This window comes from Streptomyces sp. NPDC101393 (genome assembly GCF_044767385.1).
Taxonomy (GTDB): Bacteria; Actinomycetota; Actinomycetes; order Streptomycetales; family Streptomycetaceae; genus Streptomyces.
The window spans coordinates 580,029-632,783 of sequence record NZ_JBIWNU010000004.1 but is presented as its reverse complement, the minus strand read 5'-3'; the positions used below and the strand labels follow the sequence as shown (position 1 = coordinate 632,783).

Annotated in this window: 65 protein-coding genes, 2 other RNA genes and 1 pseudogene (2 of these 68 running past the window's edge); 9 read left to right on the top strand and 59 right to left on the bottom strand. The window is 68.3% G+C overall.

Annotation, left to right across the window (positions count from 1 at the left end):
* The 3 genes in view from ACIRQ7_RS16380 to ACIRQ7_RS16370 are tightly spaced (at most 1 nt apart) and all read left to right on the top strand, a layout consistent with a single transcriptional unit that may run on beyond the window.
* Positions 1-299: the 3' end of a succinate dehydrogenase cytochrome b subunit gene (locus ACIRQ7_RS16380; protein WP_404262993.1), read on the top strand. 406 nt of this gene lie to the left of the window's left edge; the window shows 299 of its 705 coding nt (coding positions 407-705); its start codon lies beyond the left edge, outside the window; the stop codon is at positions 297-299.
* Between the two features lies 1 nt (position 300).
* The gene (locus tag ACIRQ7_RS16375) at positions 301-2,250 is read left to right on the top strand and encodes a fumarate reductase/succinate dehydrogenase flavoprotein subunit (RefSeq protein WP_404262992.1); all 1,950 of its coding nucleotides are present in this window, start codon (positions 301-303) and stop codon (positions 2,248-2,250) included.
* Positions 2,247-2,990 carry a succinate dehydrogenase/fumarate reductase iron-sulfur subunit gene (locus tag ACIRQ7_RS16370; RefSeq protein WP_401475770.1) on the top strand — a complete coding sequence of 248 codons (744 nt, stop codon included), beginning with the start codon at positions 2,247-2,249 and terminating at the stop codon, positions 2,988-2,990. The genes ACIRQ7_RS16375 and ACIRQ7_RS16370 overlap by 4 nt, the downstream gene beginning before the upstream one ends.
* A gap of 16 nt (positions 2,991-3,006) precedes the next feature.
* Here the strand turns inward: ACIRQ7_RS16370 and ACIRQ7_RS16365 are convergent, their stop codons facing one another.
* The 11 genes from ACIRQ7_RS16365 to hisD are packed head-to-tail and all read right to left on the bottom strand — an operon-like array spanning position 3,007 to position 9,990.
* Positions 3,007-3,597, bottom strand: coding sequence for a nitrile hydratase subunit alpha (locus ACIRQ7_RS16365; protein WP_404262990.1), 591 nt, complete (start codon positions 3,595-3,597; stop codon positions 3,007-3,009).
* Positions 3,594-3,881, bottom strand: coding sequence for an SH3-like domain-containing protein (locus tag ACIRQ7_RS16360; RefSeq protein WP_404262988.1), 288 nt, complete (start codon positions 3,879-3,881; stop codon positions 3,594-3,596). Before ACIRQ7_RS16360 ends, ACIRQ7_RS16365 begins: the two co-directional genes overlap by 4 nt.
* Positions 3,871-4,140 carry a hypothetical protein gene (locus ACIRQ7_RS16355; RefSeq protein ID WP_404262987.1) on the bottom strand — a complete coding sequence of 90 codons (270 nt, stop codon included), beginning with the start codon at positions 4,138-4,140 and terminating at the stop codon, positions 3,871-3,873. The genes ACIRQ7_RS16360 and ACIRQ7_RS16355 overlap by 11 nt, the downstream gene beginning before the upstream one ends.
* Before the next feature lie 59 nt (positions 4,141-4,199).
* Positions 4,200-4,955, bottom strand: a complete 756-nt coding sequence (gene hisF, locus ACIRQ7_RS16350; protein WP_401475782.1) for an imidazole glycerol phosphate synthase subunit HisF — start codon at positions 4,953-4,955, stop codon at positions 4,200-4,202.
* 7 nt (positions 4,956-4,962) lie between these two features.
* Positions 4,963-5,361: a RidA family protein gene (locus ACIRQ7_RS16345; RefSeq protein ID WP_404262985.1), complete on the bottom strand. Its 399-nt coding sequence runs from the start codon at positions 5,359-5,361 to the stop codon at positions 4,963-4,965.
* A gap of 21 nt (positions 5,362-5,382) precedes the next feature.
* Positions 5,383-6,114, bottom strand: a complete 732-nt coding sequence (gene priA, locus ACIRQ7_RS16340; RefSeq protein WP_401475788.1) for a bifunctional 1-(5-phosphoribosyl)-5-((5-phosphoribosylamino)methylideneamino)imidazole-4-carboxamide isomerase/phosphoribosylanthranilate isomerase PriA — start codon at positions 6,112-6,114, stop codon at positions 5,383-5,385.
* Positions 6,114-6,761: an imidazole glycerol phosphate synthase subunit HisH gene (gene hisH, locus ACIRQ7_RS16335; protein WP_404262983.1), complete on the bottom strand. Its 648-nt coding sequence runs from the start codon at positions 6,759-6,761 to the stop codon at positions 6,114-6,116. Before hisH ends, priA begins: the two co-directional genes overlap by 1 nt.
* Entirely contained in the window at positions 6,758-6,922 is a 165-nt protein-coding gene (locus tag ACIRQ7_RS16330) for a hypothetical protein (protein WP_401475794.1), read from the bottom strand. Before ACIRQ7_RS16330 ends, hisH begins: the two co-directional genes overlap by 4 nt.
* Positions 6,923-6,950: 28 nt before the next feature.
* Positions 6,951-7,544 carry an imidazoleglycerol-phosphate dehydratase HisB gene (hisB, locus tag ACIRQ7_RS16325; protein WP_401475797.1) on the bottom strand — a complete coding sequence of 198 codons (594 nt, stop codon included), beginning with the start codon at positions 7,542-7,544 and terminating at the stop codon, positions 6,951-6,953.
* Positions 7,541-8,659, bottom strand: coding sequence for a histidinol-phosphate transaminase (locus tag ACIRQ7_RS16320; protein WP_404263153.1), 1,119 nt, complete (start codon positions 8,657-8,659; stop codon positions 7,541-7,543). Before ACIRQ7_RS16320 ends, hisB begins: the two co-directional genes overlap by 4 nt.
* 8 nt (positions 8,660-8,667) lie before the next feature.
* A complete protein-coding gene (gene hisD / locus ACIRQ7_RS16315; RefSeq protein WP_404262982.1) occupies positions 8,668-9,990 on the bottom strand; it encodes a histidinol dehydrogenase in 1,323 nt (440 codons plus the stop codon).
* Positions 9,991-10,243: 253 nt separating this feature from the next.
* On the opposite strand from hisD, the gene ACIRQ7_RS16310 reads away from it, so the two are divergent.
* The 3 genes from ACIRQ7_RS16310 to ybaK are packed head-to-tail and all read left to right on the top strand — an operon-like array spanning position 10,244 to position 13,171.
* Positions 10,244-11,845: an oxidoreductase gene (locus ACIRQ7_RS16310; RefSeq protein ID WP_404262980.1), complete on the top strand. Its 1,602-nt coding sequence runs from the start codon at positions 10,244-10,246 to the stop codon at positions 11,843-11,845.
* Between the two features lie 52 nt (positions 11,846-11,897).
* On the top strand, positions 11,898-12,644 hold the full coding sequence (locus ACIRQ7_RS16305) for an LON peptidase substrate-binding domain-containing protein (protein WP_403670961.1): 747 nt from the start codon (positions 11,898-11,900) through the stop codon (positions 12,642-12,644).
* A gap of 17 nt (positions 12,645-12,661) precedes the next feature.
* Entirely contained in the window at positions 12,662-13,171 is a 510-nt protein-coding gene (gene ybaK, locus ACIRQ7_RS16300; RefSeq protein WP_404262978.1) for a Cys-tRNA(Pro) deacylase, read from the top strand.
* 42 nt (positions 13,172-13,213) lie between these two features.
* On the opposite strand, the gene ACIRQ7_RS16295 is transcribed toward ybaK, so the two are convergent.
* The 4 genes from ACIRQ7_RS16295 to ACIRQ7_RS16280 form a co-directional block, all read right to left on the bottom strand.
* The gene (locus ACIRQ7_RS16295) at positions 13,214-13,912 is read right to left on the bottom strand and encodes an ABC transporter permease (RefSeq protein ID WP_404262976.1); all 699 of its coding nucleotides are present in this window, start codon (positions 13,910-13,912) and stop codon (positions 13,214-13,216) included.
* Between the two features lie 68 nt (positions 13,913-13,980).
* Entirely contained in the window at positions 13,981-14,844 is an 864-nt protein-coding gene (locus tag ACIRQ7_RS16290; protein ID WP_404262974.1) for an ABC transporter permease, read from the bottom strand.
* A 54-nt stretch (positions 14,845-14,898) separates the two neighbouring features.
* Positions 14,899-15,831, bottom strand: a complete 933-nt coding sequence (locus tag ACIRQ7_RS16285; protein WP_403671087.1) for an ABC transporter ATP-binding protein — start codon at positions 15,829-15,831, stop codon at positions 14,899-14,901.
* A gap of 149 nt (positions 15,832-15,980) precedes the next feature.
* Complete coding sequence (locus ACIRQ7_RS16280) at positions 15,981-17,294, bottom strand: NYN domain-containing protein (protein ID WP_404262973.1); 1,314 nt, start codon at positions 17,292-17,294, stop codon at positions 15,981-15,983.
* Between the two features lie 272 nt (positions 17,295-17,566).
* Here ACIRQ7_RS16280 and ACIRQ7_RS16275 point away from each other — a divergent pair, with 272 nt between their 5' ends.
* Positions 17,567-17,740: a hypothetical protein gene (locus tag ACIRQ7_RS16275; protein WP_401475816.1), complete on the top strand. Its 174-nt coding sequence runs from the start codon at positions 17,567-17,569 to the stop codon at positions 17,738-17,740.
* An 84-nt stretch (positions 17,741-17,824) separates the two neighbouring features.
* Here ACIRQ7_RS16275 and ACIRQ7_RS16270 read toward each other — a convergent pair whose 3' ends face one another.
* Together ACIRQ7_RS16270 and dnaE are read right to left on the bottom strand one after the other, a co-directional pair.
* Positions 17,825-17,965 carry a hypothetical protein gene (locus ACIRQ7_RS16270; protein ID WP_404262972.1) on the bottom strand — a complete coding sequence of 47 codons (141 nt, stop codon included), beginning with the start codon at positions 17,963-17,965 and terminating at the stop codon, positions 17,825-17,827.
* 240 nt (positions 17,966-18,205) lie between these two features.
* On the bottom strand, positions 18,206-21,748 hold the full coding sequence (gene dnaE / locus ACIRQ7_RS16265) for a DNA polymerase III subunit alpha (protein ID WP_404262970.1): 3,543 nt from the start codon (positions 21,746-21,748) through the stop codon (positions 18,206-18,208).
* 206 nt (positions 21,749-21,954) lie between these two features.
* On the opposite strand from dnaE, the pseudogene ACIRQ7_RS16260 reads away from it, so the two are divergent.
* Positions 21,955-22,308 (top strand): annotated as a pseudogene (locus tag ACIRQ7_RS16260) (DUF2252 family protein); the annotation flags it as partial.
* Between the two features lie 92 nt (positions 22,309-22,400).
* Positions 22,401-23,237, top strand: coding sequence for a DUF2637 domain-containing protein (locus tag ACIRQ7_RS16255; protein ID WP_404262969.1), 837 nt, complete (start codon positions 22,401-22,403; stop codon positions 23,235-23,237).
* A gap of 864 nt (positions 23,238-24,101) precedes the next feature.
* On the opposite strand, the gene ACIRQ7_RS16250 is transcribed toward ACIRQ7_RS16255, so the two are convergent.
* The 42 genes from ACIRQ7_RS16250 to ACIRQ7_RS16045 all read right to left on the bottom strand — a co-directional run.
* Positions 24,102-24,296 (bottom strand): hypothetical protein, encoded by a 195-nt coding sequence (locus ACIRQ7_RS16250; RefSeq protein ID WP_404262968.1) that lies wholly within the window; start codon positions 24,294-24,296, stop codon positions 24,102-24,104.
* Positions 24,297-24,476: 180 nt separating this feature from the next.
* Complete coding sequence (locus ACIRQ7_RS16245) at positions 24,477-24,785, bottom strand: hypothetical protein (RefSeq protein WP_404262967.1); 309 nt, start codon at positions 24,783-24,785, stop codon at positions 24,477-24,479.
* A 301-nt stretch (positions 24,786-25,086) separates the two neighbouring features.
* Positions 25,087-25,791, bottom strand: coding sequence for a hypothetical protein (locus ACIRQ7_RS16240; RefSeq protein WP_404262966.1), 705 nt, complete (start codon positions 25,789-25,791; stop codon positions 25,087-25,089).
* Between the two features lie 116 nt (positions 25,792-25,907).
* The gene (locus ACIRQ7_RS16235; RefSeq protein ID WP_404262964.1) at positions 25,908-26,093 is read right to left on the bottom strand and encodes a hypothetical protein; all 186 of its coding nucleotides are present in this window, start codon (positions 26,091-26,093) and stop codon (positions 25,908-25,910) included.
* A gap of 194 nt (positions 26,094-26,287) precedes the next feature.
* Positions 26,288-26,352: hammerhead ribozyme type II (locus ACIRQ7_RS16230), an RNA gene on the bottom strand.
* Between the two features lie 177 nt (positions 26,353-26,529).
* Complete coding sequence (locus ACIRQ7_RS16225) at positions 26,530-27,252, bottom strand: hypothetical protein (protein ID WP_404262962.1); 723 nt, start codon at positions 27,250-27,252, stop codon at positions 26,530-26,532.
* 125 nt (positions 27,253-27,377) lie between these two features.
* Positions 27,378-27,644, bottom strand: coding sequence for a hypothetical protein (locus tag ACIRQ7_RS16220; RefSeq protein WP_404262960.1), 267 nt, complete (start codon positions 27,642-27,644; stop codon positions 27,378-27,380).
* Between the two features lie 13 nt (positions 27,645-27,657).
* Positions 27,658-27,719, bottom strand: an RNA gene (locus ACIRQ7_RS16215) — hammerhead ribozyme type II.
* A gap of 13 nt (positions 27,720-27,732) precedes the next feature.
* On the bottom strand, positions 27,733-28,344 hold the full coding sequence (locus ACIRQ7_RS16210) for a hypothetical protein (protein WP_404262958.1): 612 nt from the start codon (positions 28,342-28,344) through the stop codon (positions 27,733-27,735).
* Between the two features lie 138 nt (positions 28,345-28,482).
* Entirely contained in the window at positions 28,483-29,049 is a 567-nt protein-coding gene (locus ACIRQ7_RS16205; RefSeq protein ID WP_404262957.1) for a phiSA1p31-related protein, read from the bottom strand.
* A gap of 188 nt (positions 29,050-29,237) precedes the next feature.
* A complete protein-coding gene (locus tag ACIRQ7_RS16200; protein ID WP_404262956.1) occupies positions 29,238-29,720 on the bottom strand; it encodes a hypothetical protein in 483 nt (160 codons plus the stop codon).
* Positions 29,717-29,932, bottom strand: coding sequence for a hypothetical protein (locus ACIRQ7_RS16195; protein ID WP_404262955.1), 216 nt, complete (start codon positions 29,930-29,932; stop codon positions 29,717-29,719). Before ACIRQ7_RS16195 ends, ACIRQ7_RS16200 begins: the two co-directional genes overlap by 4 nt.
* Positions 29,933-29,996: 64 nt before the next feature.
* On the bottom strand, positions 29,997-30,170 hold the full coding sequence (locus ACIRQ7_RS16190; protein WP_404262953.1) for a hypothetical protein: 174 nt from the start codon (positions 30,168-30,170) through the stop codon (positions 29,997-29,999).
* A 70-nt stretch (positions 30,171-30,240) separates the two neighbouring features.
* Complete coding sequence (locus ACIRQ7_RS16185) at positions 30,241-30,462, bottom strand: hypothetical protein (RefSeq protein WP_404262951.1); 222 nt, start codon at positions 30,460-30,462, stop codon at positions 30,241-30,243.
* 170 nt (positions 30,463-30,632) lie between these two features.
* Positions 30,633-30,824: a hypothetical protein gene (locus ACIRQ7_RS16180; RefSeq protein WP_404262950.1), complete on the bottom strand. Its 192-nt coding sequence runs from the start codon at positions 30,822-30,824 to the stop codon at positions 30,633-30,635.
* Positions 30,825-30,890: 66 nt separating this feature from the next.
* Positions 30,891-31,079, bottom strand: coding sequence for a hypothetical protein (locus tag ACIRQ7_RS16175; protein ID WP_404262949.1), 189 nt, complete (start codon positions 31,077-31,079; stop codon positions 30,891-30,893).
* 38 nt (positions 31,080-31,117) lie between these two features.
* Positions 31,118-31,387, bottom strand: a complete 270-nt coding sequence (locus tag ACIRQ7_RS16170) for an HNH endonuclease (RefSeq protein WP_404262947.1) — start codon at positions 31,385-31,387, stop codon at positions 31,118-31,120.
* A 122-nt stretch (positions 31,388-31,509) separates the two neighbouring features.
* Positions 31,510-32,922 (bottom strand): hypothetical protein, encoded by a 1,413-nt coding sequence (locus tag ACIRQ7_RS16165; RefSeq protein ID WP_404262946.1) that lies wholly within the window; start codon positions 32,920-32,922, stop codon positions 31,510-31,512.
* Positions 32,923-33,163: 241 nt separating this feature from the next.
* Positions 33,164-35,020, bottom strand: coding sequence for a DNA polymerase (locus ACIRQ7_RS16160; protein ID WP_404262945.1), 1,857 nt, complete (start codon positions 35,018-35,020; stop codon positions 33,164-33,166).
* A gap of 72 nt (positions 35,021-35,092) precedes the next feature.
* On the bottom strand, positions 35,093-37,597 hold the full coding sequence (locus tag ACIRQ7_RS16155) for a phage/plasmid primase, P4 family (RefSeq protein WP_404262944.1): 2,505 nt from the start codon (positions 37,595-37,597) through the stop codon (positions 35,093-35,095).
* Positions 37,598-37,685: 88 nt separating this feature from the next.
* Positions 37,686-38,084, bottom strand: coding sequence for a hypothetical protein (locus ACIRQ7_RS16150; protein WP_404262943.1), 399 nt, complete (start codon positions 38,082-38,084; stop codon positions 37,686-37,688).
* The gene (locus ACIRQ7_RS16145) at positions 38,081-38,335 is read right to left on the bottom strand and encodes a hypothetical protein (RefSeq protein WP_404262941.1); all 255 of its coding nucleotides are present in this window, start codon (positions 38,333-38,335) and stop codon (positions 38,081-38,083) included. The genes ACIRQ7_RS16150 and ACIRQ7_RS16145 overlap by 4 nt, the downstream gene beginning before the upstream one ends.
* Positions 38,335-38,487: a hypothetical protein gene (locus ACIRQ7_RS16140; protein ID WP_404262940.1), complete on the bottom strand. Its 153-nt coding sequence runs from the start codon at positions 38,485-38,487 to the stop codon at positions 38,335-38,337. Before ACIRQ7_RS16140 ends, ACIRQ7_RS16145 begins: the two co-directional genes overlap by 1 nt.
* Positions 38,484-38,669 carry a hypothetical protein gene (locus tag ACIRQ7_RS16135; RefSeq protein ID WP_404262938.1) on the bottom strand — a complete coding sequence of 62 codons (186 nt, stop codon included), beginning with the start codon at positions 38,667-38,669 and terminating at the stop codon, positions 38,484-38,486. Before ACIRQ7_RS16135 ends, ACIRQ7_RS16140 begins: the two co-directional genes overlap by 4 nt.
* 175 nt (positions 38,670-38,844) lie before the next feature.
* Positions 38,845-39,021 (bottom strand): hypothetical protein, encoded by a 177-nt coding sequence (locus ACIRQ7_RS16130; protein WP_404262936.1) that lies wholly within the window; start codon positions 39,019-39,021, stop codon positions 38,845-38,847.
* Positions 39,022-39,223: 202 nt separating this feature from the next.
* Positions 39,224-39,511, bottom strand: coding sequence for a hypothetical protein (locus ACIRQ7_RS16125; RefSeq protein WP_404262935.1), 288 nt, complete (start codon positions 39,509-39,511; stop codon positions 39,224-39,226).
* Positions 39,512-39,591: 80 nt separating this feature from the next.
* Positions 39,592-39,915 carry a hypothetical protein gene (locus ACIRQ7_RS16120; RefSeq protein WP_404262933.1) on the bottom strand — a complete coding sequence of 108 codons (324 nt, stop codon included), beginning with the start codon at positions 39,913-39,915 and terminating at the stop codon, positions 39,592-39,594.
* A gap of 70 nt (positions 39,916-39,985) precedes the next feature.
* Positions 39,986-40,756 carry a hypothetical protein gene (locus tag ACIRQ7_RS16115; protein WP_404262931.1) on the bottom strand — a complete coding sequence of 257 codons (771 nt, stop codon included), beginning with the start codon at positions 40,754-40,756 and terminating at the stop codon, positions 39,986-39,988.
* A 116-nt stretch (positions 40,757-40,872) separates the two neighbouring features.
* Positions 40,873-41,040, bottom strand: a complete 168-nt coding sequence (locus ACIRQ7_RS16110) for a hypothetical protein (protein WP_404262930.1) — start codon at positions 41,038-41,040, stop codon at positions 40,873-40,875.
* 63 nt (positions 41,041-41,103) lie between these two features.
* Positions 41,104-41,274, bottom strand: a complete 171-nt coding sequence (locus ACIRQ7_RS16105; protein WP_404262928.1) for a hypothetical protein — start codon at positions 41,272-41,274, stop codon at positions 41,104-41,106.
* Positions 41,275-41,338: 64 nt separating this feature from the next.
* Positions 41,339-42,136, bottom strand: a complete 798-nt coding sequence (locus tag ACIRQ7_RS16100) for a hypothetical protein (RefSeq protein WP_404262927.1) — start codon at positions 42,134-42,136, stop codon at positions 41,339-41,341.
* Positions 42,137-42,384: 248 nt separating this feature from the next.
* The gene (locus ACIRQ7_RS16095; protein ID WP_404262925.1) at positions 42,385-43,215 is read right to left on the bottom strand and encodes a hypothetical protein; all 831 of its coding nucleotides are present in this window, start codon (positions 43,213-43,215) and stop codon (positions 42,385-42,387) included.
* A gap of 16 nt (positions 43,216-43,231) precedes the next feature.
* Positions 43,232-43,858, bottom strand: a complete 627-nt coding sequence (locus tag ACIRQ7_RS16090) for a hypothetical protein (protein WP_404262923.1) — start codon at positions 43,856-43,858, stop codon at positions 43,232-43,234.
* 341 nt (positions 43,859-44,199) lie between these two features.
* Positions 44,200-44,799, bottom strand: a complete 600-nt coding sequence (locus tag ACIRQ7_RS16085) for a hypothetical protein (RefSeq protein WP_404262921.1) — start codon at positions 44,797-44,799, stop codon at positions 44,200-44,202.
* Positions 44,800-44,842: 43 nt separating this feature from the next.
* Complete coding sequence (locus ACIRQ7_RS16080) at positions 44,843-45,091, bottom strand: hypothetical protein (RefSeq protein WP_404262919.1); 249 nt, start codon at positions 45,089-45,091, stop codon at positions 44,843-44,845.
* A gap of 7 nt (positions 45,092-45,098) precedes the next feature.
* Positions 45,099-45,968 carry a CHAP domain-containing protein gene (locus ACIRQ7_RS16075; RefSeq protein ID WP_404262917.1) on the bottom strand — a complete coding sequence of 290 codons (870 nt, stop codon included), beginning with the start codon at positions 45,966-45,968 and terminating at the stop codon, positions 45,099-45,101.
* A 59-nt stretch (positions 45,969-46,027) separates the two neighbouring features.
* Positions 46,028-46,636 (bottom strand): hypothetical protein, encoded by a 609-nt coding sequence (locus ACIRQ7_RS16070; RefSeq protein WP_404262915.1) that lies wholly within the window; start codon positions 46,634-46,636, stop codon positions 46,028-46,030.
* A 67-nt stretch (positions 46,637-46,703) separates the two neighbouring features.
* Complete coding sequence (locus ACIRQ7_RS16065) at positions 46,704-47,222, bottom strand: H-type lectin domain-containing protein (RefSeq protein WP_404262914.1); 519 nt, start codon at positions 47,220-47,222, stop codon at positions 46,704-46,706.
* Entirely contained in the window at positions 47,219-48,331 is a 1,113-nt protein-coding gene (locus ACIRQ7_RS16060; RefSeq protein ID WP_404263151.1) for a DUF5047 domain-containing protein, read from the bottom strand. The genes ACIRQ7_RS16065 and ACIRQ7_RS16060 overlap by 4 nt, the downstream gene beginning before the upstream one ends.
* A gap of 2 nt (positions 48,332-48,333) precedes the next feature.
* Entirely contained in the window at positions 48,334-50,112 is a 1,779-nt protein-coding gene (locus ACIRQ7_RS16055; protein ID WP_404262913.1) for a hypothetical protein, read from the bottom strand.
* 169 nt (positions 50,113-50,281) lie between these two features.
* Positions 50,282-52,309 (bottom strand): hypothetical protein, encoded by a 2,028-nt coding sequence (locus tag ACIRQ7_RS16050; protein ID WP_404262911.1) that lies wholly within the window; start codon positions 52,307-52,309, stop codon positions 50,282-50,284.
* Between the two features lie 380 nt (positions 52,310-52,689).
* A protein-coding gene (locus tag ACIRQ7_RS16045; RefSeq protein ID WP_404262910.1) for a phage tail assembly protein crosses the window boundary here: on the bottom strand, positions 52,690-52,755 show its end. Its footprint extends 291 nt past the window's final position; the window shows 66 of its 357 coding nt (coding positions 292-357); its start codon lies off the right edge, out of view; its stop codon occupies positions 52,690-52,692.

Below are 52,755 nucleotides of genomic sequence, written 5' to 3'. Positions count from 1 at the left end.
TCTGGCACATCCTGGACCTGACGACGCTGACGGTGAATCCGCGCGCCGAGGCCGGCCACCCGTACGAGAACGTCGTCGCGACCTTCTCCACCTGGTACGGCAACGTCGTCTACATCGTGGCGATGCTCGCCCTCGGACTGCACATCCGGCACGGGTTCTGGAGCGCCGCACAGACGCTGGGCGCCAACCGTCCCGGCCGCGACCGGCTGCTCAAGCAGCTGGCGAACCTCCTCGCTGCCGCCTTGACCCTGGGCTTCATCGCCGTCCCCGTCTCCGTGATGACCGGAGTAGTGAGCTGACATGACCTCCTATGACGCCTACGCGACCGGTGCGCCGGTCGCCGACACCGCCGCCCCGGACGGGCCGATCGCCGAGCGCTGGGACCGCCGCCGCTTCGAGGCGAAGCTGGTCAACCCGGCCAACCGCCGCAAGCACACCGTCATCGTCGTCGGCACCGGTCTGGCGGGCGGCGCCGCGGGCGCGACACTCGCCGAACAGGGCTACCACGTCGAGCAGTTCTGCTATCAGGACTCACCGCGCCGGGCCCATTCCATCGCGGCGCAGGGCGGTATCAACGCGGCGAAGAACTACCGCAACGACGGGGACTCCATCCACCGGCTCTTCTACGACACCGTGAAGGGCGGCGACTTCCGGGCCCGCGAGTCGAATGTGCACCGGCTGGCGCAGATCTCGGTGGAGATCATCGACCAGTGCGTGGCGCAGGGCGTGCCCTTCGCCCGCGAATACGGCGGGCTGCTCGACACCCGGTCGTTCGGCGGGGTGCAGGTGTCGAGGACGTTCTACGCGCGCGGGCAGACCGGCCAGCAATTGCTGCTGGGTGCCTATCAGGCGCTGTCCCGGCAGATCGCGGCCGGGGGTGTGCGCCTGCACGCGCGGACCGAGATGCTCGATGTGATCGTCGTCGACGGGCGGGCCCGCGGCATTGTCGCGCGGGATCTGGTCACCGGCCGGATCGACACCTGGTTCGCGGACGCGGTGGTGCTCGCCACGGGCGGCTACGGCAATGTCTTCTACCTGTCCACCAACGCCATGAATTCCAATGCGACGGCGGTCTGGCGAGCTCACCGGCGCGGCGCGTATTTCGCCAACCCCTGTTTCACCCAGATCCATCCGACCTGCATTCCGCGCACCGGCGACCACCAGTCGAAGCTGACCTTGATGAGCGAGTCGCTGCGCAATGACGGGCGTATCTGGGTGCCGAAGGAGAAGGGCGACACGCGCCCGGCGAACGAGATCCCGGAGGACGAGCGGGATTACTACCTGGAGCGGATCTACCCCGCATTCGGCAATCTCGTACCGCGCGACATCGCCTCCCGCGCGGCGAAGAACGTGTGCGACGAGGGCCGCGGGGTGGGACCCGGCGGGCAGGGCGTCTATCTGGACTTCGCGGACGCCATCGCCCGGATGGGGCGCGCCCAGGTCGAGGAGAAGTACGGCAATCTCTTCGACATGTACGCCCGGATCACCGCGGAGAATCCGTACGAGGTGCCGATGCGGATCTACCCGGCGGTGCATTACACGATGGGCGGCCTGTGGGTCGACTACGACCTCCAGACCAGCGTGCCGGGGCTGTTCGCCATCGGCGAGGCGAATTTCTCCGACCACGGCGCCAACCGGCTGGGCGCCTCCGCGCTGATGCAGGGCCTGGCGGACGGCTATTTCGTCCTGCCGTCCACCATCAACGACTATCTGGCCCGCAACCCGCTGGACGACGACGTCGACGCAGGACATCCGGCGGCCGTCCGAATCGTCGAGGAGACCACGGCGCGGCTGGCGGACCTCCTGGCCGTGGACGGCGACCGCACTCCCGACTCGTTCCACCGGGAAATCGGTGAACTCATGTGGGAGTACTGCGGAATGGCCCGTACGGACGCGGGGCTGCGCAAGGCCCTGGACCGCATTCCGCAGATCCGCGAGGAATTCTGGCGCCGTATCAAGGTGCCGGGCACCGGTGAGGAGTTCAACCAGTCGCTGGAGAAGGCCAACCGCATCGTCGACTATCTGGAGCTCGCCGAGCTGATGTGCCTCGACGCACTGCACCGCTCCGAGTCCTGCGGCGGGCATTTCCGCGAGGAGTCCCAGACGGCGGACGGCGAGGCCGCCCGCCGCGACGAGGAGTTCGGCTACAGCGCCGCCTGGCAGTTCACCGCCACCGGCAAGGCCCCCGTCCTGCACAAGGAAGACCTGGTCTTCGAGTACGTCCACCCCACCCAGCGGAGCTACGCATGAAGCTCACCCTGCGCGTCTGGCGCCAGCCCGACGCGGCCTCCCCCGGCGCCATGACCAGCTACGACGTCGACGGAATCGCCTCCGACATGTCGTTCCTGGAGATGCTCGACACCCTCAACGAGGAGCTGATCCTCGCCGGGGACGATCCGGTCGCCTTCGACCACGACTGCCGCGAGGGCATCTGCGGCGCGTGCAGCCTGGTCATCAACGGCGACGCGCACGGCCCGGAGCGCACCACCACCTGCCAGTTGCACATGCGGTCCTTCGCGGACGGCGACACCATCGACGTCGAGCCGTGGCGGGCGTCCGCCTTCCCGGTCGTCAAGGATCTGGTCGTCGACCGGGGCGCCTTCGACCGCATCATCCAGTCCGGCGGCTACGTCACCGCACCGACCGGCGCCGCCCCCGAGGCGCACGCCACCGCCGTCCCCAAGCCGGTCGCCGACACCGCCTTCGAGCACGCCGAGTGCATCGGCTGCGGCGCCTGCGTGGCGGCCTGCCCCAACGGCTCGGCGATGCTCTTCACCTCCGCCAAGGTCGTCCACCTCAACTCGCTGCCGCAGGGCGCCCCCGAGCGCGAGAGCCGGGTCCTGGACATGGTCGGGCAGATGGACGCGGAGGGCTTCGGCGGCTGCACCAACACCGGCGAGTGCGCCACCGCCTGCCCCAAGGGCATCCCGCTGTTCAGCATCACGACGATGAACCGCGAGTATCTGCGGGCGGCCCGCAAGGGACGGTGACCCGTCCCGCCCCGGTTCACACCGCGGCGGTCCCGATGAGCCCCTCCCGGGTGACGAGGGCGGTCAGCTCCGCCTCGGTGCGCCCCTCGGTGCCGTCGGGCCGCCGCGGCAGGACCAGGTAGCGGCTCTCCGCGCTGGAGTCCCACACCGTGATCGCGGTGCCCGCGGGCACTTCGAGCCCGAACTCGGCGAGTACGGCCCGCGGTTCGCGCACCACCCGCGAGCGGTAGGCCTCGCTCTTGTACCAGGACGGCGACGGACCCAGCAGCCCGATCGGATAGCAGGAGCACAGGGTGCACACCAGGACGTTGTGGGTGTCCTCGGTGTTCGCCACGACCTTGAGGCGCTGCTCCTGGATGCCGCCGGCCATGGACAGCCCCAGCTCCGGCAGCGCGGTGTTCGCGTCGGCCAGCAGCCGCTCCCGGAAGCCGGCATCGGACCAGGCACGGGCCACGATCCGGGCCCCGTTGACGGGCGAGGCGCCCGCCAGCAGCTCGGCCAGCACCGCGTCCAGCTGTGTCTCGGCGACCACCCCGGCGTCGATCAGCCGCTCCTCCAGCCGCCGTACCCGCGCCGCCACCGGCGCACTCGTGTGCTCCCCGCTCATGCCTCGTCCTTCCCTGCCGGCTCGATGTAGGACTCCCAGAGGTCGACCGTCACCTCGTGATCGCCCTCGCCCCACAGGTCACGCGCCGCGAAGGCCACGGTGTACACGGGCTCCACCCGCGGCCGGTCGAGGCCCGCCGCCCGCTCGTCGGCCAGCTCCCAGCTGCCCTGCCGCTCGACGATCCGCCCCACGTGGCCGCGCACATACCGCGGCGCCCGGGTGTGCCCCGCCGGATCGGTGGTGCGTACGCGGACCGGGCGGCCCACCTCGAAGTCACCGCTCACCGAGCACCCGCCGCTCCGTCAGCAGCGTCTCGATGGCCATCAGCCAGCGCTCGTAGTACGACGTGGCCAGATAGGTCTGCGGGTCCATCCGCTCCACCGCGTCCCGCAACTCGTCGAGGCGGTAGACGCCGTTGCGCACCAGCACGGAGTTCAACGCGAACACCCGCGCCTCCCAGTCGGCGTGGAACGGCGGCTCCTCCCGGTCGATCTCCAGCGCCCCGAACCCGGTCTGCCCACCCACATCGTTGACACGGCTCATGGGCGGAGCCTACGAGGTGGGCGGGCCTGCGACCAGCACCGGCGACGGCGCGCGGGCGGTCACCGCACCGGGTGCCCGGCCTCCCGCAGTGCGCCCTTGACCTGGCCGATGCGCAGGTCACCGAAGTGGAAGACGGAGGCGGCCAGCACCGCGTCGGCGCCGGCGGCCACGGCCGGCGGGAAGTCGGTGAGGCGGCCGGCGCCGCCGGAGGCGATGACGGGCACGGTGACGTGCCGGCGGACCGCCTCGATCATCTGCACGTCGTAGCCGTCCTTGGTGCCGTCCGCGTCCATGGAGTTGAGGAGGATCTCACCGGCGCCCAACTCGGCGGCGCGGTGGGCCCATTCGACGGCGTCGACACCGGCGGAACGGCGGCCGCCGTGCGTGGTGACCTCGAAGGAGCCGCTCTCGGTGCGGCGGGCGTCGACGGACAGCACCAGGACCTGGCTGCCGAAGCGCTCCGCGATCTCCCGGATCAGGTCGGGGCGCGCGAGGGCGGCGGTGTTGACGCCGACCTTGTCCGCGCCGGCCCGCAGCAGCTTGTCGACGTCCTCGGTGGTGCGGACGCCGCCACCGACGGTGAGCGGGATGAAGACCTGCTCGGCGGTGCGGCGCACCACGTCGTAGGTGGTCTCGCGGTTGCCGGAGGAGGCGGTGATGTCGAGGAACGTCAGCTCGTCCGCGCCCTCCTCACCGTAGATCTTCGCCATTTCGACGGGGTCGCCGGCGTCGCGCAGATTCTGGAAGTTGACGCCCTTCACGACCCGGCCGTTGTCCACGTCCAGGCAGGGGATGACTCGGACCGCCAGGGTCATGTTCGCTTCAGACCTCTCGATAAGCTTCTAGTTCCACCTCGACCAGCACCCGGGAGTCGACGAAACCGGAGACCACGACCAGCGTCGCGGCCGGCCGGATCTCGTCGAAGAGCTCCTTGTGGGCGCGGCCGACGGCGTCCACATCGCGTGCGTGGGTCAGATACATCCTGGTGCGCAGGACGGACGCGGCGCCGAGACCGAAGGGTTTCAGCGCCGCCAGCGCATTGCCGAAGGCGACCTTCGTCTGCTCGTACGGATCGCCGTCACCGTGCAGCACACCGTCGACCAGCGGCATCGTGCCGGCGACCAGGACCCGGTCACCGGCGGCCACCGCGCGCGCGAAGCCGATGGACTCCTCCCAGGGGCTTTTGTCGCCACTGCCGTTCCGTACGCGCTCGATGGTCATCTCGCCGCCTTCTTCCCGCCGCTACGACACCGCTGCCAGTGCCTCTTCGAGGGTGAACGCCTTCGCGTAGAGCGCCTTGCCGACGATCGCGCCTTCGACACCCTCCGATACCAGGGTCGCAAGCGCCCGCAGATCGTCAAGCGAGGAGACGCCGCCGGAGGCGACGACCGGGCGGTCGGTGGCCGCGCAGACGTTCTTGAGCAGCTCCAGGTTGGGGCCCTGGAGCGTGCCGTCCTTGTTGATGTCGGTGACGACGTAGCGGGCGCAGCCCTCGGCGTCCAGGCGGGCCAGCGTCTCGTAGAGGTCTCCGCCGTCCCGGGTCCAGCCGCGGCCGCGCAGCGTCGTGCCGCGCACGTCCAGGCCGACCGCGATCTGGTCGCCGTGTTCGGCGATGACCTTGGCGACCCACTCGGGGGTCTCCAGGGCCGCGGTGCCGAGGTTGACGCGGCGGCAGCCGGTGGCGAGCGCTGCGGCCAGCGACGCGTCGTCGCGGATGCCGCCGGACAGCTCGACCTTGATGTCCATGGAGCGGGCGACCTCGGCGATCTGCGCCCGGTTGTCGCCGGTGCCGAAGGCCGCGTCGAGGTCGACGAGGTGCAGCCATTCGGCGCCGGACTGCTGCCAGGCGAGAGCGGCCTGCAGCGGGTCGCCGTAGGAGGTCTCGGAACCGGACTCGCCGTGCACGAGACGGACGGCCTGGCCGTCGCGGACATCGACGGCGGGGAGGAGTTCGAGCTTCGACGCGTGGGTCATCACAGTGTCTCGATCCAATTGCTCAGGAGCTGGGCACCGGCGTCGCCGGACTTCTCGGGGTGGAACTGGGTGGCCCAGAGCGGGCCGTTCTCGACCGCGGCCACGAACTTCTCGCCGTGCGTGGTCCAGCTGACCTTGGGGCCGGTGATCTGCCGGTTCCCGATCTCCAGCTCCCAGTCGTGCACCGCGTAGGAGTGCACGAAGTAGTAGCGGTCGCCGCTGTCCAGGCCGGCGAAGAGCCGCGAGCCGTCGGCGGCCTCGACGGTGTTCCAGCCCATGTGCGGGACGACCTCGGCCTTGAGCGGGCCGACCGTGCCGGGCCACTCGTCCAGCCCTTCGGTCTCCACGCCGTGCTCGATGCCGCGGCCGAAGAGGATCTGCATGCCGACGCAGATGCCCATGACGGGCCGGCCGCCGGAGAGCCTGCGGCCGACGATCCAGTCGCCACGGGCGTCCTTCAGCCCCTGCATGCAGGACGCGAAGGCGCCGACGCCGGGAACCAGCAGACCGTCGGCGTTCATCGCCGTGTCGTAGTCCCGGGTGATCTCCACGTCGGCGCCGACGTGCGCGAGGGCGCGCTCGGCGGAGCGGATGTTGCCGAAGCCGTAGTCGAAGACGACGACGCGCTTACGGGGTGCGGAGGTCAATTCCACACCTCCAGCCGCATCACGCCCGCGACCAGGCACATCGCGGAACCGAGGGCGAGCAGGGTGATCACGCTCTTGGGGATCTTCTGCTTCCAGAAGGAGTAGACCCCTCCGAGCAGGAAGAGTCCGACAAGGATGAAGACCGTGGACAGGCCGTTCACAGGGTGCTCCCGTTCGCTTCTGCGCCGCTCACAGCGCGCCCTTCGTGGAGGGAAGAATTCCGGCCGCGCGCGGGTCGCGCTCGCTGGCGTAGCGCAGGGCGCGGGCCAGGGCCTTGAACTGGCACTCCACGATGTGGTGGGCGTTGCGGCCGTACGGGACGTGGATGTGCAGGGCGATCTGGGCCTGCGCGACGAAGGACTCGAAGATGTGCCGCGTCATCGTCGTGTCGTAGGTGCCGATCATCGGCGCCATCGTCTCGGGCTCGGTGTGCACCAGATACGGGCGGCCGGAGAGGTCGACGGTGACCTGGGCGAGCGACTCGTCCAGCGGGACGGTGCAGTTGCCGAAGCGGTAGATGCCGACCTTGTCGCCGAGGGCCTGCTTGAAGGCGGCACCCAGCGCGAGGGCGGTGTCCTCGATGGTGTGGTGGGTGTCGATGTGCAGGTCGCCATCGGTCTTGACCTTGAGGTCGAAGAGGCCGTGCCGGCCGAGCTGGTCGAGCATGTGGTCGTAGAAGCCGACCCCGGTCGACACATCGACCTGGCCGGTGCCGTCGAGATCGATCTCGACGAGCACCGAGGTCTCCTTGGTGGTGCGCTCCACGCGTCCTACGCGGGTCATCGCTTGTTCTCCTTCAGTACTGCGCGAACCGCGTCGAGGAACGCGTCGTTCTCGGCCGGGGTGCCGGCGGTGACCCGCAGCCAGCCCGGTACGCCGTTGTCACGGACCAGCACGCCGTGGTCGAGGATGGCCTGCCAGGTGCTGTGCGCGTCGTCGAAGCACCCGAACTGCACGAAGTTGGCATCGGAGTCGACGACCTCGCAGCCGGCCGCGCGCAGCTCGGTGACCAGGCGGTCCCGCTCGGTCTTCAGCTGCTCGACGTACTTCAGGAGCGTGTCGGTGTGCTCCAGGGCGGCGAGCGCGGTGGCCTGGGTGACGGACGAGAGGTGGTACGGGAGCCGGACGAGCTGCACGGCGTCCACGACGGCGGGGTCGGCGGCCAGATAGCCGAGGCGGAGCCCGGCGGCGCCGAACGCCTTGGACATGGTCCGCGACACCACCAGATTCGGCCTGCCCTCGATCAGCGGCAGCAGCGAGGGGCGGTGGCTGAACTCGCCGTAGGCCTCGTCGACGACGACGAGGGCCCCGGCACCGTCGGCGCGGGCGGCCTGCGCGGCGTCGTACAGCGCGAGGACGGTGTCGGCGCCGACTGCGGTGCCGGTGGGGTTGTTCGGCGAGCAGATGAAGACCACGTCGGGGCGGCGGGCGGCGATCTCGGTCCGGGCGGCCTCGACGTCGATGGTGAAGTCGTCGCGCCGCGGTCCGGAGATCCAGCCGGTGCCCGTGCCGCGCGAGATCAGCGCGTGCATGGAGTACGACGGCTCGAAGCCGAGGGCGGTGCGGCCGGGGCCGCCGAAGGTCTGCAGCAGCTGCTGGATGACCTCGTTGGAGCCGTTGGCGGCCCAGACCTGGGCGGCGGTGACGTCATGCCCGCCGGTGCGGCTGAGGTACGCGGCCAGCTCGGTGCGCAGCTCGACGGCGTCCCGGTCCGGGTAGCGGTTGAGCTGCCGGGCGGCGTCGGTGACCCGCTCGGCGATCCGCCGCACCAGCGGCTCGGGCAGCGGGTAGGGGTTCTCGTTGGTGTTCAGGCGGACGGGGACGTCCAGCTGCGGGGCGCCGTACGGGGACTTGCCGCGCAGCTCGTCCCTGATGGGGAGATCGTCGATGCGGGTCACGTGCCTGCTCACTTGCTCTGCGGGACCTTCCAGTCGAACCTGGCCTTCAGCGCGGCGCCGTGGGCCGGGAGGTCCTCGGCCTCGGCGAGGGTCACCACATGGTGGGCGACCTCGGCCAGCGCGTCGCGGGAGTAGTCCACGACATGGATGCCGCGCAGGAAGGACTGCACGGACAGGCCCGAGGAGTGGCAGGCGCAGCCGCCGGTGGGCAGGACGTGGTTGGAGCCCGCGCAGTAGTCGCCGAGCGAGACCGGGGCGTACGGGCCGACGAAGATCGCGCCGGCGTTGCGGACGCGGGCGGCGACGGCGGTGGCGTCGGCGGTCTGGATTTCGAGGTGCTCGGCGCCGTAGGCGTCGACGACCTTCAGCCCTTGGTCGATGCCGTCGACGAGGACGATCGCGGACTGCTGCCCGGCGAGCGCCTCGGCGATCCGCTCGGTGTGCTTGGTGGCCTCGACCTGCGGCTTCAGCGCGGCCTCGACGGCCTCGGCCAGCTCCGCCGAGTCGGTGACGAGGACGGCGGCGGCGAGGGTGTCGTGTTCGGCCTGGCTGATCAGGTCGGCGGCGACGTGCTCGGGGTCGGCGGTGGCGTCGGCGAGGACCGCGATCTCGGTGGGCCCGGCCTCGGCGTCGATGCCGATCCGGCCCTTGAGCAGGCGCTTGGCGGAGGCGACGTAGATGTTGCCGGGGCCCGTGACGAGATTGACGGGCAGGCATTCCTCGGTGCCGTACGCGAACATCGCGATGGCCTGGGCGCCACCGGCGGCGTAGACCTCGTCGACGCCGAGCAGGGCACAGGCGGCGAGGATGGTGGGGTGCGGCAGGCCGCCGAATTCCTTCTGCGGCGGGGAGGTGACGGCGATGCCCTCGACGCCCGCTTCCTGGGCGGGCACGACGTTCATCACGACGGAGGAGGGGTAGACCGCGAGGCCGCCGGGGACGTACAGCCCGACGCGCTCGACGGGCACCCAGCGTTCGGTGACCGTGCCGCCGGGGACGACCTTGGTGGTGGTGTCCGTGCGGCGCTGCTCGCGGTGGACGATCCGGGCGCGCCGGATGGACTCCTCCAGGGCGGCGCGGACGGCCGGGTCCAGCTGCGTCAGGGCGCGGTCGAGCGCCTCGGCCGGCACCCGTACCCGCTCGATCTCGACGCCGTCGAACCGCCGCGCGTAGTCGATCAGCGCCGCGGTGCCGCGATGGCGTACGTCCTCGCAGATGGGCCGCACCTTCTCCAGGGCGGCTTCCACGTCGAACTCGGCACGGGGCAGCAGGTCGCGCAGGGCGCCGCCCTCCGGGAGGGCGTCACCGCGCAGATCGATTCGGGAGATCACCCTCCCAGTGTCTCAGACGCGTATCAGCGGCCGACCGCCCGTATCACTGGGTGATACACAGCGGTACGCACCCCGGACGCGTGGTGACCGGCCGCGCGAAGTTGACCGGAGTTGGCCCTGACCACGCGTGTTCAGGCAGTCACCGGGCGGGCAAGGGGTCCGTACGGGGTGTGCGGGGGCAGTCGGGGGACGCGTGTGACGTCAGGAAGCGGTGCCGGTCCCACGGCACCGGAAGAGGCAGGGGGATCCCACAGTGACCGAGCCAGCGGACGGCGACGCGCCCGCCGACCTGCAGCTGACATCGGCGGAATGGAGCATGTGGCAGGCCTTTCGGAACGGCAGCACCTGCGATCTGCACATCGGGGACCCGGCGCGGGACGATCCGCACGGCCAGCATCTGTGGGGTCCCGAGCGCCGGGTGCGGGCCCGTGTCGTGGCGCTGCTGCTGCTGGAGGGCCCGCTCGCGCAGCCGGGCCGGGTCTCCGCGCTCAAGCTCACCGGTGCGTACATCACGGACACTCTCGACCTTGCAGGCGGCGCGATCAAGCCATTCGTGGAGCTGCGGGACTGCCGCTTCGAGGCCGAGGTGCTGCTGCCCGAGAGCCACTTCACGACGCTGCGGCTGGTGAACTGCGCGATCCCGCGGGTGGAGGCGGCGCGCCTGAACACCGAGGGCGATCTGCATCTGCCGCGCTGCGTGGTGCAGTCCGGCATCCGCCTCACCGACGCGCACATCGGCACGGACCTGCTGCTCAATCAGATCGTGGTGCACAAGGACCGGCAGGGCCGGTCGATCATGGCGGACGGGATGACCGTCGCCCAGGACATCCAGGCGGAGCTGATCGAGTCCTACGGCGAGCTGTCGCTGCGCGGCGCCGTCGTCGGCGTGTCGCTGAGCCTGCGCGGCAGCCGGCTGAGCAACCCCTTCGGCCGCCGGGCGCTGAACGCCCCCCAGCTGACCGTCGAGCGCACCCTCTACCTCACCGCCGCCGGGCTCGCGAACTCCCCGTTCTCCAGCAGCGCCACTCCCCCGTACGGCATCGCGCACACCCCCTCGCGGGGCACCCGCATGCAGCGTTTCGAGTGCGAGGGCGGGATGCGGCTCGACGACGGGCGGTTCGGTGACGCGGTCGACTTCGAGCACGCCCGGTTCACGATGGAGTCCGACCAGGAGCTGTCGCTGCGCCGCATCCAGACACCCGAGCTGCGGTTCCTCGGCGAACGGCCGCAGCGCGGACGGGTGATCCTCTCCGGCGCCCGGGTCGTCAACCTCGTCGACAAGTCGGCCAGCTGGCCGGGGCTCGGCGGGCTGTGGATGGCCGGCTTCGCCTACGAGACACTCATCCCGCGCGGCCACTTCCCGCTGGCGCTGCGGCTCCAGTGGGTGGCGGCGGCGACCCCCGAGTACGCCCCCGAGCCGTACGAGATGCTCGCCACCGCCCTGCGCACCAGCGGTGAGGACGCCGACGCCCGGGAGGTGCAGCTGGCCAAGCAGCGGCGCCGCCGGGAGACGCTGCCGCTGGCGGCGAAGACCTGGGGAGTCCTGCAGGACTGGACGGTGGCCTACGGATACCGGCCGGGGCGGGCCGCGGTGTGGATGGCCATCCTGTGGGCGATCGGCACGCTCTACTTCTCCCAGTCCCCGCCACCCCCGCTCAAGCCGGACGAGGCCCCGCCGTGGAATCCGTATCTCTACTCCCTCGATCTGCTGCTTCCCGTGATCGACCTGAATCAGGGGACGGCCTGGAAGCCGGACGGCGGTGCGCAATGGGCGGCAGCGGTACTGATCCTCGCCGGCTGGGTGCTGGCCACCACCGTCGCGGCGGGCGCCTCCCGGCTGCTGCGCCGGCAGTAGGCGGGGGTGTGGGTGGCGGACTCCGGCGCCGCAGGCAATAGGCTTACCGACTGTGACCTCCGTACGCCTGCCGCTTTTCCCGTTGAACTCGGTGCTGTTCCCGGGACTCGTGCTCCCGCTGAACGTCTTCGAGGCGCGGTACCGGGCGATGATGCGCGACCTGGTCGCGCTGCCCGAGGACGACCGCCGCTTCGGCGTGATCGCGATCCGGGACGGCCGCGAGGTCGCCCCCACCGCACAGGGCATGCCGGACGCCACGCTGCCGGCCGCCGCCGGGCCCGCGGCGGGCTTCGGCGACGACCCGATGGCCGCCTTCCACTCCGTGGGCTGCATCGCGGACGCGGCGACCATCCGGGAGAAGTCGACCGACGACGACACCGGCTACGAGGTCCTGGCCACCGGCACCACCCGCTACCGCCTGCTGTCGGTGGACGCCTCCGGCCCGTATCTGACGGGTGAGATGGAAGAGCTCGAAGAGGGCGAGGGGGAGGGCGCCGGGGCGCTCGCCTCGGGCGTCGTACGGGCCTTTCGCACCTATCAGAAGCGGCTGGCCTGGGCGAACGAGCGGACGCTGTCCAGCGGCCAGGATCTGCCCGCCGACCCGTCGGTGCTGTCCTACCTGGTGGCGGCCGCCGCGGTGCTGGACGTCCCCGCCAAGCAGCAGCTGCTGGAGGCCGCGGACACCGCGTCCCGGCTCGGGCAGGAGCTGAAACTCCTTCGCCAGGAGTCGGCGCTGCTCGGTAAGCTCCCGTCGCTTCCGGCCGTCGATCTGACCCGGCAGCCGACCAGCCCCAACTGACCCGAGGCGTTTGCGCGTTGTCGAAGAAGTCGAAACAGGACCGGAAGGCCGGCCCCGGCGGGACACCCGCGACGGTCGCCCTGGCCGCGTCCGGTGTCCCGTTCACGGTCCACTCCTACGCGCACGACCCGGCTGCCGCCTCGTACGGCGAGGAGGCCGCCGAGGCGCTCGGGGTGGCGCCCGAGCAGGTGTTCAAGACCCTGCTGGCCGATGTCGACGGCACCCTGACCGTCGCGGTGGTGCCGGTGTCCGGCTCCCTCGACCTCAAGGCGCTGGCGGCCGCGGTGGGCGGCAAGCGGGCCACGATGGCCGATCCGGCCGCGGCCGAGCGCAGCACCGGCTACGTCCTCGGCGGGATCTCGCCGCTGGGCCAGCGCAAGCGGCTGCGTACGGTCGTGGACGCCTCGGCGCAAGGCCGGCCGACGGTCTGTGTGTCGGCGGGCCGGCGCGGCCTGGAGGTCGAGCTGGCGCCGGCGGATCTGGTGACGCTCACCGGAGCCTCCATCGCGCCGATCTCCCGGGGCTGAGCCCCGGGAGGGCGGCTCCCGGAGGGCGGCCGTGCGTGCCGGTCAGTGCGGGTTCGGCGGGTCCTGCGGGGGGTTACCGGGCCATTCCATGGCCTCCGGCTCCGGGTCGCGCGGGCCGAACAGGCCGGTCAGCGCCAGCTGGGCGAGCATCGCGGCGACCGGCCAGGCCAGCAGCGCGCCCTTGGCCTCCAGCCGCAGCGGGCTGTCGAAGGTCACGCCCGTGCCGACCTGCTTGGCGTGCGCGATCACGTTCTCCGTAGGGCCCAGCCAGACGCCGACGTGCCAGGCGAGTACGGCGCCGAGCAGTCCGCCGGCGGTCAGCGCCACCACCAGCGGGATGCCGCCGCGCCGGCGGAAGAGGAAGACCACCGCCGCGCTGAGCACACCGAAGCCGAGGGCCAGCAGCACGAAGGTGCCGTCGGCGCCGATCGACTCCTCCCCCTCGGTGTTCTTCAGGTAGATGCTCTTGGTGTCGGCGATCAGCGGCACATGCGGCGCGAGCCACGCCCACAGCACACCGAGCAGCACACCGCTCACCGCCACCGCGAGCGCGATGACCGCGGCCTCGCGCACCTCGCGGACGTGCTCGGGGTCCTCGAAGTAGGCCCGCGCGGGCGTCCGGCCGTGCGACGGCAGCGCGCCGGGATCGGCGGCGGCCCCTCTGCCGGCGGCGGGTGCGGCCCACGGGTTCTGCGGCTCTTCGGGCGGTTGGTTGTTGCGTGGCGTCAGCGGTGCGGTCACCCCGTCATCGTGCCAGGTGGGCGAGGTCCGGCCATCAGCAGGACGTCCGTTCGGGCCCGTCGGGCCGGTCATCGGGCCGCCGCCCGGCGGTACGCCCAGGTCGCGACGGCCAGCGACACCACCCCGACGGCGGCGCAGACGCCCAGGTCGGCGCCGATCACCAGCCAGTCGGGATGCGCGTCGAAGCTGCGGGCCAGCGCCTCCACCCCGTAGGTCGAGGGGAGCAGATCGCGGGCGTAGCCGATCACCGCGGGCAGCCGGCCGGCCGGCAGCACGCCCAGCAGCAGCGCCGCGGACATGCCCAACTGGCCGCAGAGCGTGGCGAGTTCCTGACGGGGGGCGAGCAGTCCCAGGGCCGCGCCGAGGCCGGCCAGCGCGGCGCCGGACAGCGGGATGACCGCGGCCAGCACCCAGAGGTTCGCCATCGGGAGCTGGAAGAGGAGGCAGCCGGTCACCGCGGTGACGATCGTGCCCGGCACCGTGAACGAGGCGTAGGCGCCGGCCGCGCCGAGCACCACGGCGGCCGGTGGCACGGGCAGCGTCGCGTAGTGGTCGAGTCCGCCGCCGGCCCGCAGCTGCCCGAAGTACTGGGCCAGCAGGTTGAGCGCGACGAAGGCCACCACGAGCACGCTGGAGCCGGAGACCACGGCCCGTGCCTCGTCGCCGCCGTCGACCACGCCGCGCATCAGGACCATGATCCCGACGGACTGGAAGGTGGCGACGAACAGCAGCGGGATGCGCGCGACCCTGGCCCGCGAGAGCTGGGCGCGGTAGACGGCGCCGAGCGCGGGGACCATCCGGGCGCGCGGCGCCAGCGGGGCGGCCGCGCCGTCCGGCTGCCCCGCGGCAGTCTCCCGGGCGTCCGGTCCGGCCCCGGCCACCACTTCCCCGGGAACCACGCTCACGCCTTCACCACGCCTTCCTCGATACATCCGCGCCGCGGCCCCGGCGCGATCCGGGTGCCGACGGCCGGCGTCCCCTTGGCCTCACGCCTTGACCAGTCCTTCCGCGCGCCCGCCGAGCGCGAGGTAGACATCTTCCAGGCTGGGTGTGGCGAGGGTGAAATCGTCGAGGGCGGCGAAGGCGGCGCCCGCGGTGACGGCGGCGACGGCGGCGCGCGCCTCATCGGCGGGCAGCCGCAAGCTCCAGCGGCGGCCGGAGACGCGGGCGGCGCCGGCGAGTGCGGCGACCTCGGGCACGTCCAGCGGGGGCCGGTCGCGCCACACCAGATCCAGCCGCACCTCCTGCCCCACCATTTCCTTCAGCCCCCCGGGCGTGTCGCAGGCGATGACGCGTCCCCGGTCGATCACCGCGACCCGGTCCAGCACGCTCTCGGCCTCCAGGACATTGTGGGTCACCAGCACCACGGTGGCGCCCCGCTCGGCCCGCCGGCGGTCCACCGCGCTCCACACCGCGCGCCGCGCGACCGGGTCCATGCCGGTGGTCGGCTCGTCCAGGACCAGCAGCGGCCGTTCGCCGATGAGGACGGTCGCGAAGCACGCCAGCCGCCGCTGCCCGCCGGACAGCTTCTTCAGCGCCCGGCCCGCGATCTCGGTGAGACCCAGCTCGTCGATCACCGCGTCCCGTTCGGCCCGCGCCTCGCGGACGGGGAGACCGCGCAGCCTGCCGGTGGTCTCCACGGCCAGCGCCACGGTCATCTCGTCCAGGGCGGTGGACTCCTGCCCCAGGTAGCCGAGGAGCCGGGCGGCCCGCTCGGGGTGGCGCACCAGGTCGTGGCCGAGGACGGTGACGCTGCCGGAGTCCGGCCGCAGCAGTCCGGTCAGCTGGCGCACGAGGGTGGACTTGCCGGCGCCGTTCGGGCCGAGCAGCCCGAAGATCTCCCCGCGGTGTACGTCCAGGCTGATGCCGTCACTGGCACGTACGGCAGGCGCCTGTGCCGCCCCGCGGCGCCCGCGCATCGCGGGGTACGTCTTGACCAGGTCCTGCACGGCACACACCGTCTCGCCGCGCTCCACCTGTTTTGCGCCCGTCCTCACGAGCCAAGAGGTTACGCGCCCCCGGGCCGCGCCCGGCCCGCGGGGCCGGGCGGGGCGGCGGACGGCGGGCGTCAGTCGCCGGCCGGTGCGTGCCCGGCGGCCGTGCGCAGATCGACCTCGCGCCAGAACCCGGCCCGGATCGCGTAGCGGTCGTGTTCGTCGATCTGGTCGTCCTTGTGGGCGAGCAGCCCGAACCGTGCGGCGTAGCGGAGCAATTCCCCGTCGATGCGGTGCGGGATGCGCGGGTACTCCGTCGAGAGCTGCTGCAGATGAGCGGTGTCGGAGAGCCGCTCGGTCCAGCGCCGGGCGAAGACCTGGCCGACCTCGAAGGGGTCGCCGCTGACGGCGGTGATGTCCTCCTCGCGGTCCGCCCAGCGCTGTTCGGCGCTGGTCAGCTGGGCCAGGGTGGGCAGCGAGGCGGTCTCGGAGGGCTCACCCACCGGGCCGCCGCGTTCGGCCCACCCTTTGTCGGACGACCAGCGCAGCGTGGCGCTGGGCGCGGGCGCGGGCTGGGCGCCGCTGCCGGGGGTGCCCGGCGCGCGGTCGGCCGCGGCGTGGGCGCGGCCCAGTGAGGCCAGGTCCTTGGGGGTGGGGACGACCTTGGAGCCGCCGGTGCCGGGTCCCTCGCCTGGCGTCTCGTCGTCCTGGCTTCCGGTGCCGGGCCGGGTGGTGCCGTTCGAGCCGTTGCGCTCGTGGACGGGCTCGGCGGTGTCCGGTCCGGAGGCCGCGGCGGCGGCCGCTGCCGCCGCGGCGACCGCGGACTCCGGCAGCGGCGCGGAGAGGATCGCGGCGATCTCGGGGCGCGGCACCGGCGGCGGCGCGCAGGGCCCGCCGAGTTCCTTGGCGCGTACGGCGCGGGTGATCCAGGTCCGGTCCAGCACCCGCCGCTCGTCGGCCTCGGCGACCAGGTCCTCGGACTGGTTGTAGTCGCCGTCCGCGGCCTGGACGGCCCAGAGGTGGACGGCGACGCCGTGTTCCTTCGCCGACATCAGTCCGGGCAGCAGATCGCCGTCGCCGGTGACCAGCACGATGTCGGAGCAGGCGCGGTTGCGGGCGAGTTCGGTGAGTTCGGCGTGCATGGCGGCGTCCACGCCCTTCTGCGCCCAGCGGCCGTCACTGCGGGTCAGGGCGCCAAGCCGGACGGTGACCCGGGGCATCACGCGCAGCCGCCGGTGTTCGGGCTGCGGGACGCGGTCGGGCGCGCCGTCGAACCAGTAGATGCGCAGCAGCGGCTGTTCGGTGTCGGCTTCCGCGCGCTGCCGCAGGCCCTGGATGAGGGCGGCGTGGTCGACGGAGATCCGGGACCGGGCGGGCTCTCCGGCGAGCAGACTCGCGGCGGCGCCGAGCAAATATCCGGCGTCCACCAGGACGACGCAGCGATCCACGTTCCACCCTCTTCCCTGAGGTGCTGAAGTCCGGTCGCCCCCCGGCTCGGCCTGTGGCACGAGTTCTCTTCGGCTGTGCTTCGAGTCTGCCCGACCGTACGGGGGTTATCTGCCCCAACTCGATCATCGGCGTGGCGGATTCGGGAGGGATCCCGGATACAGCGCGTGATCACCCGTATCACAGACGGTAATTGCCCGAAATGCAGTGTTATGCCCGGCGTGTAAGTCTGGTCCCGGCCCCGATCCCAGGATCCCCCTCAGGAGGCACGATCATGGCCAAGCACAAGAAGGACCGGAACAAGCAGCAAAAGGGCGGCCCGGCCGAGCACGGCCACGAGCAGGCCCAGAAGTCGGCCATCGAGGCCATCTCCCAGCCGCAGCAGTCGGCTCAGGGCAGCCCGGCGGACGTCGCCCGCAAGCACCAGCGCCGCTTCGGCCACAACTGACTTACACCACACATGAGTTGAGGGGCGCGCCCGATGCGGGCGCGCCCCTCGCGCACGTGGTGCGCCGACGCGCGGCGCAGGGCGTCAGTCGGTGAAGCCGCGCCGCTCGCGCGCCGCCGCGATGGAGCGCGGCTGCGGCAGCCCGGAGGGCTTCACCGGGCGTATCGCGCGGCCCCGGCTGACGATGTCGTACGCGGCCTGGACGTGGTGGACCCGTTCGGTCACCCCCGCGCCGGGGAAGTGCGCCGCCTCCCCGCGGCGGGTCTGCTGCGGGGAGTAGTTGCGTCATACACGCTACCCGCGTCAGATGTCCCGTTCGGGCCACAAATGTCTCCCGCTCGGCTCAACCAACCCCATGGGTTCGGCAAGGTGACCGCCAGGAGAGCGGAGCCGCACTCGGCGGAGCGGAAAACGCGCCGGGCGCCCCCCTGAGGGAGCGCCCGGGACGGTGGTCGGACCGGGCGGTCAGCCCGCGAGACAGGAGGCGCCGAGGAGTACCTTCAGATCGCCGAACAGCGACGGATCCGGGGTCACCCGATGCCGGTCCAGCCGCAGGACCGTGGTCTTGCGCGCACCCAGCAGCTTGATCCGTACCTCCGTCGAGCCGCGGTGGCTGCTCAGCACCTCGCCGAGCTTCTCGACCATCGGCGGCGTCACCTTGACCGTCGGGATGGTGATCGTCACGGGGGCGTTGGTGCCCGCCTCCGAGAGGTCGGGGACCATCATCTCCATGGCGACCAGGCGCGGGATGTCCTCGCGCTTGTCGAGCCGGCCCTTGACGAAGACGACGGTGTCCTCGACGAGTTGGGTGGACACCAGCTGATAGGTCGCCGGGAAGAACATGCAGTCGATGGAGCCCGCGAGGTCCTCGACGGTGGCGATGGCCCAGGCGTTGCCCTGCTTGGTCATCTTGCGCTGGAGGCCGGAGATGATGCCGCCGATGGTGACGATCGAACCGTCCGAATAGTCGCCGCCGGTCAGCTGCGCGATGGCCGCGTCCGCCTTGTCGCTCAGCACGTGTTCGAGGCCGAAGAGCGGGTGGTCGGAGACGTAGAGGCCGAGCATCTCGCGCTCCTGGGCGAGGAGATAGGCCTTGTCCCACTCGATGTCGGAGAACTCGACGTCGAGCCCGAAGCCGGGGCCCTCGTCGGCGGCCTCCTCGCCCATCCCGCCGAAGAGGTCGAACTGGCCCTCGGCCTCCTTGCGTTTGACCTGGACGACGTTGTCGATCATCGGCTCGTAGTGGGCGGTCAGGCCCTTGCGGGTGTGGCCCATCTCGTCAAAGGCGCCGGCCTTGATCAGCGATTCGGTGGTGCGCTTGTTGCAGGCGGCGGCCTCGACCTTGTCGAGGTAGTCGGGGAAGGAGAGGTACTTCCCCTTCGCCTTGCGGGAGCGGATGATCGAGTCGACGACGTTCTGGCCGACGTTGCGGACCGCGGTGAGGCCGAAGAGGATCACGTCGTCGCCCTGGGCCGTGAAGTTGGCCTCGGATTCGTTGACGTTCGGCGGCAGCACCTTGATGCCCATGCGGCGGCACTCGTTGAGGTAGACCGCGGACTTGTCCTTGTCGTCGCGCACGGACGTCAGCAGACCCGACATGTACTCCGCCGGGTAGTTGGCCTTCAGATAGGCCGTCCAGTAGGTGACCAGGCCGTACGCCGAGGAGTGGGCCTTGTTGAAGGCGTAGCCGGCGAACGGGACCAGGACGTCCCACAGGGCCTGGATCGCCTGGTCGGAGAAGCCCTTCTTCTTCGCGCCCTCCTGGAAGAGCACGAAGTTCTTCGCCAGCTCCTCGGGCTTCTTCTTGCCCATGACGCGGCGCAGGATGTCGGCCTCGCCGAGGGAGTAGCCGGCGACGATCTGGGCGGCCTTCTGCACCTGCTCCTGATAGACGATCAGGCCGTGGGTGAGGCCGAGGACCTCCTTGAGCGGCTCCTCCAGCTCCGGGTGGATCGGGGTGATCTCCTGGAGACCGTTCTTGCGCAGCGCGTAGTTGGTGTGCGAGTCCATGCCCATCGGGCCGGGGCGGTACAGCGCCGAGACGGCGGAAATGTCCTCGAAGTTGTCGGGCTTCATCAGCCGCAGCAGCGAACGCATCGGGCCGCCGTCGAACTGGAAGACGCCGAGGGTGTCACCGCGGCAGAGCATTTCGTATGTCTTGGGGTCGTCCAGCGGGACGCTGAGCAGCTCCAGGTCGACGCCCTTGTTCTTCTTCACCATCTTGACGGCGTCGTCCATGATGGTGAGGTTGCGCAGGCCCAGGAAGTCCATCTTCAGCAGGCCGAGCGACTCGCACTGCGGGTAGTCCCACTGCGTGATGGTGACGTTGTCGGTGTGCCGGACCCAGACCGGGGCGTGGTCGACGATCGGCTCACTGGACATGATCACGCCGGCCGCGTGCACACCCATCTGCCGGACCAGGCCCTCGACGCCCTTGGCGGTGTCGATGACCTTCTTCACGTCCGGTTCGTTCTCGTACATCCCCCGGATCTCGCCCGCCTCGCTGTAGCGCGGGTGCTTGGGGTCGGTGATGCCGCTGAGGTCGATGCCCTTGCCGAGGACGTCGGCCGGCATGGCCTTGGTGAGGCGGTCGCCCATCGCGTACGGATAGCCCAGGACGCGGGCGGAGTCCTTGATGGCGTTCTTCGCCTTGATCTTGCCGTAGGTGCCGATCATGGCGACCTTGTCGGCGCCGTACTTCTCCGTCACATACCGGATGACCTCGACACGCCTGCGCTCGTCGAAGTCGATGTCGACGTCGGGCATGGAGACGCGCTCGGGGTTGAGGAACCGCTCGAAGATCAGACCGTGCGTGATCGGGTCGAGGTCGGTGATGCCCATGGCGTACGCGACGATCGAGCCGGCCGCGGAGCCTCGTCCGGGGCCCACCGCGATGCCGTTGTTCTTGGCCCACATGATGAAGTCGGCGACGACGAGGAAGTAGCCGGGGAACCCCATCTGGATGATGATGTCCATCTCGTACTCGGCCTGCTTCTGGCGGTCCTCGGGGATCCCGCCCGGGTAGCGGCGCTTCATGCCGACCCGGACCTCCTCCTGGAACCACGTGACTTCGGTGAAGCCGGCCGGGATGTCGAACTTCGGCATCAGGTCGCGCTTCTCGAACATCCCCGTGGTGTCGATCTGCTGGGCGACCAGGAGGGTGTTGTCGCAGCCCTGCTGCCAGGCCTCCGAGGAGTCGATGGCATACATCTCCTCGGTGGACTTGAGGTAGTAGCCGGTGCCGTCGAAGCGGAAACGGTCCGGGTCGGAGAGGTTCTTGCCGGTCTGGATGCACAGCAGCGCGTCATGGGCCGTGGACTCGTGGGAGTAGGTGTAGTGCGAGTCGTTGGTGACCAGCGGCGGGATGCCCACCTCCTTGCCGATCTTCAGCAGATCGTCGCGGACCCGGCGCTCGATCTCGATGCCGTGATCCATCAGCTCCAGGAAATACCGGTCCTTGCCGAAGATCTCCTGGTACTCGCCCGCGGCCTTGCGCGCCTCGTCGTACTGCCCCAGCCTGAGCCGGGTCTGCAGCTCACCGGACGGGCATCCGGTCGAGGCGATCAGCCCCTCGGACCACTGCGCGATGGTCTCCTTGTCCATCCTCGGCCACTTCGTCAGCCAGCCCTCGGCGTACGCGTCCGACGACAGCCGGAAGAGGTTGTGCAGCCCGGTCTTGTTCGCCGCCCAGATCGTCTTGTGGGTGTAGCCACCCGAACCGGACACGTCATCGCGCTTCTGATGCGGCTGGCCCCACTGCACCTTGCGCTTGTTGCGCCGCGACTCCGGCGCCACGTACGCCTCGATCCCGATGATCGGGGTCACGCCCGCCTTCTGCGCCGTATGGAAGAAGTCGTACGCGCCGTGCAGATTGCCGTGGTCGGACATGGCGACATGCGACATGCCCATCTCATTGCACGCGTCGAACATGTCCTTCAGCCGCGCCGCACCGTCCAGCAGCGAGTACTGGGTGTGCACGTGCAGGTGCGTGAAGGGCGGCTTTGCCACGACGGAAGTCCTCCGGGAAACAGTCGGCGGGGGCTCCTGCCGACCGCGGCCGGCAGGAGGGTGAGACGGTCTCGAAGTCTACGACTCCCCACTGACAACCGAGGGCGGCGACGGCTCGGGGGCACTGACGAGTAGCCTCGCCCGTTGTCGGTGACAGAGCCCGTCACGGCCCCACCCATCCGCAGCACCTCAGGAGGCACCCAGCGATGTCGTCCCAGCACGCCCCGGCGCAGGACGCCACCGAGCGCGGCGAGGAAATCCTCAGCGTCTTCGGCACCGCCTTCGGAGAGCTGCTCGCCGCCGACCCCGCGGCCTTCCGCGTCAAATTCCGGAAGATGGCCGCCTCGGCCTTCGCGTTCTACCGGGGCACGGCCTGCCTGTTCTACCGCGACCTGGAGGACCCGCACTCCGGCTGGGACGACGGCGGCGCCGGCAACGGCCCGTATCTGGACGAGCGGACCGGCCGGGTGTGGATCCACGGCGATCTGCACGCCGAGAATTTCGGCACGTACATGGACGCCACGGGCCGGCTGATCTTCAACGTCAACGACTTCGACGACCCAAAGTAGCGTCGCGCACGTTGGTTGTCACGGCCAACACAGACAGGTGGTAGGTCCCCGACCGGGCGACCACCCGACGTGAGGAGAGCCCCATGAACACCCGCAAGGCTGAGAACGCCGCGCTGTACGTCGCCGTGAGCGTCATCGTGGCGTTGACCGGAGTGGCGTTCTGGCTCAGCTACGCGCACCTGGCAGACGTGGCCGGTCAGTACGGGCTAGGGGGGTCGGCGGCTCGCCAATGGGTCTGGCCCGGCACGCTCGACCTGTTCATCGTCGCGGGCGAGGTGCTCATGTTCCGGTCGACCCTCCGCAAGAAGACCGACGCGTGGGCAATCTTCCTCACGGTCGTCGGCTCCGTCGGGTCCATCGCGCTGAACGTCGCCGGGGTCGGGGCGGGTGCCCGGTTCCTGGACTACGTGGTGGCGGCAGTCCCTCCCACGGCCGCCCTCCTCGCCTTCGGTGCCCTCATGCGTCAGGTGCATACGGTGGTCACGGCCACGGCGGACACGGACGTGCCGGTCACTGCGGAGGCACCGGCCACCGTGGTGGTCATGGACGCGGAGCACACCCTGACCGACGCGGACATGGCCACCGGGGCGGCCACGGAGCCGGACACGGACATGGACATGGACACGGCCTGGGACGACGCGCTGGCGGACATGACCGCTCCTCGGCGGACACCCCCCGCGCAGGAACTGGCCACGGCCAGGGCGGATTGGGACAGGGAACTGACGGCCGTGGAACAGACCGCCCCGCCCGCACGGACGTCCACCTCCCGGGGCCGGACGGATGAAGAGATCCAGGCCGTGATCGACTACCTGCACGCCAGCGGCTCAGACGTCAACGGTTCCACCTACGCAGCGCACGTCGGCAACATCAGTACCCGCACCGGTCGCCGAGACCTGTCGCGGGTCGGCATCACGGGCTGACGGACACCCCCTCTGGGCCCCGTTCTCTTCGGAGAGCGGGGCCCTTTGTTGTGTCCGGACACTGGCGGACAGTGGCCGGACACAGAGAAACCACGTGTCCACCTCTGGGGGCGAGGTGGACACGTGGCGGTCAGGCGGTCAGAGGGTCAGGAGGAGCGGGACCCACACGACAGGCAGATAGTCCACGTGACCATGTTCTCGTCAGTCTGCGTGTAGGTGTTGATGGACTGACAGACCGGGCACTGGGGACCGCACGTCGGCGTCAACTCATCGTCGAGGGGGCGGGGTAGGACTGCTACCGCGCTGCCGCTCGTGTGTGAGCTTGTATCCGCACGCCATGCACTGTTCGACGTGGGTCCCGTTGGCCTTGATGTTTGTCGTGTGATGCTCCGGTGGGCATCCGTGAGACGCCATGGTTGGAAGCACTCATCTCCCCCGTTCCCCTGAACCTTCAGGGCGTAGTCCGAGATGCAGTCGGGGCAGGCGTACAGGGGCCTGTCCGACCCGGAGTTGCCCGCGATGACCCGTACCAGGGTCGGGGCTGAAGTCCACCCGCCGTGCCATGCACACAGCGCGAACGCGCCGGCGCTATCCATGGGGGTGGCTCATGATCTCTGTGGTGCAGAGGGTTGCAGCTACGACGTCTTCACGGGCTCTGGCCAACTCGCGCTGCTGCACCAGCGCTTGGCATACGTCGCAACTAACGGACGGGGGAGAAGGCGGCTTGGCTGCGGGAGTCTCCCCGGTCCAAGTGGCCTTCTCCGCGAGGGTACGCGGTCCACTTAAGGTCATGATTCTGTTGTTGTCCTCACGTGACACCCGGCCCTTGTGACCGGGCGGAGTCCCAGAGTAGCGATCCGAGTGCTACGCGTCACTACCTTCGTCAACGATGTACGTCGTGTGGCCTACTCGGACAGTAGACGCCCCTCCCTCTATGTCGGCGGCTCCCTGGAACGACGCGTCGCGGAGGCTGTCCTTCGTCAGGTGGTGCCAGCCCACGGCCATGTCTTCCAGGTGCTTGACGATCTCTTCGCGGCTCGCGCGATGCTTCATTGACATGTCGTCAGTGTAGCGAGAGGCGTAGCTACATGGGGCCTGTACGCCACTCTCCCGCCCTCCCGCGACCGCCCCCTCCCCGGGGGCTCGATGCGTCTTGGCGGGCGCCCACGCGGGCAGCAGGGCACGCAAAAGGCCCCACCCTCCGAAGAGGATGGGGCCTTGATGGTGAACCCGCTCGGGTCAACCCTTGTTCGAACACCACTTCACCCAGCGGGGAGCGTCGCGGGCGGCACCGGCGTGCGTGGTCAGGTACGCCTCCCGCTTGATGAGAGCCAGGATCTCCGGCTCACCTCCCTTGCCCGCCGCATCGCAGATCGAGAGACGGTGCGGTGCCGAAGTCCACTGGACCAGACTCCGCCAGTCCCGCTCCTCCTCCGACTTCCGGTCGAAGGACGGGGAGGCTTTCGGGGCCGGGGCCTCCGAAGCGCACCCTGTGAGTACGCCGAGCGCGACAACCGCGGACGCCGCAAAGGTGGTTAACCGGCGCATGGTTCCTTCTTCCAGGGTCTGTGGGCATGTCAGCGGGTACGACCCACGAGACGCCCAAAGAGTTGCCCTCGTCACCAAACGCGAAAGCCCCACCCTCACGGAGAGGATGGGGCCAGGGCCTTGGGTCAACCCCTCCAGATGGTGACGAGCGCTCCAGGCCGGAGAGCCATCACGTCCCGCACACCCAGCATGTTGGCCACGGTGATGTAGACAATCCCGCCGACCGTGCACACCTTCTCGACTACGGCTCCCGCAATCACGTCGCCCGTGACTACCTGACTCGCCGTAGTCCTGGCCCGGGTCATGACCCGGTCACCAGTTCGTAGTTGGCCAGGAGGGCGGAGACGCCGGCGCGGTCCATGGTGGTCAGCTTCCCGAAGTTGGCGGGGAGCTGGTACCCGCCGACGGAGGGGCCACGCATGACCGGCGGAGTGCCGTCCGTGTTCTTGACGGTCTCGTTGTCCGCCACCTTGCCGTCCCCGTTCACGTCACTGTTGCTGTGGCCCATCCCCATAGCGTGGGTCACCTCGTGAACCACGGCGTTTGCGTACGTAGGCGCGTTGAGCGGGTGCGTGCCGTCGGTGTAGGACGTGTCCATCCGGACCATGCCGCCAACCGCCACGCCCTTGGCGTCCGCGCACGGAAGGCCTTGGCTGTAGTTGGGTTTCGCCGGGTCGTGCGCCTCCGTGATGAGGACGCGTCCGGCCGGAGGGCAGACGTTCAGAGGGAGCGGCTCCACGCCACCGATGGTGAGGTGAACACCCAGAGCCTGGTACTGCGCCACGGAGCGCTCAAGGGCGGCCGCCCAGTGGTCACGGGCAGTCTGAGTTTGGAACGTGATGGTGTAGCCGAGGTCCGGACTGATGGCCTTGATGCCCGCCTCAACGCCTGCGTTCCAGCCGGGACCGGACAGCGTGGGGGCCGTGTCGGCCGCGATGGCGGGAGAGGACGCCGTGAACGCCAGGGCGGCTATGACGGCTGCGGAGGAGCAGAGGAGCTTGCGCATGATGTGCCCTTCTTCGGTGTGAAGTTGTGGGGGGAAGTGCCCCGCCGCGGATTCGAACCGCGCGCCCAGCGCTGGGGGTGCCGGGTGTTCGGGCTTGCCTATGCGGGGCGAGCGGCTCAGATTTCTTCGACCATCACGCGGTAACGGCGCGGCTGCCCGAAAGGGTCGGTCGTCTCGACGATGATGGATACCGGCTGACCGGGGGCCGGAGACGTCAGGGACGCGTCCACCACGTCGGGCACCGGGTTCTTCCTGGATGTCAGCGCGTTGTAGATCTTCGTCCGCAGTTCGAGAGCATTCATGATCAAGACTCCTTCGTGGCGATACTGATGTGGCCGGCACGGGCGGCCTGTGAGGACGTAATCTCGCCTCGGACGTACTGGCGTGCGGCCTCTCGCACCCCTCCTGCGCGCTCGACCAGAAGCGGGTGCCAGTACTGAAATTGCTCCTCGTCGACGTCGATCGTCAGAACGAGTCGGACCTTCATCTCTCCTCCTACGGCCTGCCTCATCAGGGGTGGGCGGCCAGCCCGCACCCGACGCCCCGAAGGGCGTTTCGGCTATTGGTGGAACGTGCATGCCTTGTGACCCTGAACCTTCATCCGCTTGCACACCCCGCCACTCTTCGTGGGGGCCCCGCACTGTCTGCGCGGATCATGGCTGGCGCAGACAGTGCGGCCGGATTGGGCCGGGTTGATGCAGCCGCGCCCGTTTGATGTGACTACCGAACAGTGGGCGTTCACTGGTTCACCGCGTCCCAAATGGCGCGGCCGACGGTGCCGGGCTTCGCGTCGCCGTTGGTGGACCGGGTGGCGCCGAACGCTTCCCCGTTCCGCTCGGACCAGTACGAGACGTAGGCCCGGGGGATCCAGGACTTAGCACCCTCCGTCCGGGGCCGGGCCGGAACGATGGTTCCGACCACGTACCGCTTGCCCTTGACGGTGACGATCCGGGTTGCCTCGCCGGTCCATGCCGTCGGCCCCTCCTCCGGCTCCCCCTCGGCCTCAGCGGCGGACACGAAGCGCGTGGGGTAGGTGGACACGGATCGGGAGTAGATCGTCCGCCCGCCACGGGTGACGGCCACGATGGCCTCCTCCCCGACCCGGACGGAGGAGTACATGACCTTGGCGCCACCCTCGATGGGGAACTCGATCAGGTAGGACAGCGGACCGGTGGCCCCATCCGTGTGCCGGGGGACCAGGCGTCCGCCCTCCCGGTGGGCGCAACCGGCAAGCTCTCCGGTGTAGATGCTGCCGCCATCCACGACCGTGTAGACGTCGCCGCGCTCGTGACCTTCGATGACCGGGCGGGCCTCTCGCTCTGCCTGGGCCTGCTGCGCTGCCTGCGCCTCTCGCTCGGCCTGTGCCTCTCGCGCTCGCTCCTCTCGCTCTTCTCGGATGGACTGCCGGAGAGCCTCACCCAGAGTGGTGGCGTTGAGCTTCGAGAACGGGACGGTGGCCATTTGATTCTCCTTGGTCGGGTGGTTATGAGACGACTCTCCCAGACGAACCCGCTTGGGTCAACCCCCTTCACCGAAATGCCCGCCCCCCTGGAACACTGTTCCGGAGGGCGGGGGTGGCGGGGGGTCTACTCGAAGCGGCGACCGATCATCGTTTCGAAGATGCGGGCCGCTTCCTCGCCAGTGACCAGACGATTACCGACGCGCGTGCCGCTCATCCGGGGAAAGTCCTGGAGGACGTTGGCCGCCCGCTGCTGGGCCTCCGTCTCCCCCACCTCCGGGTATGCCTCCACCAGCACGCGGGCCGCGATGCGAACCTTCAGGCCGTCCGCCAGGGTCCCGCCCTCGAAGTACGTGCTGCGACTGATGGCCTTGGTTGCCTGGTCACGGTTCATGACATCTCCCCTAGATCGTCTGCCTCATCAGTGCCGGGGGACGATTCCCGACAGACCCCCGAAGGGGTTTCGGCTCAGTGGGTGCGGGTCAGGCGGCCAGTCCCACGGGGATCGGAATGCCCGCGAAGCGTCGGATAGCTGCGACGATCTTGGTGACCTCCGGGATCGTAGGCGCCTCCACCCAGGCGCCCACAGAGTGGCGCACGGCGCTGGTGGCCCACACGTGCATGAACCCCTCGTACTCGTCCTGGTTGAAGTGACCGGACCGGTACCACCGTTCGACGGTGTCTCGGCTCATCTTCGCCATGCGGTGCGAATTGCACTCGATGCAGTGCACCAGCATGAAATGGATATTCCCCGGCTGCGCCAAAGAGGGGCACGTCGTGGACGGGGTGACAACCCCCGCGACGGTCTCCGGCGCGCTGGGCATCCGGCTGTCCGCGTCGGCCTGGGCGTCCTCGTGGCGCCCGTAGGCAAACTGAGTGAGCATCCGTCCGGCCGTGTTGTCGTAGACGTAGAAGTTCGACGCCCGGACGCTGAGCGCCTTCTCGACAACCACGAAGTCCGGGAGGGGGCGGGCATCGACAATCTCTACGCCCGCGTTCTCGCGGCACACGGGGCAGGTGAAGAACCCGTCCACGAGTGGCCGGCCCTTGATGAGAACCGTGACACCACAGTCCATGCATCCGATGGTGATCATTTCATTCCCCTCCGTCAGCGACCCCCGCTGACCTCCTAGTGACGACCCTCCCAGACGAACCCGCTTGGGTCAACCCTCTTCACCGAAATGCCCCGTCACCTCCCGGAACACGGTTCCAGGAGGGGCGGGGCCGGGCGCTTAGATCCGGACGAGGGGCCCGAACTGGCGGACAATCTCGGCAAGGGTGCCGTCTGTGAGATCGTCCATCATCACCAGACGGGGCATCTCGCCGCACACCCCGGTTACCTCGGCGAACTGCCACGCGTCCCCGTCGTTGTCCACGTACCGGCCCCACAGGTCGTAGGCGACGCCGTCGTATACGTAGTACCGGCCGGCCGTCTCGGAGGATGGGCCGGAGTCGGGCGCGTCGTAGGGAGTCAGGTTCGCAGGAGACACAGCCCGGAACCCATCCGGCTTCTCGATCACGTAGAACGCCCCCTCGGCGCCGTCCGAGTAGGGGAACGGCCCGGAGTGCACGGTGAAGGGCCCGGGAAACAGTCGGTGCGTGACCTTGTCGCCCACCTTGAACGCGGGGGCGGGGGTGAGGTTCGCCCCGTGCACACCCAGGCACTTGTCTGTGTACCCGAATTCCACCAGGTAGTAGCCGGTCAGGGTCGTACCCAGCTTCTCGTACGGCCCGTACTTGACCTCTCCGGCGCCGTAGTGGCTGTGCTCGACCTTGTCGCCGACCTTGAACTCAGTCATGTCTCTCTCCTCTATGGGTGCGGACACCCCGAAAGGCCCCGCCCCTCCGGAGAGGGACAGGGCCATGGGTCAGCGCTCCTCAGTCTTGGCGGCAGCACGCAGGCCGGCACACCAGCCGTTGAAGTAGAGACGCCCGTAGCGTTCCAGGACCTTCGGGCCTTGCTCCGCGATGCGCTGCTCGACGGTCATTAGACACACCCCCCGTATCCCTGGTTGATGCCGTGCGCTCCCACGTTTGCTGGCTCGCCACAGCCGCCACACCGGGAGTCCGCCTCACCGTCCAGTGCGTTGCGGGCGTATTCGACGATGGCGCTTGCCGACTCGTCTTCTCCCATGTCGTCCAGCACGGCACGCACCCGCTCGATGGTGGCGTGGTGCTCCCGCGTCGCAAGCTCGTACGTTGACTCCCACGCAGCAGCGTCTACGCGTGCCTGTTCCAGCTCAGCGCGCAGGTGGGCGTTCTCTTCAGCGAGGGATTCCGTGGCAGCGACAAGGCGCAAAGCTTGCGCCTGCATGCCATTCAGCTTCTCGCTGATCTCGGCGTCCGCCACGGCCATGGCAGCGTCGGCAACGGGGTAGTAGCCCTCCGGGGTCGGTCCGTCTACGTCGTGGACATGCCCCATATACCCGGCCATCGCTGCCGCGTACCGCTCGCGTCGGTCGCTGCTCATGACTCCCCCTCGTTCCGTCGCATCGCGCTCACGACGAACCGGGCGTCCACCATGCCGCTGACCCAGTCGGTGCCCTCCGGAAGCTCGTTCGTCGCCCGGATGATGCGCTGTTCGACATCCCGGAGGATTTCCTCGCGGTACACGTCCAGGAGTGGGACGACCGGTACGGCCCGGTCCCACAGGTTCTCGATGCTCTCTCGCGCTGTGCTCATGACTCCCCCTCGTTGTCCTCATTCAGCAGGGCCCAACTCGGCACGTCGGTAGCGTCGGTCTGCATCAGGCCGCAGCCTCTTCAAGCGTGAACAGCAGGGCCTGCGCTTCGACGTAATCCAGGACCACGGTAGAGACGGTCTCGCCCTCGGCGTTCCGGGTGATGAGATCCACCTCCACGCCACGGCGGATGGCGTCCACGGTGTAACCGTGGCTGGTGTCGTAAACAGTGCCGCTCATGGCTCTCTCCTCCGTAGTCGACACCCCGAAGGGCCCCACCTCCCGGAGGGGGAGACGGGGCCTTGGTGGGTTAGCAGTCCTCTCGGACGGGGATCGGGTCCGCCATGTCCGCAAGGCGCATGAGCTTGAGGGACAGCAGGCGCGCTTCGTCGGCAGACATGCCGATATCAAACTCGGTGTCCCGGCCCTCCCCCTTGAAGGACAGTTCCACCCCGCAGCCGTCTCGGTATTCGGCGGTCGGATGGGCGTCGCCTCGCAGGTAGTCGGTCGGCGTCAGCAGCGTGTAGTGCATGATGTACTCCCTTGAGTGATGTGCGGGGTACCCCTGAAGGCCCGACCCTTCCTGAGAGGGACCGGGCCGTGAGGACTACTCGTTGCGGAACACGTGCCGCCAGTACAGGTGGACTGCCAGCAGGCCGACGCTGATTCCGATGATGCCGCCGATGAGCGACGCGATGACCATCACTTGGACTCCTCCTTGGCGTACTCGGTGCAGATGACGACGACGGACGTGGTGACCACGGCCTTGCCGTTCACGACGGTCGTGGACGGGACAACCTGAGTGTGCGACTTCAGGCACTCCGGCCCGGCGTCGCATCCGGTCAGGATCAGACCGGCGGTCAGGGCGGTGGCGGCAACGGCTATGCGCTTCATGGTGTGCTCCCTTGATTCGCCGGTGGATCCGGCTCGACTCTTGTCTGTGTTGGCTGTGACAGCCGGTCATTCCTCGTAGCTGTCGAACAGGTCCGCCAGGTTCTGAGCTTCGTCTGCCGGGACGTCATCGAACTGGAAGCCGTACGCCAGGAGGGGCGACCGCAGGTCGTCCAGCTCCGCGCGCTCCCTGACCCCCAGGACCGGGCGTTCCCCGTTGTCCAGTCCGTCCAGGTTGGGCATGTGGCGCTTCGACATGGTGTTCTCCTCGGGTGTTCGGGCCGGTCTCTTCCGGCTCACTTGGTGTCTGTGTTGGCTGTGACAGCCCACTCCGCCAGGGACATGGCGCCCTTGGCGTGGTTGTCCCGGGCACAGACCCCGACCACGTTCGACTCCCGGTCCCGCCCTCCGTGGGCGAGCGGGTGCACGTGGTCCAGCTCTGTGGCCGGGGCGGAGCAGTAACAGCACTCCGGCCACCGGGCCAGGACCGTTGCCCTGTCGTACGGGGCGGGACGCCGACGGGGTGCCCGGATGATCCGGGGGGGTGCGGCTTGTAGGCGGGTCATTCGGCTCCTTGTGTCCGCCGGACTCTCTGGCTCACCCCTGATCTGTGTTGGCTGTGACGTCCGGCCGGCACACGCCAACGGGCCCCGCCCTCCGAAGAGGACAGGGCCCGTGGGCGGTTGGGTCAGTGGCTTGCGCTGTACGAGCGGCGGGCCAGGAAGTCCGTCCGACGGAGTGCCGGGACGTCCCACGCGGGCTGCCCGTAGTCGGTCCCCTCGATCGGCAGGATCGGGTCTCCCTGGCGGACAGTCACCTCCCGGTCCCCAGCTCCCCGGTCGGCACCGACCACGCTCTGGTTGCACTCGTCGTACACGTCGCCGCGACGCTCCAGCGGGACGATGCCGTTGCCGTAGAGCCGCAGGAAGTCGTAGGACTCCGGAGTCTCGAAGGTCTGAGCGGAGTTCTCACCCTCCAGGAGCCCCAGGCCAATGGCCCTCTCCAGGCCCATGGCGATGACGACCCGATCGCCCTCTTCGTTGAACAGGTGGAACTCCGCGTCCCGAACGATCTTCGTCATGCTCTTGCCGACGCGCCCCTCCCACACCTGGACGTAGGTCCCCTCGTCGTTGGTGGCGATGGCATGCTGGACTTCGCGCTCCTCAAAAGTGAGCACGGTCTGAGACGTGGGGTAGGAGCGGTCCCCCACAAGCCCACGCATTTTGGACAGGGCGCGCTCACGCAACTTGCGCACGTTGGCGCGCGACGTGCCCAGGAGTTCCGCCACGTCCAGGTCCGTCATCACGTCGGCCGTGAGGCCCAGTTCCTCGGACAGACGGGTGTCCATCTTCTCGTAGGAGCCAGTCACGACACCGGCCACGAACTGGTCCCGGTGCATGCCAATTCCGAAAGACAGCGCGATAACGGCGGACTGGTTGTCGTTCAGTGCCGCCATCAACTCCTCCACCATGGCCGTCTTGGCCTTGCGGACAGAGCGAACTACCTCCCTCACGTCGGCGGACTCCTCGCTGACGGACATGAGGTCCGCCAGGGCGCTGCCCCGGGCCTCCCCGTTCTCGTCCTCCGCGTCCAGGGACTCCGTGCCTCCGAATGCCAGGTCATGAACGGCCAGGAACTTCTCCGCCGACCAGGCAAGGCCGTGGTCCAGGTTCATGAGCTTGGTCTTGATGCGGTCGTGGACCTCCCCGTCACGCACTTCATCCCGTCCGGCGTTGCGCTCCTCCCGGATCTCTGCGTGAACCTGACCGGCTGCTCGGGCGTACCGGCTGGCCGCCTCCCCGTCGATGGCGCCGGAGTATCGGGCACCGAAGTGGGCATTGCGGACGTCCTGGACCACGCGAGGGTGGAGGTAGGTGGTCAGAGACGCACGCGAACCGACGGTGTACCCCGCCAGGTTCGCCATGACGGACAGGTTCGCCTCGGCCTCCAGCTCCTCCCTGGCGGAGTAGTCGGACCCGGCGAACTCCCCCGCGATGCTGCGCACCATGGGCTTCACGGCGTCGAACACCCGGGCCAGGGCGTCCTGGTCACCCGTCTGGGCTGCGGAGACAACGTCGGAGGTCAGGACGAATTTGGACATAGCTGTCTCCTTGGAGGGGGGTCGGAACACTGTTCCGGGGGTGGTTGTGAAGGAGTTGTGCATCCTTCGTGAGACCCGAAGGTACGCCGACCCGAGCGGGTTCGCTACGGCTTGTGCAGGGGTTTCGTTGAATCCTGTAACGTCGGCATAACGTTTGAACCCGCGCGAGTCGCCCACCTGGGCAAACGAACCCGCGCGGGTCTCCACGTCAGTTACACAATTGTGAAAGATCGTTCAACGTTCAACGGAGTTTCCAGGCCTCCGGGAGGCCATATCCGTCCGCCCACGTGCGCCCGTAGACCTTCGGCTCTGCCGAGATGGGCACCCCAAAGAGGGTCATCTGCATGGTTTCTGACACTTCCTGAGCCACCTCTCGGACACTTCCGGAGGGTGCCGTACCGATCACCTCGTCGTGGATCCAGAGGTTCAAATACGGCGTCAGACCCTTGCCGTCCATGTCCAACATCGCCTGACCCATCGTGTCTCGCGCCGTGCTCTGGCAGACGTAGGCGACGGCCTTGTAGAGCCGGTCCCGGTCCAGGACCATGCGCCGGCCGGAGGGAGTTCGGATCTCACAACCGTTCGCCAGGGCCTCCCGCTGAAGACCCTTGAACCACGGCCTGAGAGTCGGGTACGAGCGCATGTACCGGTCCATGGCGTCCTTCATCTCCGCCACAGGTAGACCGGTCATTTTGGACAGCGCCTTCGGCCCTCCCTGGTACGACGCCCCCAGGCCCCCGATTTTCGCCAAACCACGCTGGTACGGCGTGAAATCCGGTCCGAACATCAGGGTGGCGGTGTAGTCGTGGAGGTTGCGGCCGGAGCGCACAGCGTCACCCATGGCCTGGTCCCCCGACAGTGCCGCCAGGACAACCAGCTCAACGGACGACTGGTCGACGGAGAAGTACTCCTCTCCGTCTGGCGCCGTGACGCACCGGCGAATCTCCCACCCCTTCGACGGGAGTTGCTGGAGCGGGGGGTCTGAGACGGACGTGCGTCCGGTCTTGGCTCCGAGCGTGGAGAACTTCGGGTGCACGTAGTCAAACTCGTCCCGGTTCTCCAACATCGCCGTGGCGTACGACTTGCGCCACTTGCCCGCGCGCTGGGCCCGGAGTACCGCGTCCGCCAGCGGGTTGGCCTTGCGGAACCCTAGGGGCTCCCACTTCTTGTTCACGTCCGCCATGGGCAGGAGTACTTCGCTCGCCACGGACAGCGCGCCCTTCTCCGTGCGCACGTCCCAGACCTCTCCCATGCCGTGTAGTGCGGCAATGATCTGAGCGTTGGAGTTGACGTTGTCGACGCCGTAGCGGGCGGCCACGTTCGCGAACTGGAGGCGGGAGTCCTCCAGTCGGCCCACCAGTCCCTCCGTGTACGGCACGTCCAGGAGCAGCCCCTTGCGCTCCACGCGGGAGCAGATGGCCGCGAGCTGGTGCTCGTACTGGACCAGGGTGTCCGGGATGCTGTGAATGAACAGCTCCCGGCGGAGGATCGGCAGGAGCCGGGCCGTGAGAATCACGTCCAGGCAGGCGTACTCCTGGTACGTCGAGTTGTCGTACGGGACGTGGCGCCAGCCGGTGTCCTTGGTGTGCCCGAGGGACCGGAAGACTGCCGTCAACCCCTCTTGAGTGTCCGGGGCTTCCGGGTCAATGAACCACGCGGCCAGGGGCTTTAGGCCCGTGCCCACTCCCCCTTCGAAGTCCTGGCGGGAGTCCCGGAGGTGAGCGAGGATCTTCGTGTCCACGAACTTGTGCTGAAGCTCCTCCACCCGCACGCCCAAGTGCTTGTCCAGAACCAGGAGATCAAAGCTCGCGCGGTGGATGACGATCTCCGGCACCTTGCGGAGCACGTCACGGACCAGCTCCCTGAACCCCTCCCCGCGCTCCGTAGGGACCGCGAACGCAACGTCTCCCGTGCCGAACTGGACGACTCGGAGCGTGTCCTGAGAGAACGTGCGGAGTCCGGTGGTTTCCGTATCCACCGCCAGACTGCGTGGCTGGTTCTTCTTCAGCCACTCCCAGACGAACGCGATGTCCTCCGGGCGTTCCAGGGCGTACCCGACCCACGGCCGACCGCCCAGACTTCCTCGGTGTACCTGCATGCTCGCTCCCTTGTTGAGGCCCGGACACGCAGGAAGGGGCCGCCCATGCGGACGACCCCGACCGGTTCGCGACTAGCGAGACTGCCCGAACACGTCCGTGTTACTGGGTGTCTGTGTTGCCTGTGACAGCTCCGCCGGGTCCTCCGCCGGGCGGGCAAGTTCCGTGGCGGGCATCAGGTTCCGGAAACCACGCTTGCCCTTGTTGGCCCCGTTCCCCTGACCGTCGGTGACGCCCTGGAGGGAGCGCACGGCGTCGAAAAACTTGTTCTTCGTCATCGTGTGCCGGATGCCGCACTCATCCGCCCACGTCTGGTACTTCAGCCATGCGTCCGTACGCGCGACGAACCCTCCCTCCTGGATCACGAACTCCAGGGAGTCCGCATCCCCGTCCAGCGCGTGGCCGGCGAAACCCGAGAGGGGGTGGGAGCTGTCCCGGTAGTGTGCCGTGCGACGCTCCACGGCGTCCGGGAAGTCCAGTCCGTAGCCCGCTTCGTACTTCCGGAACCACGCCACGGCCCCCGCCACGGCCCACGCCGCGATTCCCTCCTTCTCCTTGCGCAGTGAGGCCTGAAGGTGCTTGTCCTCACGGCCTCGGAAATCCTCGTTCCAGGGAACGACCCGCACACGCTGCCAGAGTGCCGCGTCCGTCGCGTCCACTTCGGGAACGTAGTTGGTGTCCACCTGGATCAGGCAGACCGGGCGGAACGTGATCTCAGTCTTCGCGTACACGCCCCGGGAGGTGATGCTCTGGTCCCCGGTCGTCGCCTTCATCAGAGCCTGGTCCAGCTTCATGTCCGCGGGCCACTCGGACGAGATGACCAGTCGCTTGCCCCGGAGCCCCACGATGTCTGCACGCGGTCCTCCGGACTCCTTCCGGCGCTGGAACATCGACGCGTCCGCTCGCTTCGTCGCGTCCCGGAACACCTCCTCCAGAGTCGCCGTGAACGTCGTCTTGCCGTTGGTAGTCGGGCCCGTGTGCATGGCGAAGATGCGCTCAACGCCATAGCCCGTGATGCCGTAGCCGGTCAGCTCCTGGAGGAACCCGGGCATCTCCGGGGCGTGTGGGTGGCACTCCGCCAGGAAGCGATTCCAGCGCGGGGCGGTCGCCTCCGGCTTGTAGTCCACGTCGATGAAGAACGTGTTCATGTCCTCCGGCCGGTGCTCGCGGAACGAGCCGTTGCGAAGGTCCACCACGCCATTGGCGAAGCTGAGCAGGTACGGAACGGCGTCGAACTGGTCAACGCGCGCGTACACGCCGGGGATGGACGTCAGCATGTCCACCATTGCCTTGACCTTGCGGGCGTCCTGGCTCTGGGCCCAGTGCTTGGAGAGCGCCCCCGCGTCGTGGCCCTCCTCCTTCATGACGTTGTCGATGACCGCACGCACGTCCGCGTACAGCGCCTCCTGCGGTACCTGGGTCCAGTGCCGGCCGGTCCACTTGAACACGCCGGCTCCCGGGACCATGCGGATGTTGCCGCCAAGCTGCCGGTACAGGCGCTCCGCGTTGCCAAGGTCAGTGAGGGGCAGCTTCTTCATGCGCTTCTCCTTGGGCTTGTCCGGAACACTGTTCCCCGCGGGGGCCGTTGGCTCGGCAGGCTTCGGGTCCACGACGTGCAGCGGGGCCCGGCGAACGGCCGCGTGGAGCTGGCCTGGGAATTCTTCGGTGTCCCGGGCCCGCCAGTCGGTCAGGTCGTCTCCGGCGGTCGGAATCTCCAGCTTCCGGACCATGACCCCGGCCATCACCAGCGCATCGGCCAGGGCGTCAGTGAAAGCCTCTCCGGCCTTGTCCCTGTCCCCGGCCAGGACCACGTCCCGGTCCCCCAGGCCCTTGGCCAGTTCGGCGATCATGTCGGCATTGCGGGCCAGTCCCGCACCCCGCACGGCCACCGAGTCGTACCCGGCTGCAACGGCCGTCAGCGCGTCGCCCGGTCCCTCCGTGATGAGCACGGTGTCGTAGCCGGAGTCCGCGCGGAACACGCCATACTTCCCCCACGCACGGCCCTCCGGGGAGGTGATGGACAGCCACCGCGCGGAGCAGTTGCCGGAGAGGTCACGACCCTGGAGCCCCCGGGGGCGGCCCTGGAAGTCGTTCAGGGGGACGGTCAGGCGGGGGTACCGCCGGTATGCGGCGCCCCGATATGGGAAGCGGAACGGGCTCTCCGGCCAGTCCACGCCCAACCCCAGTCCGGCCGCCCGCTCCAGGTCCATCCCGAACCGGTCCACCACGTACGCCAGGGCCGTGCCCGACGTGGGGAAGGCATCGTTCGTCTCGTCGACGTACACTGCCAGGGCCGCCAGGTCCCCCGGTTCCAGGTCCCCGGCCACGGCCTTCGCGGACGCTTTCACCCCGGCGCCCGGAGTCCAGTCGTACAAGTCGGAGCGGGACCAGCCCAGTCCGGTCAGGACGTCGTCCATGGAGCAATTGGCCCAGCAGCGAACCAGGAGGCGCCCGTCCTCCTTCAGTCGGAACGCGAGGGACGGGGACTGGTCCGCGTGAGCAACGCAGGGGACGACGTACTCCCCTCGCTCCTCACGGACCTCCGGGAAGCCGGACAGGAATTCAGACAGGTTCTTCACGGAGGTCTCCTCTGGACGACGAAAGGGCCGGGCCGGCCACACCCGCGTTCTGTGTTGGGTGTGACAAGCCCGGCCCCTGGCGGGTCGGTTACTGCTGCCGGAGCTTCGCCAGGACGCGCGCGAAGGTGGCGATGTCCATCACGGCGAACCCGTCGGCCGTGGACTTGCCGCGGGCCTTGATCAGCACCACGCCGTAGTCCGCGCCGGCGCGACGCGCCTCCACGTTGGCCTGTTTGATGAACGCCGGGAGGGTGATGGTCGCTACGTTCTTGGCCTCACCGGCGAACGGCCAGAGAGCCAGATCCCCGATATCGCCCGCGCCGGACTGCACGTTGCGGGTGACGTTGTTCGAGTCGCGCGGGTCCTTCCAGCGGAGGGCCCGCGCCCCGTCCCTCCAATTGGGCTTGTACTGCCCAAGCGTCTCGTTCAGGTAGTCGGCGGCTGCCGTCTCCCACTCGGTGCCTTTGGCCTTGTTCCGGTTGGTCATGAGAGCTTCCGCCAGTCCAGGACCGATTTCTCCACGTAGCCCTCCACGGTGCGGACGGTGCCCCACCCGCCACGCTCCACGCTCGCACGGTCCCTCTCTGCCTTGTCCTTGGCGCGAGTGATAGCGGCCGTGGCCGGGTTCTTCACGGTGTACGGGCCCATGTGACTCGTGAACGTCCGCCCGTCCTCGTACGTCTCGGTGATCACTGCCCGGTAGACTGCCGGGTCGTCCTTGCCTGCGTAGCGCGCCATCAGCTCTCCTCCACCTCTCGCATGTGCTCGCGGGCAACGCCGCTCATGATGGCCGGCGGGAACTGGGACAGGTACTCCTCCGCCTCCGGCTCCTGATCGGGCAGGGGGTAGATCTTCCGGAGCCCCGGAAGCTCGCCAAGGTACTGGTTCATCGCTCCCCCTCCAGCCACGACACCGACGCGCCGTTGCACACGGCGTGCCCGATGGCCACCGCGTAGCGGGTCCAGTCCTTGCGCTGCTTGGCGTCCTTGAAGACGTAGATGTGGTCGCCCTCACCGAGGGCCCGCACGTCGCCGAGAGCCGGAGCGGCGTCCTGGCGGATGTCAACGAACATGGCGTTCACTTGCACCACCCATTCCCCGGGCAGAAATGAACCTTCATATCCTGGTCACCCCAGGAGTGGGGCGGGTGCTCGTCGCCACGGCTGCACTGCATGATGACTCCCTTGGATCGCCGGATGCTGACACGGCGAAGGGCCCGACCCCTCCGAAGAGGGACCGGGCCGTGGGTCAGTCGGCGACCGTAGAGCGGAGAATCAGGGCGGTTGCTCCACCGTCAATCTCGCCCCGCGTAGACTCCTGCACTTCGAACAGATCCCCGGTGTCGCCGTCCAGCACGACCACGGGCCAATCGTCGCTGTGCAGGGGCAGCGTGTTCATGAACCGGCGCAGCTCTCCGACAGTCATGACTCCACCTTCATCGTTTTGCCGTCCCACACGAGCGTGTCCCCCACCCGGGCCGCCTTGACCTGGCCGCCTGGCTTGCAGAACAGGAGCCCCGGAGGGATGCCCGGGATGGGCATGGACGCCAGGGTCCAGAACCCGCGAGCTGCGAGCCACGCCGCAGCGTCGCTCGGGTCGGCGTACCGAACCGTGAACCGGTCCGCGCTCACGCCGCACGCTCCGGCTTGTCCTCCGCGAACTCCACAACGGTCCACTGATCCGACAGGATGGTGGTCTTGTCCAGGGACACGCGGGCCACGAAGCCCGAGTTGCGACCGGTCGGCTTGACGGTGATCGCCGGGATGAGGCGCCCCTTGTACTTCTCGGTGGACACGTCCTGGACGATGCCCTCACTGCCCCGGGTGGTATTTCCGTGGCGGGCCCACCAAACGATGGTGTCACCCTCACGAACCTCGGTGCCCCGGAAGTCGCTCACTACGCCGCGCTTGCTCATCTTGATCTCCTCTGAGTCTGTGCCGGTCTATCCGGTACGCCAGAGGGCCCCACCCCGCCGAAGCGGGACAGGGCCATGGGTCACTCGGAGTCGGGGGTGGGGCCTTCGTACGTGGCTGCCCAATCGGCGTAGTCCGCGCGGATATCCACCATCGGGTGCGGGTCCTCTCCCTCCAGGAACAGGGCCTCCTCCATCGCCTGGCACACGCAGAACGCCACGTCGTACTTCGCCAGCATGGCGTCCAGGTCCAGCCCCAGGAGAAGCGAAGTCTCCATGGTGGGGAGGTAGGCGTCCGCACCCTGAACAGACAGGGAGTGGATCAGGAACGACGCGGCGTACTTCGGGGTCATCTCTTCGTAGCTCTCGGGCAGGGCCATCTTGATCTCCTCGGTAGGTGCGGACACGCCCGAAGGCCCCACCCTCCGGAGTCCGGGGGTGAGGCCATGGGGTCGTCGTCAGAGGTCCACGGGGCGACTAGAAGGGCGGCTCGTCGGAGTATCCGGGGGCCGGGGCCTCTTCCGTCTCCACGACGGACAGGGACTTCTTCGGGGCGGCCGGAGCGGCCTGAGCGGCCGGACCGTGAACGGTGAGCACGGGCTTGCGGTAGGCCACGTCCACGCCCGCCTTAGTGGTGAACTGGACCAGCTCCAGGGACAGAGTGGCTTCCGCCGGACCGCCCACCTTGTCCAGGTCCGCCCACACGCCCTCAAGGGCCTTCATGAAGTCCCAGGAAGCAGTGTTCAGTCGGAACTGACCCAGCTCCGGAAGGTCCGCGAGCTGGAAGAGAACGGACTGATCGGGCTTCGGGAGGTAGCCAGCCTTGGCGCCCGCCTTCCGCTCCGACAGCGACGAGGGGCAGCCGCAGTTCTGACCGAAGCGCGGGTCCTCCGCGTCGGTGAACTCCACTCCGTCGCAAACGTGCGTCGGCTTGCCGTTGGCACCGAAGAGGGCCATACGGAACGTGACAGCGTCGGCGGAGTCCACGACGACCTTGACGGAGTCCGTCGTAGTCAGAACCTGAAGACTGTCGGACTTCTTGGTTTCCCAGCTCTCCGAGCTGCCACCGAACGCCGTGGCGATTGCGTCGGCCACGGCCGGGTCACCGGTCGTGACGCGCCACTCCTTCAGTGACACCGGTCGGTCGTTCAACTGCATGCCGGCGCGGAAGCGACCGGCGAAGTCGGAGACGCGGACCTTGGGACGGGCGTCCGGGTCAGCGTCGAGAATGCGAAGGGTGCGTGCCATCTGTGCCGCCTCTGAATCAGCGTGGTCTGGGAGCGGGTCTCCCTCTCACTGCTGTTCTGTGTTGGCTGTGACACGGCAGGAGGCCCCGCCACCTGGGAAGGTGACGGGGCCGTGGGTCACGCGTGGGTCAGCGGGCCGAACCGTAGTTCAACCCACTTCTTTGAACGCCCCTCCCCGGTGTCGTCCTCCCACCGGAGCATTGGGGTTCCGTCGTAGTCGCAGACCTCCCCCGTGGTTGTCCAGAGGTCTCCGTCAACGTCCTTGTAAGTCTCGTGCTCGGGCATGGTGGTCTCCCTCGTGTGTGCCCCGAAAGGCCCCGCCACCGGGGAAGGTGACGGGGCCGGGGGTCAGCCGCAGCGGAAGCAGCACTCAAACTCTGCCAGCGTCACGCCACGGGACTCCGGGCGGGTGTCCTCTCCGGTACCGTCGTGAACGCAGTTGATGGGGTGCCCCTCGTAATCCACCACGGAGTCGAGGGGCAGGCGGTGAAGCTTGATGATGAGTTCGGCCACGGTCATGGGGTGCTCCTTCTGAGTGTGTACCCAGAAGGGCCCCGCCCTCCGAAGAGGACAGGGCCGTGGGTCAGTTGGCGCGACGCTCCGAACCGGTCTCCTTCACGCCGCCATACATGACCGGGTTGCCGATGACGCCACGCTTGCCGCCACGGTCCCACTCCAAGACGTGCTTGAGGTGAAGGAACATGTCGAAGATGGCCGGGTCCATCTTGACGGGGACCAGCTTCCAACCCTCCGGCCGCACGTGGAGAACCGCCCCCGCATCGATGGTCGGAAGGGCCACGCTTTCACCCGACTCCGACAGGATGATGCGGTCCGCGTTGGCGTACGCGTTGAGCTGGAGGGCCACCTCTTCGTGGATTCCGGACCGGGTGGTCTTCCAGTCCAGAATCACCGTCTCTCCCTCGATCGTCCCGATCGCATCGAACGACCCGGCGAAGTCGTGGGTGTCGCTCCAGACGGTCTGTTCCAGGTGAATGAACTCCGGCTGAGCCTGGTCCAAGAACTCCTTGAAGTGGCCCGCCATGAGCTGGAACTCTGAGTGCATCCGCCCGGGGCTCTCACCCCGCGCCAGCTTCTCGAAGATGTTGTGGGACTGCGTGCCGAAGTCGCCCGCCTCCCGGGTGAAGCGGGTGGACGCTCCCTTGATGAGGTCCACGGCCGCGTTCTTGTCCTTCATGGCCAGGGTGATGACCGCACCAAGGTTCTCCACGGCGAACTCCGCCGACATCTTGGCCGCCCAGAACTTCAGAAAGCCCTTGGGCAGCATGTCGATGATGGAGGTCACGCCGGGGGCCGTCGCTCCCGTGGAGTCGTCCACGTAGAAGCGACTATCTCCACGCTTGAACGTGCGGAGGTTGCTCATGTCTTGCTCCCATTCGAGTAGGTGTCTCGCTCTCAAATGGGTTCTGTGTTGGCCGTGACACCGGCCCCCGCCAGGGAGGCCCCCCCTCCCGGAGACGGAAGCAGAAAACCTGCTTCTCGCTACTTCTTTCCTATACGCGCCATAGAGAAGAAGGAGGGAGAAGCAGGTTTTCTGCTTCCACTCGCGACGAAGGCCCACCCTCCGTGATGGAGAGCGGGCCTTGGCGTACGGAGCGTGAGCGGCGAGGGTCAGTCCAGCCCGTCCAGCTCCTCCAGGAGAGCGGCTGTCTTCTGGCGGGTGTCCTCCAGCTGGTCCCGGAACGTCTTCCGCTGTGCCGGCGTGAGGGTCCGGAGGGAGGCCATGGAGTAGACGGAGATCCCGGCGTCAATCCGCTTCGCCAGGGCTACCAGTTGGGTCCCGGTCACGCTGCCCGTACTGGCCTTCTCTGCCGTCTGCTTGGCCGCTTCCTCCATGTCCCCGTGGGCCTTGCCGAATTTTGCCGTGAGAGCCTGCCTCTGGCCCCGGGTGAGCGCCGAGAGTCCGTAGTGGTCCCAGTCCTTCTTGGGGATCCGGTCCCGCTTCACGTTCTCGATTTGGTAGCGGACACTCCGGCGGGTGGAGTCGTGGTCCCCGCCGGACAGCCCCAGGTCCGAGTAGAGGAGCTGGGCCAGGGCCTTGTACTCCACGGACTCCCCGTTCCAGTCGATCTTTCGGCCCCGGCTCCCCGGCTCCTTGAAGTGCGCCCGGAGATCCATCAGAGCTTCCGCCACCTTGCGGAGAGCATCGGCCGCCCGGCCCTCCAGCTTGAGGTACTCCTTCCCCCTGGCCTTGGCCGCGTTGTAGTCCGCGGCCACGGCTTCGTTCTTGAGTGCCCGTTCCGCGTCCGGGTCAATGGCCTCCGTCAGCACGGTGCCGGACAGAACGGATGGTGTCCGCTTGGTGACGTGACCGCCTCCCGGCGTCCGGCCACCTGATGACCGCTTGACCGGCTTCGTGTCCGCCGTGTCCGCGTCCTGCTTGGCCGCCATGGCCGCCTCCACTTCCTGGACCGTCCGGTGCGTGATTACCGGACTGGCCATCGTACGTCCTCCACTGTCAACGTTCACTGAATTCCTCCCCGCACACCCCGCACGTGATGGGACCTTTAGCGGCCTGACGTCGGCCAATCTGTAGTGTCCGGTCACATCCGCACCGGAGCGTCAACCTCTGTCCGGACGTCCCACGACGTGGAGCGGCCATGTCCAGGGCGGCCACGGCGTCTGTCCGGTCAATGACATCCTGGGTGGCCACGGCGTACGGCTCCAGGAATGTCCACGTCTCCGGCATGATCGGGACGGGGGCGTATCCGTGGGAGGGGTCCGGGGGCCGGTCCTCTGGCCACTCGCGGCCAAGCTCCCTGGCCACGTCCGCGAATTTCCGGTTGTGGCGCCGGCCACGGTTGTTCGTGACCGGGATACCCCGGGCGTCCGCCAACGCATGGACGGCCACGTGGAGGACGTGACTCACGACGGCCCGCCCGCCCTCCCGGATGCACTCCATCGGCACCTCCAGGAGTGGCGGGACTTCCTCTCCTGTGACCGTGGCTTCCCGGTAGTCAAGCGCGTGCTTTTTCCCCCGCATGTCGATACCCACGACCACCACCGGGATCTCCGGGTGCTGCTCCCGGAGCGCATCCCACGTGGTGTCAATGGCGGCCAGAACGCCGCTCAGGTCTACGTCCATGTACTGGACCGTAGCATCGTTCCCGGGCGACCCGCGCGGGCGCGGTCGGTTCCTGGCCAGAAATGACAATAGGCCCCGACACCCCCCGGAACAGTGTTCCGAGAGGGCCGGGGCCCATGTGTCACTACTTGCCCGCCTTGGCCACGCGAACGGCATCCACTCCGAGCGCACCGAGTAGCACTCCGGTCACAGTGTCAACCACCGTTTCCGACCCGGTCAGGCCGGATACGGCCGGAAGGAGCTGCCCCACCAGAACCAGGACAGCCGCGACGGCCGCGCGAACCTGTAGCGGGTGGGACGCTGCGTACGATCGCAGCGCGTTGAGAACTGTCTTCACTCTGTCACTCTCCAGTGAGGTGGTAGCGGTACAGGGTTCTGACGTCGTCCGCCAGGTCATCCAGGGTTCCGTCATTGACGATCGTCACGTCTGCCTCCACGGCGTCCAGCTCCGTCTCCGAAGCGTGCGCCCCCGCGTCGCCGGACAGTCCCGCTCCGGGGCGCTCCACGCGAACGATGAGAGCGCCCTGATCACGGAGCGCGTCCACTTCGTTCAGGTAACGCACGTCCGTTACGACGGTGGGCATGTTCCATCGGGTGCCGTTCATGACCCGGGTCATCACGGGACGGATCCAGATGTGCGGGTCCAGCTCGCGCATCGTCTGGCCGAACTCCTGAAGGAACCGGCGAACCTCGGGGTACACCGCCTTAGCGGTCTCCCAGCTGCGGGCCCCCACCAACGCGGAGAGCCAGTCCGACCGAACCACGGCGCCTTGCCTGCGGAGGTTGATTTCCGGGTCAAGCCGCAACGCAGCTTCCTTCAGCTTGTCGGCGAACGCCAGGCGGGTGTACCCCGCGTGCTGGACCAGGATCTGTCCCACGGTGTCCTTGCCGGACCGGGCCTTGCCGACCAACGCCACGTGCTTATGCATGTCTGCCTCCACAGGTGTTGAGTGTCGTCACCCGGCATCTGTGTTGGCTGTGACATCAGAGGGCACCGACCGCCCGTAGGATCGTCGCCACGGCGGAACCAGCCGCCAGGACCAGGGACGCGGGCAGCGTGTACCGCCACCGCTCCAGGCCCCGGATGCGGGTCTCGTGATCCTTCAGCGTCTCGTTCACCGCTTCGTTCGTCTGGGTCAGCGCCCGGACGTCGTCTCGGAGGGACACAACGACGTCGTAAATCTCCCGGGCACCGATGGTGACCCCTCCCACCGAATCGCGTTCATCGCTCATGGCATGGTCACCCCTTGACCGTGAAACCGTGTGCGGCGCCGAGCTTCTTGAGAGAGGTCATGCCGGGTATGCCATCGGCGTCCGTGCCGGAGTAGCCAAGCTTGCGCTGCCATTTGGCGTAGGCCGTGAGCGTGGACGTGCCGTAGGAACCGTCCGACGCGTACGCGGCCGACAGGAAGCCCTCCGACTTCAGCGCGGCTTCCACCCGCTTGACGTCGGCCGCGTGAGTGGTCCCGCCCTGGCGGAGACCGGGATCCCGCTTGGCGGCAGCCACAACGTTGGACAGGTCCACGACGGGCTTCGGGGCAGGCTTCGGCTTGGCCGGCGTGGCAGGCTTCGCTGGGACGGAGGGCTTTGGGGCCTTGCTCGCCCATGCCGGGTCAGCGGACTTGATGCCTTCGGCGAACGCCGGGTAGCCGTAGCCGTAGACATTCGAGTCCCGCCGGGCCCGCTGGCGCCTGTAGACCCCGTCCCCCTCTGCGCTGCCGTTCGTATTGGTGTTGCCCTCAACCGTGTAGATGTAGGTGTCGTCGTAGTCGTAGACGAGCCCGGTGTGGGTGCCCCCGCCCGGACCGAAGAACACCTGTGCTCCGATGGCCGGGTATTCGCTGAACTGACCCTTACCCCGGTACCAGTTCACGGCCGTCGCGCACCCGGCGGTGACGGGATACAGGCCCTTGGCCCCCGCCTTCTCGGCGCACCACGCCACGAACACGGCGCACCATGGGTAGTCGTAGCCGCCCCGCCCGTAGCCGGGGATGCTGCCGTACCACTTGTTGAACTTGGAGTCGTTGACCCAGTGCCCGCCGGAGCGGGTCTCCTGCGTACCAACCTCACTCTTTGCCGCCTTGATGACGTCTGCTGCGGTGGCAGTCATGTGATGTCCATTCTGTTGCTGCGGGGCCCGCCCCGTGGGCGACGGTACGGGCCGGTAGGTCAGAGGGATACGAACGTCCCGTTAAAGCCCACCCACGCCGGGCGGGCCGTGGAACTGACTCCGTACAGCGCCACTTCGCCGTTGGTCCGAAGGTCGATTTTCAGAGAGATTCGGTCGGACCCCGCGTCGGAGCACGGCACGGAGATCGTCCGCAAGGTGACGGGACGCGCCCCCACGGGAAGCGGAGAACTGGTCAGCACGTACGGCTCAACCGGGTTCGTCGGCCACGTGCGCGAGATGGCGCCCCGGAACATAATCGTGTCCTGCCCGAAGAGGTTCACCACTCGGTACTGGAAATCACCGTTGCTGTTCGCCCCGTCCGTCCACGGAGCCGCCAGGGGGAAGTCCGTCCATACGGTCTGTCCGGAGGCAACCGCCGTCCAGTTGTCCCCGTCGTACATCTCCATCAGGGCAAGGTCATCAATCCAGCTCATCATCCCCGCTTCGGGGGTAGTGAGCGTGGCACCCCGGACGGAGCGGGACGGGAATCGCATGACGAGTTGCCCCGCCAGGGCCTCCACCATGTTCTCCCCGAAGGACCGGGCGTTGGGCTTGTCGGTGAGGACCGGGAACGGAACGTTCTGGCCCTTGCTGTCTGTCAGCGGCATTAGACGTCCTCACTCTCAAATACGAGATCAGCGGGGCGGGGGTCGGTCATTGGTCCCTCCAGGGGGGTTACAGGTTGGTGGCGATCCAGTCGAACGGGGTGGTGGCCGTGCTGGAGTTGCTGCGTCGGCACCTCGCCGTAAATCCCGTCGTGGACGCGTTGCTTGTGGACCACGTGAGGGTTGTGCTGGCGGTGGTGATAGCGGAGTTCGGCGCCATGACGACCCGGGGCGTGGAGCTGAACGCCTTCGGGAACGTGACAGTGGCGGTGATCCACGTGCTGTCGGTGCCCGTTGGCGTGGTCACGGTGCCACTCTGGATCTTCGGAGCGGACGACGTGGCCAGGGGTCCCAGGCAAACCCAACCGGAGCGGGTCCGAAGCACCTCCACCATGTCCCCCACCGTCGGGGCGTAGAGCCGACCCAGGAGCCGCACCTTGGGCACGTCCCCCTCCGCCAGGGTCACCGTCACGGTTCCGCCAGCGTCGACGACCGCGACGGTCCCCATGCGGGCCACGGCCTCCGCCACGCCCGCGCCGGCCACGGCGTCCACGGTGGCGTCCACCAGGATGTCTACGGGCTGCCTCATTCGACGTCTTCCCTTCCGGACACGGTATTGATGGTGAATTGGCCGCCGACGGCCAGCGGGACGTCGAAGCTCTGGACGACGTGAAGTTCCGGCGGATCCCCGTTGGCGTACGCGACGCGGATGCAGTCCCCCGCGTCCAGCGCTGGGTTCGGCACGGTGCCCAGCTCCAGCGTCTGATTCGGGGACCGGTAGACCAGGAGCAGCGCCCGAGCGGCCGTGATGGCCTTCGCCCCGGACGTGATCAGGTCAGAGCTGAACATCTTCGTCCGTCGGCCGAACGGTCCGCCGTAGCGGAGCGGGTCCGTGGGGTCGGAGATCGTCCACTCCCCCATGACCGGGGCCACGTTGTCGGCAGCGTTCTCCCCGGTCGCCACGACCCGGTTGTAGACCCCGTCTGCCGACAACGAGCGGGCAGCGCTCACCATGACGCCGCTGGCGCCGGTGGTCACGTCCCAGACGATCGGCTGGACCAGGGGATCCGGCACGTCCGTGAGAACGAACGTACCCTCGGCGTTCACGAACAGCTCCGCCCCGATGGACTTTGCGCACTCCTGGAGTGCCGCCCACCGGTCCTTGCTCGTGTCGAACGTGGTCGTGGGGATGCTGTCCACGCCGTGCGTCGAGTCGTCCACGAACGATGCCGACGGGATGGCGTCCAGGATTGCGTCCTCCACGAACGCGGCCACCGTGGCGAACGTGTTCGTGGACGTCGGGACCGTGAAGGGTTCAGCCTTCACCAGGTACTCACGGCCCTGTGCCTCAATCGTGAGCGGCCCCGTGTGCACGTTGCCACTCACCTCGGTTATAACAAAGAAGCCGAGGGGGACCAGCTCCGTGGAGCCGTCCAGGTGCCGAATGCCGGATTGGATGTACAACTCCTGGCCGTACGGCGCGAACGGGTCCGTCTCCAGATGTGGAAAGACAGACGGGTCGGGGACGGTCACGGAGGCCGCGCGTCGGATGTCGCTCCCCCGGTCCACGCTCACGCTTCCGTCTGTGATGGCGATGTCGGCCGACACCACGTCCCCGTCGTACAGGACATCAACCTGTACGACGGATCCGTGGGCGGACGCCAGGGCCGGGAGAAACCGGTCTGACACGTCCTGCATGGTCACCCTCCCGTCTGGACGTCCAGCCATGAGCCGTACGCCGCGAACACTTCGTCCCACGACTCGAAGCCATCCAGGACGTCCTGCCAGGTGCGGCCGGCCGACCCCTGGAGCCCTCCCACCGGTCGGTCGATCTCCGTGACGTCAAGCGTCCAGAGCCAACCCGGCACTGTGGCATTCCAGTTCTCCGGCTCGTACGAGACATCGCCGATGGCGAAGTACACGTTGCCGTCCATGCCGTGGCCCGGTGCCGCCTGCATGAGCAAGGGCAGCCCGGACTGCATGAGTTCGCGGGCCACGTCGTTCGTGTCCCAGTCCGCCAGGCGCACCGCGAGAGTTCCAGTTCGGCTTCCCCGGGTCTCGCTCACCACCACCGGCGCAGACCGGCCGACCACCGCGTACGCGGCGGAGCGGGCCGCCATGGACCAGGACGGGTTCTCCGCCATCATCACCATGGTGTTCAGAGCCGGGTTGCCGGGCGACTTGACCCAGACGTAGGAGCCGTCGGAGATCTGCGGAGCTACGACGGAGTCAGTGTCGAGTTGCGATAGCTGACCCCCGTTTCCCGTCCAGACGACCCGGTAGTAGACCCGGGTCCCCACCGGCGCTTCGTAGTCCTCCAGGAAGAGATCTTCGTTGCTGTACGGGGCGTCCACCATCTCCCGCCCGTATCCGCGCAGCGGAACCATGGATCCGTCCTCGGACATGCGGTACACGCTGACCGTGTTGGGGCCCGCGTAGACCGGACGGTCATAGATCGAAATGGACACCATTCCCCGTGAGTCATCCACCGCCAGGACGTAGTCCGGGAGGGACGTGGCCACCGACACCGCATCGATGTAGTACAGGTCCGCGTGATTCGACACCGCTTGATAGACCTGGACCACGACCCGGACGTCCACGGCGTCCGCCGGAAGCGTGACGGTCCGATCCTCGAACACGCCGACGTAAATTCCGACGGTCCCCTGGTATTGGAAGAACGGCCCCGGCGTGATCAGGGTGGTGGCCCCCAAGGCGTTCCGGACCTCCAGGCCCACCCGCGTGGCAGCCGTGGCGTTGGGGTCCGCGGTCAGGGTCATGACGGCCGCCTTCACGGCGTACGTCTCTCCCCCCGTGACCGGGACCCAGCGGTTCAGGGTCACGGTGTGGATGCCAGTCCCGGCCGGAGCGAAGCCCAGCATGGTGTCCCCATCACCCATGAGCGTCACGCCCCGCTCAGACGTGAGCGTGCCCGTGCTGGTGATCCACGGCGCCAGGGTGTAGTCCGACGTGAACTCCGGGAACGTCAGGAGGTTCCCGGGTTCGGGCTGTCCTAGGTACATGAAGTCCACGTAGACGATGTCGCTGGTGACGCCCGTGAACGCCACGGACACCTTCGCCTGCGTGGTGCCGACCGGGGCCGTGCCGTACGCGGATGCTCGGTAGATGGCACCCGCCGTGTACGACATCGTGCGGGGACGTGTCGACGTCCCGATTTCCGTTCCTCCGGCGTTCAACCAGTGGATAGTGCATGTGGCCGTCAGGGAGCGGGTCACGGACACTCCGAACCAGCCCCACGCCGCGTACTCCTGGCCGGCCGCCACGGGTACCGCGTTGTTCAGCTTGGTGCTGAAACCCGTGGATCCCGACGCGGTCAGCCGGACACCCTGTGCCGCCTTGAACGACGTCGGGACAACAGTCCAGGAGCTGAAGTTCGTTGCGGCTCCCGTTGCCGTCCACCGGGTCCCGTTGGGGAACCCTTGGTCGCCGACCGGGAGGAGGTTGCCCTGTCCCTGGCTCATGTCTGTCCCCCCTTCAGGAACGTCGAACGGCCCGCTACGGGCGATGACACGACCGTCACCACGTCGGGACGGAACGCCTTCAGCACCCGGCGGGACTCCGCGTCCACCTCACGGACGGTTCGCGGAGTCACCACAGGGTCGGCCCCCAGTTTCTGGACCGGTACGCGCGTCATCGCGCCCTCCCTCGGTTTGCCGGGCGAATCAGGTTGTTGGTGATCTCAGAGCGGGCGCCCGAGCGGACGAACGCCTCCATCTCCCGCTCTCCGTCCAGGGACAGGACCAATCTGGCTCCGTCCAGTAGCGGGGGCGGTGCCGCCGGTAGGGCGGTCATGACGGACGTGGCCGACAGGTTGCCGGACGCGATGCCCGCCAGGGACGACGTGGCGTTGCCCACCAACCCTTCATAGTCGCCAATGCCCTGAGCGAACGCCTCGCCGACCGATCGGCCGGAGTAGAGAACCCATCCCCGGCCCGAGAACGGACCGGTCTTGGCCGGGGAGAACGGGAAGAAGTCACGGGCGGCAGACATGGCGTTGCTGACCGCGCTTTTCACGCTGCCAATCATCGATTTGATGCCGTTGATGAACCCTCGCAGCAGCGACGCGCCCGAGTTGTAGAGATAGCTGCCCAGGTTGCCCAAGGCGTCCCGGGCCCGCCCCGGCAGAGATCTGACCGCGCTTACCACGTTGGACACCCCCGATCGGGCAGCCGAAAGCATCCGTGAGCCAGCAGCCGCCACCCGCGAGTAAACAGACCCCGCCAGATTGGACAGTGCGCTGGACGCCCGACCCGGAAGTCCCTGGATCCACGCCACCACGTCCCGGACCATTCGACCCGCCCCGGCAGCCGCTCGTGTCCCCATGGTCATGATGTAGCCGACCACGCCCACCACCATGCGCGAGATGAACGACATGACTCGTCCGGGGAGTTGAGAGAACCAGTTCAGGATTGCGGTGATGGCGCTGCCCACGGCTGCGGAGAACCGGCCCGACATGGAAATCAGCCACCCGTTGGCGGTGTCCACCATGTTCTGTACCCACGCGCTCACGCGCCCCGGTAGCGACTGGAACCAGCCGACCACGGCTGCTATCGCCGCCCCGACCGACGCGGAGAACTTCCCGTACATGGAGATCAGCCACCCGTTGGCGGTGTCCACCATGTTTCTGACGGTCTCCGGTAGGCGACCAAACCACTCGATCGCCCCGGTGATGAAGTTCCTGATCCACCCGTAGGCTTCGGTCAGCACTGCGAGGAACCCGCCGAAGAACGATATGGTTCCACCGATCACCGACCCCAGGTCTTCCAACGCCTGTCCGGCTTCCTTCGGGTGGGACCCCACGGACAGGAAAAAGCTGGAGATCCCGTCAGCGATCTTCTGCACCATCCCGGACAGCCCCTCAAAAATGGGCTTAGCCTTCTTCAGCGTCTGGTCTATGGCGTTGACGATGGTCTTGAACGACTTTCCGAAGCCCTTGCCCAGAATGTCGATGGCGGGAGCGACTGACTTGAACATCGACTTAAATTGCGGGGCGAGCTGCTTGAAAAGCGCGCCAATCTGGCCCATGGCCTTGGTGAACTCCGGGATCAGCGGCTGAGCGGCACCCTTCATCGTCGTCATGATCGACTTTTTCATGCGCTTCGCGGCTGCCTTGACCTTGGGTTCGTCCTTAAGCAGGACCGCCCCCAGGCCGATGACGCCGAGACCGGTAACCGAGACCGTCAGGCCCGACAGGATCGCCCCCAGCGCGGGGAGCAAGGTTGCCGCGATTCCGGCTGCGATGGCGAGACCGATCGCAGCCGTGTACGGGTTGGACGACATGGCCGACTGCACCTGAGTCAGGCTGCCCGTGATGGCCCCCGTGAACGCCCGGCCGGCCGCTCCGAGGGCGTCCAGGATTCCCCGCAGCAGACGGGACCCGATCGATCGACCGTCTCGGTCCGCAGTCTGCCGCAACCGGTCGATTGCAGACCGGTCCACATCCACGTTCACGTCGATGTGCGACCGGGCACTGATGGCCGCCAGTCGAGTTGACAGGTTCGCCTCGAAGCCATCCAGGTCCGATTCCACACGGATGGAGAGTCGGGCCCGCGCTTCGATGCGGTCCAAGAACGCCTGAAGACCTTCGGCGAATCCGTCGGTGTCGGGCAGTACCCGGATGCGCAGGCGGCCGACTTCCTGTCCTCCAGGACTGGCCATCTCTACCTCCTATGGTGCTGGTTGGACCTTCTGCGCTAGCGGATGCTTGCTCAGGTCGATTCGTCGTTTCGTCGCGGCCTTGGGGGTCGGAACATCGAGGGGCGTAGGGGCTTTCGCCTTGCCTCCACTCACGCGGATGTTGTTCACGTCTGCCGCTCGGACCCCGTTCAAGAGATGCGCCAGAAGTTGGGTCTGTAGGTTCCAGTCTCGGAACTGGAGCCCGCCCGCCAGGACCGCCTGTAGGGCAGAGTCCACGGGCAGATACTCGGACAGTTGCCAGACTCGGCGGGGTGAGAGGGTCCCTCGCCAGAGGTCCACGAAGTCGAGTCCGTAATACCTCTGGAGGTCCGCACGCAGCGCCCCGCCGTGCCCGTCAAGGATCAGCTGTCCGAGGGCTGTGCTTCCCCCAAGTCCGTCACCTTCTGCCACTCCTGAACCACGTTCAT

Bases quoted from the DNA above. Each gene is read 5' to 3' on its own strand.
- ACIRQ7_RS16070 (WP_404262915.1), bottom strand. From the start codon at position 46,636: ATGCCGCTGACAGACAGCAAGGGCCAGAACGTTCCGTTCCCGGTCCTC.
- hisB (WP_401475797.1), bottom strand. From the start codon at position 7,544: ATGACCCGCGTAGGACGCGTGGAGCGCACCACCAAGGAGACCTCGGTG.
- ACIRQ7_RS16050 (WP_404262911.1), bottom strand. From the start codon at position 52,309: ATGGCCAGTCCTGGAGGACAGGAAGTCGGCCGCCTGCGCATCCGGGTA.
- ACIRQ7_RS16275 (WP_401475816.1), top strand. From the start codon at position 17,567: ATGGCCAAGCACAAGAAGGACCGGAACAAGCAGCAAAAGGGCGGCCCG.
- ACIRQ7_RS16145 (WP_404262941.1), bottom strand. From the start codon at position 38,335: ATGGCGCGCTACGCAGGCAAGGACGACCCGGCAGTCTACCGGGCAGTG.
- ACIRQ7_RS16195 (WP_404262955.1), bottom strand. From the start codon at position 29,932: ATGAGCACAGCGCGAGAGAGCATCGAGAACCTGTGGGACCGGGCCGTA.
- ACIRQ7_RS16345 (WP_404262985.1), bottom strand. From the start codon at position 5,361: ATGACCATCGAGCGCGTACGGAACGGCAGTGGCGACAAAAGCCCCTGG.
- ACIRQ7_RS16235 (WP_404262964.1), bottom strand. From the start codon at position 26,093: ATGAATGCTCTCGAACTGCGGACGAAGATCTACAACGCGCTGACATCC.
- ACIRQ7_RS16130 (WP_404262936.1), bottom strand. From the start codon at position 39,021: ATGACTGTCGGAGAGCTGCGCCGGTTCATGAACACGCTGCCCCTGCAC.
- ACIRQ7_RS16205 (WP_404262957.1), bottom strand. From the start codon at position 29,049: ATGACTGAGTTCAAGGTCGGCGACAAGGTCGAGCACAGCCACTACGGC.
- ACIRQ7_RS16240 (WP_404262966.1), bottom strand. From the start codon at position 25,791: ATGCGCAAGCTCCTCTGCTCCTCCGCAGCCGTCATAGCCGCCCTGGCG.
- ACIRQ7_RS16055 (WP_404262913.1), bottom strand. From the start codon at position 50,112: ATGAGCCAGGGACAGGGCAACCTCCTCCCGGTCGGCGACCAAGGGTTC.
- ACIRQ7_RS16095 (WP_404262925.1), bottom strand. From the start codon at position 43,215: ATGGCCAGTCCGGTAATCACGCACCGGACGGTCCAGGAAGTGGAGGCG.
- ACIRQ7_RS16105 (WP_404262928.1), bottom strand. From the start codon at position 41,274: ATGACCGTGGCCGAACTCATCATCAAGCTTCACCGCCTGCCCCTCGAC.
- priA (WP_401475788.1), bottom strand. From the start codon at position 6,114: ATGACCCACGCGTCGAAGCTCGAACTCCTCCCCGCCGTCGATGTCCGC.
- ACIRQ7_RS16075 (WP_404262917.1), bottom strand. From the start codon at position 45,968: ATGACTGCCACCGCAGCAGACGTCATCAAGGCGGCAAAGAGTGAGGTT.
- ACIRQ7_RS16190 (WP_404262953.1), bottom strand. From the start codon at position 30,170: ATGAGCGGCACTGTTTACGACACCAGCCACGGTTACACCGTGGACGCC.
- ACIRQ7_RS16170 (WP_404262947.1), bottom strand. From the start codon at position 31,387: ATGACCCGCCTACAAGCCGCACCCCCCCGGATCATCCGGGCACCCCGT.
- ACIRQ7_RS16355 (WP_404262987.1), bottom strand. From the start codon at position 4,140: ATGAGCCGTGTCAACGATGTGGGTGGGCAGACCGGGTTCGGGGCGCTG.
- ACIRQ7_RS16220 (WP_404262960.1), bottom strand. From the start codon at position 27,644: ATGAACCGTGACCAGGCAACCAAGGCCATCAGTCGCAGCACGTACTTC.
- ACIRQ7_RS16255 (WP_404262969.1), top strand. From the start codon at position 22,401: ATGAACACCCGCAAGGCTGAGAACGCCGCGCTGTACGTCGCCGTGAGC.
- ACIRQ7_RS16285 (WP_403671087.1), bottom strand. From the start codon at position 15,831: ATGCGCGGGCGCCGCGGGGCGGCACAGGCGCCTGCCGTACGTGCCAGT.
- ACIRQ7_RS16245 (WP_404262967.1), bottom strand. From the start codon at position 24,785: ATGCGCCGGTTAACCACCTTTGCGGCGTCCGCGGTTGTCGCGCTCGGC.
- ACIRQ7_RS16090 (WP_404262923.1), bottom strand. From the start codon at position 43,858: ATGGACGTAGACCTGAGCGGCGTTCTGGCCGCCATTGACACCACGTGG.
- ACIRQ7_RS16200 (WP_404262956.1), bottom strand. From the start codon at position 29,720: ATGAGCAGCGACCGACGCGAGCGGTACGCGGCAGCGATGGCCGGGTAT.
- ACIRQ7_RS16165 (WP_404262946.1), bottom strand. From the start codon at position 32,922: ATGTCCAAATTCGTCCTGACCTCCGACGTTGTCTCCGCAGCCCAGACG.
- ACIRQ7_RS16225 (WP_404262962.1), bottom strand. From the start codon at position 27,252: ATGGCCACCGTCCCGTTCTCGAAGCTCAACGCCACCACTCTGGGTGAG.
- ACIRQ7_RS16290 (WP_404262974.1), bottom strand. From the start codon at position 14,844: ATGTATCGAGGAAGGCGTGGTGAAGGCGTGAGCGTGGTTCCCGGGGAA.
- ACIRQ7_RS16140 (WP_404262940.1), bottom strand. From the start codon at position 38,487: ATGAACCAGTACCTTGGCGAGCTTCCGGGGCTCCGGAAGATCTACCCC.
- ACIRQ7_RS16150 (WP_404262943.1), bottom strand. From the start codon at position 38,084: ATGACCAACCGGAACAAGGCCAAAGGCACCGAGTGGGAGACGGCAGCC.
- ACIRQ7_RS16060 (WP_404263151.1), bottom strand. From the start codon at position 48,331: ATGCAGGACGTGTCAGACCGGTTTCTCCCGGCCCTGGCGTCCGCCCAC.
- ACIRQ7_RS16135 (WP_404262938.1), bottom strand. From the start codon at position 38,669: ATGTTCGTTGACATCCGCCAGGACGCCGCTCCGGCTCTCGGCGACGTG.
- ACIRQ7_RS16180 (WP_404262950.1), bottom strand. From the start codon at position 30,824: ATGAAGCGCATAGCCGTTGCCGCCACCGCCCTGACCGCCGGTCTGATC.
- hisF (WP_401475782.1), bottom strand. From the start codon at position 4,955: ATGACCCTGGCGGTCCGAGTCATCCCCTGCCTGGACGTGGACAACGGC.
- ACIRQ7_RS16185 (WP_404262951.1), bottom strand. From the start codon at position 30,462: ATGCACTACACGCTGCTGACGCCGACCGACTACCTGCGAGGCGACGCC.
- ACIRQ7_RS16110 (WP_404262930.1), bottom strand. From the start codon at position 41,040: ATGCCCGAGCACGAGACTTACAAGGACGTTGACGGAGACCTCTGGACA.
- ACIRQ7_RS16125 (WP_404262935.1), bottom strand. From the start codon at position 39,511: ATGAGCAAGCGCGGCGTAGTGAGCGACTTCCGGGGCACCGAGGTTCGT.
- ACIRQ7_RS16100 (WP_404262927.1), bottom strand. From the start codon at position 42,136: ATGAGCAACCTCCGCACGTTCAAGCGTGGAGATAGTCGCTTCTACGTG.
- ACIRQ7_RS16175 (WP_404262949.1), bottom strand. From the start codon at position 31,079: ATGTCGAAGCGCCACATGCCCAACCTGGACGGACTGGACAACGGGGAA.
- ACIRQ7_RS16065 (WP_404262914.1), bottom strand. From the start codon at position 47,222: ATGAGGCAGCCCGTAGACATCCTGGTGGACGCCACCGTGGACGCCGTG.
- ACIRQ7_RS16115 (WP_404262931.1), bottom strand. From the start codon at position 40,756: ATGGCACGCACCCTTCGCATTCTCGACGCTGACCCGGACGCCCGTCCC.
- ACIRQ7_RS16080 (WP_404262919.1), bottom strand. From the start codon at position 45,091: ATGAGCGATGAACGCGATTCGGTGGGAGGGGTCACCATCGGTGCCCGG.
- ACIRQ7_RS16210 (WP_404262958.1), bottom strand. From the start codon at position 28,344: ATGATCACCATCGGATGCATGGACTGTGGTGTCACGGTTCTCATCAAG.
- ACIRQ7_RS16250 (WP_404262968.1), bottom strand. From the start codon at position 24,296: ATGTCAATGAAGCATCGCGCGAGCCGCGAAGAGATCGTCAAGCACCTG.
- ACIRQ7_RS16375 (WP_404262992.1), top strand. From the start codon at position 301: ATGACCTCCTATGACGCCTACGCGACCGGTGCGCCGGTCGCCGACACC.
- ACIRQ7_RS16365 (WP_404262990.1), bottom strand. From the start codon at position 3,597: ATGAGCGGGGAGCACACGAGTGCGCCGGTGGCGGCGCGGGTACGGCGG.
- ACIRQ7_RS16160 (WP_404262945.1), bottom strand. From the start codon at position 35,020: ATGCAGGTACACCGAGGAAGTCTGGGCGGTCGGCCGTGGGTCGGGTAC.
- ACIRQ7_RS16370 (WP_401475770.1), top strand. From the start codon at position 2,247: ATGAAGCTCACCCTGCGCGTCTGGCGCCAGCCCGACGCGGCCTCCCCC.